This window comes from Candidatus Hartigia pinicola (assembly GCA_020541205.1).
GTDB classification, from domain to species: Bacteria; Pseudomonadota; Gammaproteobacteria; order Enterobacterales; family Enterobacteriaceae; genus Hartigia; species Hartigia pinicola.
Genome location: CP048208.1, coordinates 1,095,756 through 1,153,426, shown reverse-complemented (window position 1 = coordinate 1,153,426; position 57,671 = coordinate 1,095,756). Strand labels below are relative to the sequence as shown.

Sequence of the window (57,671 nt, the reverse complement as noted above, 5' to 3'; positions counted from 1 at the left end):
GAGTTTCAGATAATTATTGCACCTTGCTATCAAGGATATGGTTATGCGACACGAGCGGCAACATTGGCAATAACCTATGCATTTTCTGTGCTGAATTTATACAAGCTTTATCTTATTGTAGATAAAGAAAATATTAAAGCTATACATATTTATAATAAATTAGGTTTTCATACTGAGGGTGAACTTATTGATGAATTTTTTATTAATGGTAGTTATCATACTGCCATACGTATGTGTGTTTTTCAGTATCAGTATTTCATTAGCAAAGCAAAATTTGTAAATACTGAAAAGATTGTAGACTCACACGGTGTAATTAAATAGAAAATTTAGTATATTAATAATGAATCAATGATTGATCATACATCTGTTAAATATGGAGAAATGATGTCCAAATCGCGTCTCTATCATGAAAAAGAGCTAAGTTGGCTTGCTTTTAATGAACGAGTGTTGCAAGAAGCGGAAGATAAGCGAAATCCTCTTATTGAACGTATGCGTTTTTTGGATATTTACTCTAATAATTTAGATGAATTTTATAAGGTCCGTTTTGCTGATGTAAAACGACGTATACTAATTAATGAAGAACGTGGTTCAGCTATTGTAACCCGACATCTTCTTAAACACATTCAAAGTAAAGTGGCCAAACAAGAACAAGAATTCGATATGCTATATAATAGCTTACTTCTTGAAATGGCTCACAACCAAATATTTTTAATTAATGAACGTCAAATATCACCACGTCAACAAATTTGGTTGCGTCAGTATTTTCAAGAACATTTACGTCAATATATAACGCCTATTATTATTAATTCAGATACTAATCTTGTGGAATTCTTAAAGGATGATTATACTTATTTAGCTGTTGAAATTATTAATGGTGATAATGTTCAATATGCTTTATTAGAAATCCCCTCAGATAAAGTGGCTCGGTTTGTAAACTTGCCACCAGAAATGCCAAAACGTCGTAAATGTATAGTGCTAATTGACAATATTATTCGTTATACCCTTGATGAGTTATTTAAAAGTTTTTTTGATTATGATCAATTAAATGCTTATTCTATGAAAATGACACGTGATGCAGAATATGATATAGCAACAGAAATGGAATCCAGTTTAATTGAAATTATGTCTTCTACGCTAAAGCAACGTTTAACCGCAGAGCCCGTGCGTTTTGTTTATCAACGGGAAATGCCTAATGAAATGGTTTCTGTATTGCGTGCAAAACTCGGTTTATCTAATAATGACTCTGTGATTGCTGGTGGTCGTTATCATAACTTTAAAGATTTTATTGAATTTTCGAATGCAGGAAATAAAAATCTTCTTAACAAACCTTTTATAAGACTTCGCCATCGCTGGTTTGACAACTTTCGAAATGGATTTGATACGATTCGTGATCGAGACATATTACTTTACTATCCTTATTATACATTTGAACATACTTTAGAATTACTTAGGCAATCTTCATTTGACCCTAATGTTCTGTCAATTAAAATTAATATATACCGTGTCGCGAAAGATTCACGTATTATTGATTCTGTAATTCATGCTGCTCATAATGGAAAAAAAGTGACTGTAGTTGTTGAATTACAAGCGCGTTTTGATGAAGAGGCCAATATTTATTGGGCTAAGCGTCTAACAGCTGCCGGTGTTCATGTCATTTTCTCAGCTCCTGGGCTCAAAATTCATGCTAAACTATTTCTTATCTCTCGAATGGAAAAAGGCCAAATAATGCGTTATGCGCATGTTGGAACAGGTAATTTTAATGAAAAAACAGCACGTTTATATACTGATTATTCATTATTAACAGCAAATGCAGACATTACTAATGAAGTACGTCGAGTATTTAGTTTTATTGAAAATCCTTATCGTCCTGTTACTTTTGATAATTTAATGGTGTCTCCACAAAATACACGGATTAAAATCAATGCTTTAATTGACCAAGAAATTTCTAATGCACAATCTGGTCTTTCGAGTGGAATTATCTTAAAAATCAATAATCTTGTTGATAAAGAGATCACAGATAAACTCTATGACGCTTCTAATGCTGGTGTAAAAATTCGCCTATTAATTAGAGGTATGTGTTCATTAGTTACAGGCCAGCCAGGCTACAGTGAAAATATTCAAGTGACGAGTATTATTGACCGTTTCTTAGAGCATGATCGTGTTTATGTTTTTGTAAACGCAGGTAATGAAAAGGTATTTATTTCTTCTGCAGATTGGATGACACGTAATATCGATTATCGAATTGAAGTTGCTGTACAACTTATAGATAGTCGTCTTAAACAACTGGTTTTAAAGATTCTTGATTTACAATTTAATGATACTGTTAAGGCACGTTATGTGGATAAAGATCTCAAAAATAATTATGTCACCAGCGATAGTAAGTGTAAAATTCGAGCTCAACTTGCCGTGTATGAATATTTAAAATCATTAGAAACGTCTAAAACAATGTTGTAATAACATGTTACTACCTTGTATACATACTGACCTGTTTCAAAAATGATAGTTATTAATTTTAGCTGTAACAACTTTATATACTTATATTTTGAAGCGTTAATAGTACATTATAAGCGTTCTCTAATTTATAATGATGATTATATCTTACAATGGTTTCAATAATGCTAATAAGTGTTGTAAAGAAATTATAGAGTATGTTTTAAGTTATGAGTATATTATTTAAAGACTTTCTATAAAAGTTTTAAAAAAACGTTTTATCATTAATATTTTACTCAGTATTTTCAATAATCAATCTTAAAGAATTCTTCAAAGATATTAAATATACTTTTCTATACAATGCAGATTATTGCAATCAAGAAAAAGTTTGATTAATATTTATGAAAGTTAAATCAATATGGCTTGAAAGATTATAATTTATTATGAATATTACTGTTAATTTAAAAAAATAATGATGAATTAACATTCAACTAATAGTCATTAAAAATGCGATATATGATTAGAGTAACTGTGTTGTAATATCTCCTCAGTAAATAATCATTCTGTAAAATTTTAACTAGGCTTATCTAAAATCTATAAAATTTTCAGTATAATGTAACTATTTTTAAAAGATTAAATAAGTTTTTATAATAAAAAGTCTTAGACATTATTAATATTGCTTATTCTGTGATTTCCACAATAGTGAACCGAATAATTTTATTTCCGGTAATATCTTACATACAATCAAGTAAATAACACGAAATATATAGATTATAAGTAATTTAAATTAAAATATTACTTACTTTACTATAAGTATGTTTTTAGCTTAAGTATAACACTTTTATGCTCTATTTTAATTTACTAGATATTAATAGCTGTGACTATTTTATAGAGATATATGTATAGCAAGAATATTTCTATATGAAAATATACGTTAGTGTGTGATTTTAAACATATTTCTGAGTCTTATAATATATACAAAAACACAGGTAAATATGTATTAAAACTATAAAAGAGTTTATGCTAAAATAAGCATAATGAACTTTAAATTAATTAATTAATTAACATTTCTCATTTCTCTTTATTTTAGTCAATGATATTCTATTAAATAAAATTAGAGATATTAGAGATAAACATAAAATTTATATCGCCGCTCTTTTATGCATATAACTCGTACATAATTTACATCAATTTAGTTCAGAATTATGCTTGTGATTAGCAATGCTGATTCGTATTTATATACAACAACTTTTTATTGATGAAAACATTACAGCTATCAAAGGAGTGTGTGTAATTTTTAGGTAGTAAATTTTGATGCTATTTATGAATCATGAATAAGTAAGATTTTATTCAAGTTTTTAATTTGTGTGAGTGGGTATTATTCAGTAAAGATGAAGTGAATATCATTTTATTAAAAAATTCATCATTGTTTGATTTATCAAACTAAGCGTATTTAATATTTATTAAATATTGTCTTATTGAGGATATTTTGATTAAAGAAATAACAGATGTAGAGCTATATTGTAAAGCAGTTATTCATCTTGTCTAGATAAAAATATGTATTAGACAAGATTTATAACAGGATACTATTAGATAAATTATTAACTCACTTGACTTAAATTTACGTAATTTAATATATCAAGTGTTAAAATATATATAAGATAATATCTAGAATATAATTCTATTGCAATTCTTGAATATTAATCTTAATTTTACGTTAAGATAATTTAATATTGCTTGAAATATCCTAGAAAATAATTTGAAATCAAAAGATAAAAATTTATTGTTAGTCATTAATTTTTTAAAAGCAAATTTTATTTCACTATAGTAATTATTAGACTGTCTAAAATAGTTATTTTCAGATATTATAAAATAGTCACTATGATTTATTATCTAATAACAAGATCAAAATTCAGTAAATCCGTTCGAATATTATAACTAAATACTCTCTTATTGTTATTTATAGTATAGACTATTTTGATAGAGATTCATATGTCGCACATGAGATTTGGTTATGAAACATGTATTAACTCTTTTTAGGTGAAAAAATAAAAATTTGTTAAATATGTGTAGTTATGCGCTTGTGTAGTAATATTATTATTTATCTGATTAATATATTTAAAGATACAATTCTTTATTTTATTGCATTAATTACTTTAATAGTGATTGTTAAGAGGAGTTATGGCTGATATGTTGTCAAGATATTATTATTGTTATTTCTGTTATTATATTACATACATTCAACGCGCTGGTTATATCTTTAATATGTAAGAAAATTAAGATCTTTATTTATAAATAAAATGATTTGCGTAAAAATAGGAATAGTAATCTCTTTTTTTCCACAGTAACTGTGTTTATAGCTACTATATGATAAAATATTCATAATATTAAATTTTCTGATAATTGTTATTATAGTTTCTGTTCTCTCTTGTTATATTTAAAATAAAAAATCTTGCTATTAGTACAAATATTATTATCAAATATAATATTTAATATAGGAAATTTCACTATTATTTTCAACAGAAAAACAATAAATATTATTTTAAAATCTAAAAGCGGTATTTAAATTTCTTTTAGAGGTTTCTTATAGTTTTTGATATTTTTAGTTCATATAATGTTTTTAATGACTAAATATTGCAAAATTACTATACATTTATAGAGTGAATTACGTCTGATAGTTATCACAATTTCGCTTTCAATAATGATTGATATAGTTCATAGCGAAAGGGGTGGGTTCTTGTGATCTTAATGATTCTTGATTTTCTTTATTGAAATTCTGATTTTTCTCGTTTTATATAGTACAATATCCTAATATAAATTAGGATATCTGTTGTCTGTATCTATATTTAGTTTAGTTTTTTAAGTTGTTATAATTTTTTTGTAATCTATTTAAGATCCTGCGTACGTAATAGAGGTGAATATATTGTAACCTGTATATTTATCGGTAAGTAAATAACTACAAGAATTACTAAAATTAGTCAGTGTAATGATTTGTGTTCGTTAATAATTATAAATAATGATAACATTACATAATCACTCATTTTTACGATATATTTATATAAGTTTTACTTTACGTTTGTGTTATTTTATTCAATGCAATCAGTATGTATATTCTAATGTTATGATAGTAAATCAAGATTCTAGAGAATATATTATATTTTATTTTCTTTATAATAATGTAGACTGTTTTTAGCTGGCTATATATACTAACTAATTTACTATATTCTCGTTGAGTTAAATATTATCAATTCTTAGAATTGTCTAATTAGTAATAAAAAGAAGATATAAAAGATTTTATAGTGAATTCTATCTACAAAATTTTAAATCAGCTTGGATTTTAAACCTCCACTTAACGATTTCACTTTTGTTTATATACTTATAATATATGAAATAATTTAAAAATAATTTTCATTCTTGGAGTATTTTTTCGTTACATGAATATAGTATTTAGCTTTAAAAGCTATATTAAGTTATTTTTAAAAGTTTATCAGAGATAAAACCACGTGTTTTATGCTAAATTAGTGCTTTTAGTCAGACTATTGTATTATTTTTTGGATTAAATGTATTTAATAAAACTGATGATTGTCTAAAAAGAATACTGACACTTCATATGATAAAATTATTTGACTTAAAGTTAATATTGTTTTTTAGTACTGTTATTGTTTCCAAAGTAAATTTCAAAAATTGAATTTAATATATTATATTAGTGAATAATCTAAAAGATTACTTTAATGTTGTCACTTGATTATCTAATAGTCAATTTTTTTTAAAACAGCGCATAGTAATCTCTATATTTCTTTAAGTTCATTGTTCTTTAATTTCTAATAACAAAATCATTGATTTGTAATTTGATTTTAAACATAAAAGATATTCATTCTTAACTCTCTGTGTTACTTTTTCATAAAATATATATGTAGTATAGGTATTTTGTTAATTAAATTTTATAATGTCAGGTCAAGAAAATAACACTATTTTCAAATGAATTTTGATGATGTGCTAAGGGTAATTTATGAGATTCTGCATATAAAAATGCATAAGAATTTCATATATATTGAAACTGTATAGGGAATAAGTTTTTAAAAAAAATAATTTATAAACATTTTCAACCAATATTATTAAAGCATGCTCTTTAAATTATCATTGAGATATATAAAATACCTATGAATGCTTAGTATTCTTTTTTGCTGTAATTTCATATGTATAACAATTTAAAGATTTGGTTTTGATAGAATCTCTGAAATAACGAAAGTGGTTTTAAATAATTGTTTTGCATTATTTAGGAGCATAGAATATTAGTTGGAGTTAGTCGTAGAGAATTAAAGGTGAGTTTTGTTGTGTCACTGTATATATTTATCAAAATATGCTGAAAATGCATGTGCTTTGTTTTATTATATAAAATACGTTTAAAGTATTTTTAATTATATTATAGATACCAACTAAAGATTGTTCAAAAAAAGTAGTGAATAAGATTATAATGAGAATAAGTAAGAAAACAGATTTTCTTATCATGTAAAATATACAAGTATACCAAATGAAGAATTAATAATAAGTCAGAACAATACAAATACTATATGGTATATTATATAAAAACTGATCAAATAGTGCAAGTTTTTTGATTTTTTTTTGAGTTTTAGTTAATACACATAAGTTTTTGTACAGTACTTTTAGATCATAAGAAACATAAAGAATGTTATCATATTTGTACTCTCTATACTTTTTTAGTATCTAACACACCATGTAGTTGGTAAATAAAATAGTATCGCACTGATAATCAGTCAAAATAACATCCGAGGGTCTCTTTAATTTATGAATACCTTGAATAACTTGACTATGATCTTAAGAAAATATTCGTAGAATCTAAACATTATCCATTTTATTTAAAGTAATATTCTATCATACTGTGGAAACAGATAATTTATTTATATGAATAAGTACAACACAATAAAAGTTTTATTTGAGCGCTAATAAAACATTACAATTGTCCTAATATAATTTTAATAAATTATCTGTTATGCTTTATGTTTCCGACATTAATTATTCTAACATTTTAATATTTATCTGAGTGTTAGGGTCAGTAAAAGCATTTTTTTGACCTGCAATATACTATATTTCGTCCATGCACTGGTAAACTTCATTGACATAATCAAAATCTAACATAATTGTAGTTTTTAAAGATCTACCGACGATTTGCAGGTAAAATTTTTATAAAAACAAATTTCTTTTAATTTTTTATCTCTTTAATCTATTTTTTCTAATTTTTTATGGTAAATAAAAAGCTGATTATCTTATTACTAATAGTTGAAAATGATCAATTTGAAATAATTTATAAGGTAATAATTCGCTTTTCTTAATCAAAAAGTAATATTTCTATTATAACATTATTAATTCATTAGCTTGAGATAGGAAATTGGTTAACACGAATACGTGTCTGCATATCTTTATCAAATACAATATGAAGCAAATTATTACCTTCGTGTCATAATCTAAATCTTGCAGGTATACGGTAATAAAATTTAGGAGATACAAATACTTCAAGTTGAATTCATGTATAAAAGCCATCATTTTTAATAGTGATTTTTAAGTGGTAGTTGATAAAATTCAATGTATATTAAATAGCCTTATTAATATTAAATTATGAAAATACCATGAAAGATAGAGAATTGCAGAGAAAGCGTTAAAGATATCTTTTTTTAATCATTCATCTATAGAAATGAAATTCTTTTAGTATAAGACTGCTGGTAATAAGCAAGATAATACTTGGTATGACGTATTAGCATAATATTAAGAAAATAGTAAACATTAAAACAGCTATCTAACTCTTAAGTAATAAATGCTATTTAATATTTTATATTTGATTTTAAACTAAGAATAGTTCATACTATTGATTCATCAATAAATATTTTGATAAATTATACCTTGTTTTACTCAGTGAAGATTAAAATACGTCTCAGACGTTAATGTATATAAAAGTTTTTATATATTATTACAACTTGTGACACCGTTTCGATTAATAAATAGTTTTTCGTTGATTGTTTAGTAAGAGTAAAGAATATTATAATATTAAATTATTAAAAATAGATAATCTACGAAATTAAGGGTAAATTTTTGAAGACAGCATTAAATATAGATAAAGCCTTTAAAAAGCTATAATATGTAAAATTTTAATATTAAATCATTCATCAAAGCGAATGTGTAAAACTTATTTTATATAACTATAGTAACACACACAATTATTAGGTATAAATAAAACGCATGAATAATTTTTTCCTGTGTAAAATTATTAGTATTGAACATGTGTTAGAAAATAAACAAATTTATATAAACGGGATATTTTAAATATTTTGTATTAGATGCTAAGTGAAATAATGAAGATATTTTGATATAATGCGTTTTATGTTTTCAATATAACTCTTATAATTTAAACTATTCAAAGCATATTGAATTATTGGAGAAATTATTACCGAATGTAGAAAAATTCTGAAATATATTTAAATGCCGAATGTTAGATTATTATTTGAGTATTGATTGTTTTTCACAGTACAGTACTCAAGACTCTATAAAAAGTCTCTTTAATTATATTAAACTAATAGCGATTATTTTAAAGTACTTAATATGCTTATGATTAAATTTCTAACATTCTTGAGAATGATACGGAATTGTATATTTAATGTAATTAATGCGCATAACGTAGTTATTATAGTTATTAATAATTACCGAGTAATATCACATTTACTCTAGTAAATTCATGTTTAGCAATGTTCAAAAAAAAGAATTATCATTTACTATGTTAAATCACTGTCATTGCTTAGTTAGTAAATAATGCAAATGAAGCAAAACCATAAACTATGCATTATCAATGTGTAATAATCATATATTTACGATAAAGTAATGAGACTAGATAATAATATCAGGAAAATCATATATTTAAATTTTCTTTTAACGACAGTTATACGAAAATGTAATAAAAAGTGTGAGAGATAATGTAAATATGCTATTTTATTTTATTACATTAATGAAATTGTTAGAATATATTAATAATTAGAAAAACTTAATACAACATTATGTATTAAAAATCTTCTACTTATACTTAAATTATTATTCTTCTCACGAAGGCTGTAAAAAAGTTTGAAGATAATTATATTTCAGTTAATAAACTACTAACCAGCTTCTTATCTAGAAAACACAATAAAAATTAAGTAAAGATTAAATGTTTTTTAGCGTAATTAATTGAAAGAATATAAAAAATTGAGTCTATATCACAAAACTGTACTACTAATTAGTGTTGGATATATTTAATGTCTATTGATATGAAAAATAAAATATATTGCTTTATTCTGGTAGAATATCTACTTTCTATATTACAGTTACTTGATATCAAAAAAATATATTTATCTAATTTCTTAAATAAATTAATACCCTTTAGTTGTATACCCTAGTGTATGAATGATAAAATAAGTTTTTATCAAAAATAATTGTGTGAGATGTATAATGATAATGGTAATAATTTCATAAAATATATTGTAGTTTGTGTTGTATTATACTACAAATATCAGTATAATAAACGTCAGCTCGCTATCGTAATGACGAGAAAAAAATAGTAGTAGTGTCATTCTAAGAATTTATGTAATAAAAATCAACTCGTATTATTGCAATGTTCAATACAATTGATAATGTATGTTTTTCCTTAAAATTAAATATATCAACTTACTTATATTAAAATATATTTTTAACTAATATATTTAATAAATGAATTAAGATATTAATTCTTTTAGTTTTAATTCAAGTATGTAAGTCACTGCGCTGATATGTTTGCAGTATTTTTAATTAACAGATATTATGAAAGTAATATCTATATTAATCAAGTGAATATAAGAAAGAATTTACTATAATCTATTATAAAATTAACACTAGATGAAAAAACAAATATGTTCTATAGTAAATAATAGTTTAAATAATATAATCATATTTTCTTAATGTATGCTATGTTTTATTAAACTTGATCTAATAAGTCTGTATATGTTACTAGTTTCTATAGAAAAGAGATAATTTTATAGTATATTAACAACTGTTTATTCTATTTAATGTAATTAATCTTAAAGTTATTTTCGCTTTATTAATAGAAAAATACTTATAATAAGAAATAAAAGATTAGGTAAAATTGCTGCAACAATCGGTGGTACCGAATATATTAAGCTCCAGTTACCAAACCCTTGGTTAAGCACATAAAATAAAAAACCACCTACAATCCCTACGATAACACGCATTCCCATTGGCACTGTATGCAGTGGTCCAAAAATAAAAGATACTGCCATTAATATCATAACCGCCGACGATAAAGGAGCGAATATTTTTTTCCACATACTCAATTGATAAATTGCTGCAATTTGTCCGCTTTCAGTTAAGTAAGAAATATATTGATAAAGACCATGAATAGAAAGCGAGTTTGCGTCAAGAGATACTACCCCTAGCTTTTTAGGGGTTAAATTAGTTTTCCAATTATATATTAAGCACTGAGAGCCTGAAATATTTTTTTCGCCACTTAAGATCGATTCTTCAACTTGAGATAACACCCATTTTTGATTAGCATTATTGTAGTTTCCATTAAAAGCAAACATCACAGATTTTAATTTATGTTGTTCATTAAATCGATAAATAGAGACCTCTTGAATTGATGTAGGATTAATAATACGTTGAATATGGATAAAATTACGTCCATCTTTTAACCATATCCCTTCATTTGTTGCAACTAATGAATTACCAACAATCTTCTCTGCACGGTAGTTTCTAGCGCATTGCTCCCCGATCGGGGAAACCCATTCACCAATTAACATGGCGAGAATTACAAGTGGAATTGCTGTTTTCATGACAGAAAGTGCAATCTGTAAACGTGTAAAGCCAGATGCTTGCATTACTACTAGTTCACTACGTGAAGCTAATGCACCTAACCCCATTAGTGCACCAAGTAACGCCGCCATAGGAAGGAAAACATCAATATCTGTTGGAATAGTGAGTATAGTAAATATGCCCGCATCAAATGCAGTATAATTACCATCACCAACTTTACGAAGTTGCTCCACAAACTTAATAATTCCAGATAAAGATACTAACATAAACAGAGTCATAAAAATAGAGTAAAAAATCGTTCGTCCAATATATCGGTCTAAAATACCAAACATAGGTTAACTTCTCAATAAAATTAAAATCGTAGGCTGTACATCTTAAACAGCATCCATAAGTATGAAGAATAATCGGTAATTCTAACTAGCTTAAATTAATAGTTATAATATATTTTGTATTTTGATATTAATTATTCTATACTATAATATAATGTATTTTGTAGAAGATGAAAGTATAAGTTATATTATAGAAAGTATGAAATATATCTTTTGTTATAAGGGTATTTACATGCATAATAATTAACAAAGTAATGATATGACTATAAAATTGCATTTTTTGTCAAACATTAATAATCTACTTCAGATTTAAGTTGAGATAATCAGATTGATATAACTTGTATTATATTTTATGACTTTATATTTCATTACTCGTTTTATAATTGTATGTTGTATAATAGTTATCAAAATTAATGATTTTAAATAATGAAATAATATCGTGTTTAAATAATTAGTATTTCTGTTTGAGTACGAGAATTTAACAAATTTTAATATCGTTTATCATATAGATACGATTGACTCTCATAGCTGATTCAGAAGATTCAGAGGATTCATAGGTAAAATACTCAAAGAACGTTTAATTCAAAATAATAACCTTTTATTTCTCTGATATAAAATAGTAAATATATATCATATTTATGGAAATTGTGAGCTTATTTCATAGGGAATACACTCATTTTATATTATATTGATTAGATGCATTGAGTTGTATGAAAATAATAGAAATTTAGAAAAATATTTCTTATACCGCGTAACTCGCATATTATTCTCTTGCTTATTAAAAGATCTTAACGTTAGAAAATAAGATACTTAATTGACTGTGCAGAGCGTCTCATGCTAAATATTTAATAGTAATTAGCATTGAGTCATTTTCAACTTGTTGTAGGTGAAAATGATAGAGATATTTTTAATGTCTCTATCATTTTGTTAAAATATATGTTGGTGGGTAAATAATATTTTTAAAAATATTTAAAGTTATTTTATATTACTCGGTTTATTAATATATACGTTTTATGTTTATTTATGAGATAAATTAACAGTATTTTATTTTAATAAAGAAGTATAAATTTTGTCTGAATATTTTAAAGAAGATGTAGGGTGTAATATGACGGTGTCAGACCAAAGGAAATAACGCAGTATATATCATAATTAAAATGTTTAAACTTAGATTTTATCTTCTCTGAAGTTGAACAGATATTAACATGAATAATAAATATATTATTATTGATGTTTTGATAAATTTTAAAGTAAAGTTGGTTAAGCTATACAGCTTAATTATGAATTAACATATACGATCTAAAGGGGGTTTTATATTATTATTAATATTATTAGAATGCTGATAATTATTAAAAAGTATATCAATTTGTTACAATAATATTCATCACTCTGTTTTGATAATGAATTATAATACATTAAATAAATAGCGTCACTCACTCAATAAACTTTTTGAAATAATGTCATGATAGATTAAATGAAATAGTGATAAATGTACAATGTTTCATTTCTTCAAAAGAGACTATTGAGTATTTTTTTTAAAATATCAAACACACTGATACTCAGTTATTCTTTTAATAGTATAGATTTGATTGTATAATTTTAATTTTAATAATTTTTTTCCAATAAACAATATACACTCTTTTAAAATCTTGTATTATATAATTGCTATTTGTTAGTATATTTTTATATATAAAATAATTGATTTTTAGACGTATGATGTTAAAGCATCTATTCTTTTTTTTTAGCATATTTTATCATTACTGCATGTTATAAGACATATTTTCAGTTCCTACTACGATAAATCATATTATATCTAATACTTTTTATCTGTATCATAGTTTTATGCGTGCATTGTATTCATGTTCTGAATTCTATATGCATTAATTATAACGAAAATTATTTATATTCTTCTTACTGCTGACGCGAATTTATGAAACTATATTTTTATATCTAATCTAGCACTTGCAGCATTTTTAAAGAGATGATATTTTTAGTATGCTAGATAATAATAGACAGTATTTCTATTAAGAAAATTAGTACTTTATAAGTAGCGCAATAAATTTTTAGGCGATATTATAAAAGTGTAAAATATCTTATAGATATTGATTTATAGATTTATGTGTGCGTTGTTTAGTAATAAACAAATCATGATTCAATTTTTGTAATATCTTTCACTAATGTTCCACTGTAATTTTATTGATTAAAAATGGGGTATATACAGTCATGATATTTTAAAAGATTGTAAATATTTTTAAAAGTTATTTTGTGCGATATTATGTCATTCAGTATAGATTTTACACCGTAATGTTATTCATCTAACTAATAGATTTATAAATCAATTTCGTATAATTATTCAATAAACTTATGTATTAATCTAGATCGATTAGTAATTCAATATTTCTTTTACTTAGAATATATGATTAGATCTTGTTTAATCAAACATTTACATTAAATGCGTATTTTAAAACACAGACTAACAAATAAGTTTTTAATATAACAGTTTTTGTTTTTAACATTATATTTTATTAAAAATTTCTACTACTAGTAATCAATTGTTATCTATGTTAAATCACGGAAGCTATTAGTATCATGCCAGGATATTATACTTAGATTTTATATAGTCAAGTTTATTACATTAAATCTACTATCTTAAATTTCTGTTAAAAGCGTCCTCTATACTTTTATGTTAACACTTAAAATTTCAATGGTCAATCATCGAATTTAGTCTTTCTTAAAAAGATATAAGGCTATACTTTAAGGGTAAAATTGTTAAAATATAGTCTATGTTCACTACGTTATTAGTTCCAGAGATAATATAAAAAGTAATTGTTATATATTCTTTACTCATAAGATTATATTAATTTGTAAAGATTAGCATATATAATAAGCATTTTCTTATAGATGAAAATATCTATTTTTCTCAATTTATAGTTAAAGAATTATATTCGTTAAAAGTTATTATTGTTAATGGTTAGTAAATAATCATTGATACTGTAAATTAATTTAAAAATGGTAGTTACAATCATTAACTTTTTTATAAAAGAACTTTATAGTAATAGTGAAAGTTCAATTTGAAATCGCATGTATATTATAGAAAATTTTTAACTGATTTTAGTGCGTTTCGTCAGAAACGTGAGCGAGTCTCTTTATTGTGGTATATCATTAAATGTGTATAAAGATCGTTAAATTTAAAGCGTAACTTAGTATTAAGTATTATATTGTTACTATTTTAAAAGTTGAGTAGTGTGTTTATACTTCATAGTGAGATATAAATGCATAATTTTAATATTTTAAGTTATTAAAATTATTTTCTGTAATAAAACTAAAAAATTTTTTAAAAAGTCCTTTTATACACAATAGAATTAAAAAATAAATTATAATTTTACTCAATTACTTTATTTTGAGTATATCTGAAAAATAAATGACTAAATTTAATGTTAATATAAGAACATGTTTAAGCAGCATTTTAGTTCTTAAGAAGAAAAATTTTCAGGCAACTAAGTGAAAAGCTGTAGAAAATTATTTAATATTATATCTTCATTGATAAACATGTGGTGTCGCTTTTTGAAAGAGAATAAGCCGTTCTTTAAAAATCTATATTTTTAACGTCTATCTGGAATCTTTAACATTCCTGAATAAGATGTAATCTTAAAAGAAAATCATCATTATTAACTCTATAAAGTGTTTTTATTCAAAGATATCTACTAAATATTATCGTCTTTTATTACATAAGATAATGTCTTCACATAAAATAATATTGTATTTTAAAAGAGAATTGAGTAATCAAGTGGATTGAAGTACTTGCTTATATTGCTTCTGCTATTTTGGAGATAATTATTGAAATAATTACGAATGATAAATTTTACTACTTAATGGTTTTAGAATAAGAATATTACTCTTAGTTGCATAAAATATTATTGTGTAATTTAGACATTATAAAGAATTCATCATTAATGAAACATTTTAGTTATGTTTTAGGATCAGATAGGTGAATTATTTAATCTGCTTAACATATAATTTAAATTATAGTGTGTAATAATCATTAAAATAATACTGATTGTTTTCTTTTTTTTGGTTACTGATGGTAAATGAAGTCACTAAAAACTCTATCTTGTGTATATAGTACACAAGATGTTTTCAGTTTTAGTTATTTAATGTAGTAATAGTTAAGACTATAAAGTTAAAAGTATCTTGAGTTTTATGTTATAAAAATTAAATAGTGTATCCATCAAACATATTAGAGTATTATGTACAATAATAAGCTTTCTTGCATACTTTTACAACCTCTTTTTTCTAAGGAATCGAGATGTATTTTTTTATTAATTCAGTGTGATATCTTATTTTTATATAATCAAAGCGCTTATTTTTATGTATATTATAAAGTGAAAATTTAATAAGGAATAACAAATATCTTTGTGTATAGTTGATTTGTTAAATCTAGAATATATTCATTATTAATATTACGCGTTAATTTATTTAAATAGCAACGTGAAGCAAGAAAATAACTAATCTTCCTGAAAAAATTTTAAAATAATTAATAATTTCCATCATTTATTAGAAAAACCATCAAAAATCTATTTAGATTTTTTTTAAATAAAGATTATGATTTTTTAAATTTATCTTCTTTGGATCAAAAAAATGATAATGCTCATATTAATTTAAAATATTTTAATAAACTAAATTATTTTTTTATTGGGAACAATATTAATAATAAATAGTATACGGACAAAACATATTTTCATAATGTTAAAATTTGATATCACATAACTTGCGTATGTGAAACGTTATATTAGCACATAATAATTATAAATATAAATATTTTATATATACTATATAAAATATTTATGAGCTATTGTCAACATAGCTACACTTAGTAGTGTGTGTATTTATATAATATAAATAAATAATTATATTATAACTCACAATTGTATTGTATATAATTAACTAAAATTATATGAAATCTCTAATTTGAATAGTCTTTATCTCGTAAAAACTTATTAAAATATTCTTTGTTTGTCATAATAGTTTTTATAGTAAAAATAAGAACCTTTTGCTTAATATCTGAAATTTTTTTAATTAGACAAAAGTTTATCTCATGCTATTGAGTATGATTGTGATAGAGTGAAGTGAGGTCATAATGAATATTTTAAGATAAATAGTTAAGACAATAAACATATTTATTAATTTTATGTATATGATCAATAGATATATTTATCTAAGTTATAATGAGAGAGTTAATACTTTTAGTCTGAGTACTAAATTTTAGTGTATTGTATTAACGAGTCTGATTTTGTTAAATATCGTATTAGGTTATATAAAGATCTATTCGTTTCAGCTCTGTTTGTGAGCGTTTATGATTTTTAAGTGCAGCATTAGAATGATGTTAAGTAAGTGCTAAAATATAGTAATTTATTATTAGAAATTCACATGAATGTAGTATAGTAATATCAAGTTATTTATAATTTCTTAGATGATTTTATATTAGATTATCGTTTTATGTGTATATTAAAAGATATAAACTATATAATTTCTAAAATTAATAATAATTAATAATAAGAGTATTATATTTGTATTATAAAATTAATCACAATCTTATTTTAATGCTAATAATTATTAATATGATAAATTAATCATTATATAGTAGTGCTGCACTTCTTGCAATTAATGATGATTATAAAAAAATTTAGCGAAAATAGTTTTAAAAAGAATATTTATATATGTTTACGTACGATTTATGTTGAGATTTTTGTTTTAGTAAGTTTTTAATATATATTAAAATTAATATTTTCTAGGTTTTATTTTCTCGATAAATTAAGTGTTTATTTAATTTTCATGTGGATTATGTCAGTTATTTCACTTTCAATCCAACCGTCCTTAAGGCGTGTTTTTAATTTTTGACCTAATTTTACTTGAGATATTTTTTTTAAAACCGTGCCATCAGCTATTACACTAACAGTAAATCCCCGCGCAAGAGTAGCTAATGGATTCACTGCTTCTATTTTTGAAGAACTAACAGAAAGACGTTCTCGATAGTTATTCAGCCAACCAGATATTATATTTTTAAAATGATATTGAGTGTGTTGTAATTTTTGATTGTGCTTTTGTAATTGAGGTCGTAAGTCTTGATGCAATAGATAACGTTGTAGTTTTTTGTAATATATTTTAGCATCTTGTAGATGTTTTTTTATAGCTTGATTGAGTTTTTGATTCAGTATGTTTAATTGATGTTGTTGCCTTAGTAAATAAAGTTGTGGATGTTGTTTCTGTAATCGATGTTGTGAATGGCTAAACATTTGTTTCTGGATAATAAGGTAATAATCTATCGTCATCTCAAGATGTTGTTGAAAGCTATGCAGTTGACGTATTAATTCAAATTGATTTCGACTTACTAACTCAGCAGCAGCAGAAGGTGTTGGTGCGCGTATATCTGCAACAAAATCAGAAATCGTAACATCAGTCTCATGACCTATAGCACTAACAATAAGTAAACAGCTTGCAAATATAGCTCGAGCAACGATTTCTTCATTAAAAGCCCAAAGATCTTCAAGTGATCCTCCCCCTCGACTAATAATAAGTACATCACATTCATTACGAATGTTAGCTAATTTAATAGCGCGCACAATTTGTTTAGGTGCAAGTTCACCTTGAACAGCAGTTGGATAAATAACAATAGTAAGCGATGGATCACGTCGACGTAAAATATGCAGAATATCATATAATGCCGCACCAGTAGTAGAAGTAATCAAACCAATACGCTGAAGTTGTGAAGGTAATGACTGTTTATGTAGAGAATCAAATAAACCCTGTTCATTTAAAGTTTGTTTTAATGACTCAAAACGTAGTTTTAGTAATCCTTCCCCAATAGATTCCATGTGTCCAATAATAATTTGATAATCACCACGAGGATTATACAACATAATTCTACCGTTCACTATAACTTGTTGGCCATTTTGTGGGTGAAAATTAACTCGAGTGTTTTGACTACGAAACATGGCAGCACGAATTTTAGATTGATCATCTTTTAACGTAAAATACCAATGACCAGAACTAGGTTGACAAAAATTTGATATTTCAGCAGTCAGCCAAATGTCCCCTATCTGATGATCTAAAAGTTTTTGAACTACTTTATTGAGCTCACTAACAGAATAAATTCCATAACTTTTTTGAGTTAACATATTATCCGGATAACATTCTAAAAATAACTTAATCAAATAATATGAACTTTGTTATAGAAGTTATCAACTATTTTTAAAAATAAAGATAATGAATTTTACTGCATATCTTAGAATAGAAATATTCTATACTTTGTTATAAAGTGGAACGAAAATTTTTTGTATATATAGTATATTAAGAAAATACTAATAGTTCACAAAGTATTACTTATTCTTACATACTTAATTATCTTACTAAATACATGAAGTTTTCGGATTTAACTAATAATAATCTTCTTAAATATTTTTATAATTTTTTATAAAAAATATTATCACTACATATAATTTTTTTATTACTATCTTTTGAAAGAAAGTAACTTAAACTTATGTATAATAATATTTTTCATGATATGTTATGCGGATAAAGTGTTCTATCTGAAAATATGACAATACAGTTTTTACTATTTCTACAATAGTTAATTTATATAGAAATTTTTGAAATATAAAACATCGATGAATATAGTATTTACAGGATATCTAGTGCGTTCTCGATAGATGTTTTTAGATAGGAAATCATTACTGACTGTAATATACGTCGTGTTATTAATTGAAAACAGTCTATTAAAATAATAATAGCTAAATATAATTGAGTGATGGTCACGAAAATCAATCACGTAAAATAGTTTTGTAAAAAAATTAACAAAACCTATAAAAACTGGAACTATTTATAATTACTTTAAAGCACGCAACATAAGTACAGTTAAAGACTTCTAAAAAAATGTACACTAAATTCATGTAAAAATAATAATAATGTCTGTATAAGTTTCTATTGTTGGCAGCAAATGCGGATAATAAAAAAGATTTTTATATACTAATAGTTAAAAATGTTAATATATTATATAGATTGATTGTATCATAGTCATGCACAATGAATTGTAAAGAAAAGTCTAAATATTCAAAAGAAATATCATTAATTACATATGATTGATAATAATATTTAAACGATAGAATTAGGTGTACTAACTCTTAAAGTCAAAATAAATACAGATTGTGTTTATATAAAAGACATGAATTACCATTTAACATACTACATATTTTTACTATTACAAATGAGTGTAACAGATTAAAAAATAAACAGAATTTAAGTTATTTAAATAATAATGTACAGTTTTCTAGTGATTTTACTAAGAGTTATTCGGTATGTGTGTTGTATAATAGCTAGAACTAAATAAAATATATAAATTTAATAAATTGAAATCTGATATTTAAATATTTTTCATTGTTCTATTATATTAAAGGTATTAGCTTTAAAATTTAATTTTCATGCGAGAATTTAATTTCTGAAAAGTAAAATTAAAAAATTGAGTTTCATTATTAAAATGATTTTGTACAGCATATATTATATGCATTTTCTAAATATATTTTACCTTTATAACATCATGATTTAAAACATTTTTTACATATCTTGATCGCTCTGTGTATACTAAAGCTATGAATTTACTCTCTAAATCCTTGACGCCCATCTTTGTTACTACCTTGTATCAGTGTCAGCTTTACATATTTATTATAATTTACAGGTGAATACCAGAAATATTTTAACTATGTATTTGGTTTTTAATGTTATTTTTATTTATGATCTAAATAGTATAACTAACGTTATAAGTAATATGAATACAAATTCGTTAGTTGTATTTTATTTCGTCTTTAGTAGTTTTAACTTTATTTTTAATAATTTTTAAATTGTAAAATAATTATAGAACATACCTTGACTAGTTAAATTTATAGGCAGATACCTTTCATTAAGAATCAATTTTGTTTATATACAACAGTATATATAATGCTTGATACATTTCTGATATTTTATAAAGTATGTATAAGCTTCTCAACAATAATAGTTTTTTTAATATTTCTTGATTCATGTGACTTTTGTATATTTTCAAAAGATGCATAAAATAATTAAGTTTTAACAGAACAGTACAGTAAGTTCTAATATGATTAATAAGAATAAGCTGAATTATATTATCTTTGTTTATTTACTTAATAATAAATAGATATATTTAAAACAAGATTTATAATTATATATATTGAAAGAGATAAATATAATATAGTTAGTGCTTAAAAATCAAAGGTTAAAATATTTATTAACTGTGTTTAAAAGAATTTGCCTTGATAGCTAAAGAAAAATTGTGGAAGTGTTGTTATGATGGAATTGGTTAAGTGAAATCATTTAATTTAAGTGATTAAATCTTGTCAATACTTTTTGATTCTGTAATTTTTCATTAAATGTCAAGAGAAGTTGTGTTTTACTCTGGACTACAACTCTGACTACGCACTAAAATAATCAAATCACGAGTATAATAAAATTATTAAACATATTTTAACTATACAGATTATGTTTTTATTTTATACATTTTTAATTAAAAAAATAAAAAATACATTTTTTTCCTATACCTATAGATCTATGTATTAAGAGTGACGTGAAATAGCAATATGCGCCAGGCTAACTAAAGCGTCTTTGTATACAGAATCATCTATCATATCCAAAGAATCAATTGCTTTTTGTGATTCTTCTTGTGCACGGAGATAAGTATATTCGAGTGAGCCACAACGTTTCATTGTCGCAAGAACCCTGGTGAATAAATGGCGACTATTACCTTTTTTTATTGCTTGGCGAATTAAGGCTGATTCTTCTTCTGTTCCATGGTTCATCGCATGAAAAAGAGGTAAAGTTAGTTTTCCTTCATCAAAGTCATCGCCTATATTTTTACCAAATTGAGTTTTATCTGCCTGATAATCTAATAAATCATCAATTAGCTGGAATGCAGTACCTAAATAACGACCATAATCTTTAAACGCTTTTTCTTGTTCAGATGTTGCAGCGGCTAAAATAGCAGAAGCATGTACGGCCGCCTCAAATAAACGAGCTGTTTTACAGTAGATTACTTGCATATAGTGTGCTTCAGTAATATTAGGATTATTGCAGTTCATTAGCTGTAATACTTCACCTTCAGCGATAACATTTGTTGCTTCAGACATTAATTTAAGTATACGTATGGAGTTAAGATCCGTCATCATCTGAAAGGATCTGGTATAAATAAAGTCACCTACAAGTACGCTAGCAGCGTTACCAAAAACTCTATTAGCAGTTTGTTTTCCACGTCGCATCTCAGACTTATCTACTACATCATCATGTAACAAAGTCGCAGTATGGATAAATTCAATTAATGCAGCGACCTGGATACTTTTTTGGTCAGAATAGCTAAGGGATCGACTAGCAAGAACAGCGATCATTGGACGAATTCTTTTTCCGCCACCATTAATAATATAACAACCAAGTTGGTTAATTAGTGCAGTGTCTGAATTCAATTGACTGAGAATCACTTGGTTTACTGCTGACATATCCTCAGTGGTAAGTTTAATAATAGATTCTAAATTCATCATAAATTATTCATATTATAAAATTTTAGTTATTGTTTTGTAATAAAAAAAGATCTTCAATTAGAATAATGATAGTATAAGCATAACATTAATCTCTCTAAAAACATATTCAGTATATTTTAAGAAACAGAAAGGCAATCAATGCTAGATTGACAAACTAATAGAAGATATGCAAATAGCTTATATGATTTTTCTTTATTCGGTGATATTTAGACAATCTTATTTAAATTTGACAATTCGTTTTTTAAGGATCACATTGAACGTATTAATTTCCTTGTATGTTATTATCGTATTTATTACATATACTATATGATACACATCATACATAAATATATCATTTGTACAGTTGTCATCCGTTAACAACTCATTTAATTGTACAAGTGATTTTTTATGAAGGAAAAATCAGCAATGAAGCTTTTTATCTATTTTATGGATTTTCCTAGAATTAGTTGTTATATAGTAAACTTAAATTTCTAATCGAATATTTCATATTATGACAAAAGTATTTTATTGTATTATAGATGTTTAAAAAAATAGATTAATATTTTCACTTTCTTATACCAATTATTTAAAAATTCTATTGGTGTTTTGATTAATGCTGATATAGCTATTAGTAATTATTTTTTAGAATCGCATTTCAGAAGGCTTAGTTTTTTGAAGATTATTTTTTTTAAATTTCAAATAGTGATATACGGGTAGTGTCATTGAGAATACACTATGAGTTTCGTATTATGCTTTCCGCTGCATTTTAGAATATGTTGAAAAATAGAAAACTTATAATATATTGATTTTTAATGAAAATACAATTTTTAGTTTTTATAAAACATAATTGAGTTTTTAAAAGATTTTTTAGATTTATATTATTGTTATAATGTTTGTACATCCTAATAGAATACATAAAAATCATTCCGTGTGAAATGTTCTTAATAGTTTTTAACACTTATTTTGTAGTTGAATGCTTTATATTTAGTAATAATATTTTAGGTCTTATCTACATAGATCATTACTTACGGAGTTTGATAATACTTTATTGTTCTTATGATAATTCTTCCTTAGTCTATGGTTGTACGCGCTAATTAAGTAAATATACTTCGATTGTGTGGAATATTATTACCATTTACTAAAGTCATGTTAGATGATGCTTGATTATTTAAGCATGATAAGGATTTATCTATAAAGCTTTATATGTTTTAGTAATGACGGGTGTATTTTGTAAAAAAAATAATATAGCATGCTAGTTTTTTTAAGAAATAACTTAAATCTTTTATAGTTTATTTATACTATATCAATATAAATAATAATTGATCTAGTTACAGTTATTTGTATTAAAATATGTCTTTAGACTTTATTGTAATCGAAGAAGAATAAATTTTCAGCCGTTAATTTATGTACATTGCATTTTATATAAAAATTATTGAATTTTTTAATTTCGTTAAATACATATTATGGTTTTTATTTTTTTCAGAAAGCATTTATATTTTCTGAAATTATATCATTCAACGAAAATTTAATAGTAATTTTTAAATTAATCACCCATTTATTTTAAATTTCAAATACTATTTTAATGAAATTTTAATAGTATCGGTTTAAAATTTTAAGACAATATGTTGTTATATTTCATTAACATAATAATATCATATGATAATATAAAAATCTTGCAACTTTAAAAGTATGCATTAGTATTATTTTTTAAGTGGTATAGTTTTTTAAAAGCATAATGAGCATATTTATACTAGAGATGAAATTCTCATTATATTCATATAATTGAGATTAAATAATATAAAAGAACAATTTTAGTGAATTGTAAAATTCTTAACATTTTTATTGAATTAACTCTTATCAAGTTAAAATCTATTAATAACCTAGTAGAAAAAAATAATAAGGCTTTATTGAACGTACTACTAGAATTAAATTTGAAATAATTAGCAAATATATTAATAATTTTAAGGATCTAGCTATCACTGAAACAAGATGGAATATCGAAATTACACTATTAATATCAGAGCTGATTAAATCAATTTTTTACTTTTTAGACGAAAGTTATATATAATTAAACAGACACTCTATCAGGTAATTGTAATTTAATAATTTCATCCTATTAAGATAGGTGATTTATGTTCTAAAATATAAAAGTGTTCATAGGAGCAATGTCAGGTTTTAGGTTTTTTTGTTAGTATTAGAATGCAAACAATTATATGATTGTGAATATAAAAAATAACTAGTATCAACCTAATTTATAAGGATTGAGTAAAATATTCTCTTAAAATTTATGTTTTTATTGGATATTCTTATATGTCGAATGAAATAGTTTCTTTTTCTGCAAGGTATTTTATGGTTAGATTTTTGTTACTTATAATTATATTTAGTAAATCATTGAGACACAGAATTAAAATTTTTTTAACTTAATACATACTCAATTGAGTTGTCTATAATATTCAAAAAACTGAAATAAAGAAAATTTTTAAAACGATTATTCGTTTTCAATAATACAACATATAATATTGAAAACTTACTGAATAAGTTTTCAATATTTTTAAAACTAGATAATATTGTATTATTTTTATAATAAATTCAACAACTAAAATATAAATTTAATATCTATTTTTATGATTTTTAAGAACTCCTTGTTAAGGATATATCACTTAAGTAAGTTGAGATGAACTCATGTAGACTCTAACTAATATATTTAAATAAAATTATTTTATTGACTCATTACATATTTTTAAAATTTTTGAATAATCAAGAAGAATCAGTCTAAATTTGTTAATATTTTTAATTATCTATCTGTAACAATTAACTTGTAATTTTAAACTTTATTAATTTATATACTGATGTGCTTGTTGGATTACATCTAAAATATATTAAGCCGTATACACAATTTAGTATATAGTATAATAGTCTTGCTTTTCTTAATACTTAGTATTTTTATGATGATTCAGTGTCTCTTCTTTGAGATCTAATTCATCTCGTAGTCGATAATAGACGCGTTCATTAATATTTTTATTCTTATACATTTGGTATAAAGCATCACGTTTTGCTTGTAAAGCTAAATGAGACATATCACGTTCCATATCAATCACTTTATGCAAATCATATATATCAGATTCGATTTCATCTGTGTTATCTAAACGTCTTCCATAGATTTCTAATAGCTGTGAACCTACTTCTGTGCGCATCGCAATAAAATCTATATCTTCAGATGGATGATTCATTAGTTCACGCAAAGAAGTCATTGCTGCTTCATTGAGTGCTAAACGAGCACGAATTTCATCATTGTCATATGGCAAGTCTTGCACTAATCCTTTTGTCAAGATTGGTAATGCTATACTTGCAATCAATAAAGAACACAAAATGACGCCCATCGCCAAAAAAATAGCTAAATCACGATTTGGAAATAATGTATTATCTGGCATTAAAAGCGGTAGGGTTAAAATACCTGCCAAAGTAATTGCACCACGTACACCTGCTGTTGCCATTATTACCATCATTCTGACATGTAATACATTAGCTGCTTTTCCACGACGTCGTTTATGAAATACAGTTAATGTCATTGATACCCATACCCAACTAAAACGTAAAATCGCTAAGGATACTGTTATAATAACAACATAAATAAATAGCATCCATGGATGATTTACTTTCGCAGCGTCCGCAACCTGCGGCATATTCCTCCACATTGCAGGAAGTTGCTCGCCTAGCAAAATAAAAATCATTCCGTTAAGTGCAGTTTGAACAGTATTCCACACCGCTTTACTTTGCATGCGAGTCGCCGCTTGCATGCGTCCTGCAATTCTTTCATAATGCATTGCAATACCAGCTACTACCGCAGACAAAATGCCTGAAACATGAAGACGTGCAGAAATTAAATATGCACTAAATGGTATTAATAAACTAATCATGATCTGAATGGAGGGCTCTTCACCAGTGCGCTTAACGAGACATTGATTTAACCAGCCAATTAACCCAGCTACTAGTAAACCAATTAAGATTCCGCCAAACACAACAAAAAAAAACTGCTCCGTTACTAATATTAAAGAAAAGGTACCTGTTAATGCGGCGGTAACGGCAAAGCTAAAACATACCAGGCCCGTCGCATCATTTAATAGTGATTCTCCTTCAAGGATATGAGCCATACGTGAAGGTAATGGTGCATTAACAGTCATTGCAGAAATTGAAACTGGGTCTGTTGGTGATAAAATTGCAGCTAGAGCAAATGCTACTGCTAAAGAAATCGCTGGAATTAACCAATGAATTAAAAAACCCATAGTGATTACAGTAACAACTACTAATCCAATTGCTAATGATATGATTGGCTTACTCTCTTGGAATAAAGCCTCTTTTGGAATACGCCAACCATCTAAAAATAATAAAGGGGGGATAAATAAGAATAAGAATAAGTCCGGCTCAAATTCAACATTAAAGCCAAAAATGGATAAACTTGCACCAAGCGTTATCTGAACAATAGGTAAAGGAATAATATCTTTAAGTAGTTGCGAAAAGAAAACACTCACAATGACAGCTAATAAAAAAACTAATGCAAGTGTCACAACTGACATGGATTTTCTCCAATATTAAGATAGGCATAAGAATAAGTTATCAGTAGTGAAGTCAACAGATAAATTTAATTAGTTTAAAGTTTTGATGTATCATAAAAAAAATAAAAACAGAATTATTACGCAATTTTTATGATGATCATTCTGTTATAAAATGTGATAAATTTTTGCTAAAATGTGATTAATTGAATTATATATTTATGATAATAGAGATTTATTATTATTCATAATCAATATCTGTTTTTTCTAAAATGTTATATACTTACTTAGTTTTACTATTTTAATTAGTGAATGAAAGAGTTTATGTTATAATTTATTTAAAATACTATCAAAAATTAGTCTAAACTTGGTTAATCAATACTAATAATGTTATGAATCTCAATCACTATAATAATTTAATTGATTACATACAATGAAATAATTTTTTCACCCTTCATGATAATGATATTATCATTTTATTGATATAGTTTTTATTATTTACATTTTAGTGCGTTTTTGATTAGAAATATTTCTCATGCATTTAAGATTAATTTGAGCTAGATATCATTATAATAACTGCAATATAACCTAACAGTATTAAAGAAATAGAAAATAGCATATACATTTTATATTTGTATCAACAGTAAGTATGATTTGAAAATGTATATTTTCTTTACCTTTAGTGAAGTTTTTTATCGTTTTTATGTATTTTGTTTTTTATTTATTGTTTATTGTAAATAATGACAAGACTTTATATTAACTAATGCGTAGGTTTATTAATTCACAGTTATCTATTTCATTACCTAAAGAAGGTAGATCATATAATGTTAATTTACAATATGCAAGCTAATTCAGTCTAATATAACATATAACGTTATTCACTATCAAACAAGTTTAAAAAAATTACACATTATAGATTTTTGATGAAATTGTAATGTTAATACTATTTTGTCTGGATTAAAAAGATTTTATCATAGAAAATTTTTGAGATTAACATTACAATTGAATATTTTAACTAGTTTTTAATATTACATGCTTTTTTGTTTATAATCGCAAAGATCTATGTATTATTCTAATCATTTTTGTAATAATGAAAATAAATAGTTTTGTCATTTTATTTTTATAGACTATACCTTTACAATAAGCTAACCGTAACTATATTGATGCTATCGCAAATAATTTTATCGTCGATTCATGAATGGTATGATGTATTATTGAATATTTATACATTTCATGAGAAAAAACATAAAAGTAGTAGACGTCAATAATAAACAAAAATTATAATCACGTTTTATTTAATGATATAATGTTCATTTTTGCCAGTAATACTAAAACTATTTACATGTCTTACATATAAGAATAAAAAATATGATAATAATATCAATATGTTTTCAAATTAGTCAAGCGGATTCATAGATCGCTTATATTTTATAGTATATGTGCATTATATGTATCTAATTAGATATTAATTTATTTTTCAATAACTAATGCATTATAAAAATTAATTTTGAGTGAATGTAAAAACTTTAAAAAGGAAAATTTATTATTAAAGCTACATCAATACTCTCTTGAATAGAGAAGATTAAGAACATTATTGTATTCAATTATAAAATTACTATACATTTTCATATGTAAAATAGATATATTAACAGTGAATATTATATTTGAAAAAGTTTAGGTAGATAGGGTTCATTTCTCATGTCATTTTACGAAAAAAAATCTCTTTTTGCACTATTGCATTGTATTATAAATATTTATTACACTTATTAAGTACAATATTTTAATTGAAGTTAAATTATTCTTTAGTTTTTCTGATATGTAGTATTAAAATTCACTTTCTCACTGAATATATAAGTTTTAACAGGATATATTTATGTAAGTTATGATTATTAAAATAAATTTATTTTAAAAATAAATTTACTTTAAAAGATCAGTAGTATCAATTTAATTATGAATACTTCATGTGGCATGAAGTTATAATTTAAATTTGACAATAGTTAAGAGAATTTAAGATAAATAGATGTAAAGTATTTAATATAATTTGATTAAATAACAGTGAAAGGATAATAGTTTTTAGAACTTCTGTTGTTTATATTTTTAATAAATAATGCAGTGTTTATAAAAACTAGTTTTAAGGTTATGATTATTCAATAAGTCTTAATCAAATTTTGATCCACATTGTAATGGTAATATTAAAATCGCATAAAGCTTAAACATTAGCTATAAACTAATTAGTTTCAAATAATCATAATTTAATAATAGCTGATTACTTCTTTTGTAAAGTAAGATAGATTATCTGAAGTGTTAGTTATGATTCTAGAAGATTGAGAAAGACAAAGTCATTGAAATTGATTGGATTTTTACATATTGTATGCTATTGAATTTAGTTGTCAACGTTTTTAGATATTTGTATGACTCTTGTGTGCATTCAGTTAACGTCACTTATCTATTATCTAAAAATTAGAGAGTTAAATTATTTTAAAAAATACATTATATTTAATATATTTTTGATATTGATATAAAGATATATAATATAAGCCTAGCTTTGAATAAGCGTTTATCTGAGTTCATTTTATAAATTATTTATTATTTTTTAGTATAAAAAATGAATTAGTAAATTTTCAAATATAACGTATTAGCAACTAAAATAAGGAGTTATGAAAGTAATACCTTAATTTTATCACGTACATCATAAATTATAAAATAGTTTCTGATAATTACTGAGTTTAGTTATTTTCGAATGTATACTAAAAGTTCTGATTATACGTTATTAAAATAAATATATCGCTTTATTACAAAAGTAGTAAAAATAAAGTTTTGTAATCAATAGCCGAGTAGAAATTTGTGGTAAATTGATCAACGGCTATATTAACTTAATAAAAATTTACATTAACAAAATTTCAATGCGTATATGTTATAGTCAAGAAAATCATGTAGATTATTATTTTTGTTACGTCTCGGTAATTCGCTGCATTATTGGAGAAATAATAATTAAGTTGCATATTATTTTTATGACATCTTGTAATTAAATTATCAAGAGTTATAAATTTGCAATTGTCCTTACCTAAAAACATTAAATTTTCATCCCTACAAAAGGAGTTCATACTACTGTCTAGTGAGATGATACTTTATGCTTAGATGATAAGTATAAACATCAGTCGATAATATCGACTATTAATCAAAAAGATAGTTGATAATTTTTATTAATGTATTTTTAATAACACTGAAAGTTTGTTTTTGAGTATTTGTTGATAAATTAGATTAAAGTCACTCTTAAAGTTTTTATAATTATTACTGTTACTTGTTAGAATGTAAATTTTTAGATTATTTGCTTAACACTATAATATTTCTCTATATAAATTAAGAATTTTTATTTGTTGAACGTTATCCTTGATAAAAGTTAATAATCTTTAATAAATTTCTAACGTATGTATGTTCAAATATTAAATATTAAACATAAAAGATAGGTATTAATATATTATAATTTGCATAGATATTAATAAAAGTCTATGAAAAATTTTTATAAAATAATGCTTTATGTATCTGATATAAATTAAAAAAATATTATTATCGTATAATTAGTGAAAATATTTTAATAAATGTAATCTTGCAATTTAATGTATATGAGCGGTTTGTATGTTTGACTTTATATCTTTAAAAATAGCGAATAATTAAACATAATATGCTAGATTTATTTAAATAAAAGTATCTAATATAGTTTATTTAGATCTTTAGAAAGAAATTGTTAACAATAGCATGCATTTCTTCTGAAGAATAATATTTAAAATATAGTTAGTTAAGGGTAGCACCTAGCCTACCAAGATCAATTTGTAAATATTGATATAAAAATCTTAAATGCAGATAACTTTCGTAAAAAGATTATAAGTTTTTTGAAAGATGTTATGAATGATATAATAACATATTATGTTAGACATTGAAGGACAATCTTCTATTCTATTTCATCTTAGTCATAAATAAAAATAGCTACGGTAACACGTCTGAATCGTTTTTCATTTAAATAAAATTAATTATATATTTTCAGTATATATGATAGACTGATAAATTATAATTAAAATATTTTTTGAATTTTGTGTATCATACAGAAATGATAATCATTGTAATAATAAAATATTATGAACTGTATATTTTAATATGATATTAAATATTCGTTTAGTATCATGTATCTAAGTTGTTTAGAGAAACATCATTATATTCTTGAAGAACATTAAAATTTTAAATTATATCTAACTGATGAACATAATATTTCTTGTCTTCACGTTGCACAGAAAATATTAAATATTTCATATATAAAATAACATAAAGATCATTACATTTTAAATGATGTATTTTTTACAAATTGACATCGCATGATTTATTTATATAATGGTGGTCTTATATTTAATAATATATATTAAATATAATAATATACCAAGATAATTCTGTATGAAGATGTTTTTTATGCCATTATAATTTTTAATTAAAAATAACATCAAAATCATGTGAGAAAAATGTAAGCATGAAATCAAACTTTGTAAAAATACAAAATTTTATGTAATCAAAATTATAGAGTATTGTGTATACATAAATATAATAGCTATTTTTAAATGTATATATAAAGTAATATAATAACAAGAAAATCTGATAAAATTAGAAATCAATAGCTATCTAAAAAATGTGTGCAGTATAAATTAAGAAATTTCTGATAGTTCTTTTAAATATTGAAAAATTTGATGAAATGCTTTCGATGTTTTTTTATCTGAGAATTCTTTTTTAGCGTTACGTACTAATGCTTTTACCTTCTGTCTATCAATACCCGGGAATAAGATGATTACCTCTTCGATAACATCATTACCATTTTTAAGAAGACGCATACGCAAGTCTTCAAGTTTATATAGAATGGCAGATTGTTGATTATGACGGTTTTTTAGTTTATCTAATGCATTAGCAATAGGCGAAATATCACGTATACGTAGTAGTTTACTAATAAATTGCAACTGACGGCGACGTCCATTACGTTTAATATGTCTAGCTAGTTTAATAGAATCGAGCAGTTGAGTATCTAGTGGAATATATTCGAGTTCATGCGTGCTGAGTTCAACAAGTTGACCCCCTATTTTTCTTGGAATTTGCGCGTAGCGTTTCATTGCGCTTTTACTAGTTAAAATAGTATTATTATCCTCTTTTTTTTGAGGTGATTGGGTACAATCTAGACAATATTTAAGTGGCTTCGCCATATTTATTTCCTTTTTATAAAACGCAGAAATATAATTTATATAATTTATTGTGTTTTAAATGTGTGTATCCTTTTTATTATAGAGAAAGTTGAGTTAAATATATTTACAATATAGCACTGACTTTCTTGTTACAGTGAATTTCATACTTTTGTATATTTTACCGTTGTAGATTTTTTATTGTATATATATAAAATAAATTATTTTGTATAGATTTTAGCTTAACTACAAAAATAATATATATAACTATTTAAGATTTATGAGGAAGTCTAAAAATATTTTTCTTATTTAATTTTAAAAGATTAGATAAGTATGTTTAAATCATTCAATATACAATATAAAAATTGAAACAGTCTAGTGGATGCAAGCGTTTATTTTTACGAAATCTATTGTGAGATAGCTAAATTTCTGTGAATAACATTATTGAAATAAGCATTAGAATCTATTTTTTTACTAAAGTGCAATCTAGAAGTTATTAAAATAATATAAACTTCTATTTATATCACATAATTATACTTCCTAACACATGTATGTTTAAGAATAGAAGAGAAGTAACTCCTTATTTCGAATATATGAGCTTTCAGATTTTTAATCTAGAGTTTTATATGAATACATCGTTAAACTTATTTTGCGAATTACTATTTTCATATTAAACATGGATACATATGCATTGAGAATAGAATATAGTAACGTTAATAGGCGCTATGTAATTTGAGTGTTAGTAATTACGGAGTGTTCTACTAGAGTGATTGCTTAAGTTAATATGCGAGATAAAGCTATATAATTTCCATGACAGAGACAGAATTATGATAATACCAATATCATTAGATGTAAAATAAACATGTTATTAATTAACATTAATAGCATTATTTAAGATAATAATTTAGTACATTAACTAGTCTATCCTTTTAAAATAAAACTATTAATTATAATATGTACCGATAATATTTAATTAATAGTTCAATAAGGAATATGTATTATTGAGTATGATTTTTGATGGTTGAATATAATTCAAAATTGTTATTTGATATAATATATAATAATCTATTCAATTTTATTATACGAGATTTTGTATCATATTTTAAAAGTGAAATTTTAGAATGTTAGGTTATTGTATTTAGTCATTTCCTAAATACATAGAACAAAACTAGTAAAAATAGATTAATTTTATTAAATAAAAGTTTATTATACAATTGCAAAGATTACTGAACTTATAAGTTATCTTAATATATTAAGCAATATCTAATGTGAAGTTCTCAGTAAAAAGTAAGTGTTTGCGTTAAGTATGATAATGTATTCATACTTAACTCATGATTATTAATCTAAATGATGGATTTTAATTATTTATTAAGTCTAGAACTAATAGAATTTATCAAAGTATCTTTATCAACACTACAGATTTAGTGTTGAGAATCTCTTAATGCAATTTATCAAGTTACGAATAAGATTCTATTTTGTAATTTTGCATATTTTAAAATTTTATTTTTAGAGGTCTAGCTTTATACAATATTATGTTTGAAATATAACTTAAGATATTTTATACATCACACTTGTTTTTTAGTAAGGCTTATCAGTGTTTAATAATTTTTAATTTAATTAGTCACCTAAATAATAATCAAATAAATTTCAAATTTATTGTTGAAAGAGGCTAACATATAACAATTTAAGTTCTATAATTTTATTTAATACATTTGGTGCTTATACTAAACTTAAATATACAAAAATAAGAATGCTTATTATTTTATAGTATTGTATTTACTCATTGATCATCTATAGAATTATAATCTAGATATATCTATTAATAAATGATTATAAAATGATTAAGTTTAAAGTGCTAAGTTTTAATATATTTATTTAGTAATAAACTAAAAATATATCCATATATTTTCTCACTGTATGTTAAAATATTTTTTTATAGACTAAATTCTAGAGAATTATCTCAATGATTTAAGTACTGTAAAGATTACTATTGTAACGTTCTCTATGCTTTTATGATTATAATAAATATTTTTATTTATTGTGTATCATTCTGTGTTTAAAAAATGTTTATCTTTTTAAGATATGTAAATTGTATTAATTAATTTTATTATTGCAATAGTTATATGAAATTCTATTAAATATGATGAGTGTTAATTATACACTTAAGAGTGTGTGAATGAGAGTTTAAAACTGTTGTTGCAAAACTTAGTAATTTTAAGGTAGTTATGTATTATTTTTCTATACAGTGTATGACGAAACTTTTTTATTGTATTCAAAAATATTTCAATATACTAAGAGTTATTTTTTAACTCAAAACTGATATTAATTTTTAGTTCTATTATCTTTTTATTGAAATATTAAAATCTTTTTGAGTACAGCATTATCTCGATGCATCTAAAATAAGATACATATTACTGGTTCAGTAATATCAAAAGATCTATAATAATTTGATTTTTTCATTAATGTTATAGGCACACTATTATAGTGAAATCATTATTTAAATCAAAATGATAGATTGATCTCAAGTAATATATTTTTGTTATTTTAAACATTGATAGGTTTATTTATGAGAAATATCAAATTACAATGCTAACTAATAAAACTAAGATTTAGTGATATAAACAACTGTATTTTATTAGATGTAGGTTATTAACCTATAATTTTTTTAATGACTCATAGTTAAGATGCAACCCGTTCTTATTAAGAAAGAGCTTGATTTCTTTGCGATGCTAATTAAATGTTAGAAGATGTATAAAGTTTTACTAAAGTAATTTTTTGCAAACACATTTAATACAATGAGTAAAAACTTTGCAAAAAAAATGGCTGTATCTTAGTCAAACCTAAATACACTAAATTCTTAAACTCAGTATTGATATCTGTTCATATTTAAAACTTTTGTAGTTATGCACTAGATAAATATTCATAACAAAATGTAAATATTTTAGTTGATAAATTTAATATCATAACTTTATCTTTTAAGGATAGCATGCTGTTTTTAAAATTAAAACGAGAGTGTTTTAATATAATTTAACATTGTTAAGATTTTTTTAGTTATTCGTGAGAGTTATGAACTGCTATATAGTTTTAATATATAGAAATCACTGTTAGCAAGCGTTATTAATATTGCGTAAAATAATTCCAGAGTAATAATATGTTTAATGAATATATTATAACATTCTTAATAAAAACATTGTAACCTGAATCAATCTTCATTATTAGATAAGCTAATTGAATAATTATACATGTCTAGAATAATATAAAATTCTTTACAATATTTATCTACTGAGCTTAGACTTTTTGTTTTTAAAAAAACACAAATTCATGTGTAATATACAAAATTAATTATTTATAAAAACAAATTTTGAGGTACATAACTTAAAAAAATTTATTCAGTTTTATCTGCGTAACGATAAAAAATGCTAAATATTAAGTTCCTAAAGTGAATCAATTATTTAAATATTTCTCATTATTTCTCAATATTTTATGAAATTTTACAATCATATCAATATATTGTTGATTCACAAATACTTGGATGTTACATATAACAATATAAAATATTTTTTGTTATCTCAATAATTTTAATGGTATATTGATAATATATGTTTTTAAAATACTTCATCTAATAAATATTATCTGTTAAGATATTTGTAATATATCCTAAATATGTTTTTAAAACTTTCTATTTGTCACAATATCTATGCTATAAAATATTATTTTTATTTTTGTAATAACATTTCGGATACTTTATCTCTCTATCAAGATACGTTATTTTATCCTAGAAATTTTTAATTATATTATTAACTTTTTTTACACGATGTATTTGTATCTTGAATTTTCTCCTCATTAATTATAGATTAAAGTTGTTTTTAGTATTGCACTCTCTTTTCACATACTGAGTGAAACTATATTTAAAAGTTGTTTTAATATATTCAATTCTTTGTTAGACAGTTTTTAAAATTTTAAGTAGTGGTATATATTACTGTACTCGAAAAATGATTAGAACGTATATGCTACTCGAAATCTAGTTTATAGGAATGCACCTTAATATAAAATAATGCATATATACTATTTTCTAATATCGTATGTATTTATTTAACTAAATAACAAATATTTTATTTTTTAAAAAATCTTTCTTAATTTATATCATTATAATAACTTTTTGATTTTTATTAGATAATATATTATTATGTTTATAAATTTAAATATTTTCTTAGCAAAGACTGATTATATATGAAATATTTTCGAATAATACATTACGATATATTAAAAAATTATTGAAATAACAAAAAGTAATAAATGTTAAATTTGTAATATAATATTAAGAATTAACTTATCAAGTTTATACTGATTATCACTAGATAACATTTGAATATTTTTTCCTTTATCACTATAGCATGGATTCTTCTTTTATTTTATACAAGAGATACTAAATAAATTTTTAGTTTTAGGTGTTAAAATATTTATATAAATCTAACAATGTTAATTTTGTATATATAATAGATACTTTATTGCATATACTAAACTAAAATTTAAGAATATCGTTCTCTTGAGAAAAATCTAGTTAATATACATCTAGATCAATAAAGCTTTAGAAAAGTTTAATTTTTATTAAATTAAAGTAATAAGATGAAATACAAAAAATTGATTTACAAGTATAATTTAAATATATTTATATATTATAAAATAAATGTTTAAAGAGCGAATTTTATTTACTATAATTATACATGTTATTAGAATAGCACATACTAATTAGTATTTTCAACAATCATAAAATTATTTTGATGACATCATTCTTAATGTTGAGAGAAATTTATTTTTTAAAATTATAGTATGAATAAAGTAATCGATTCAGATTGATTTACCAATGTTATATCGTTATGAGATCACTGGTTATGTTTGAATGTTGACAAATTTTATATATTTAAATATTAACTGAGAGTAATACACTGATAGTATTTCCAGTTAGATTATTGTTCTTATTTTTTTTATAATACGTTAATTAATATTGCATTGATTATCAGTTAATTTAAATTATTATTTAATGGCTATCAAATACACAGTGATCTGTATAAAAGAATATCAACAGCTTGTTAGGTAGATTCTATCTGATAAAACTTTTATTTTTTTATAAAATATATCATATAATAACAGTATAAAAAAATTATATAACCAACTAGTAAAGTATTTAACATAAGATCAAAATTTATAATGATTTTATAGGTTTCCGATTAATATAAAAAATAAAAGTCTACAAAGTTTGTAGTAAGCTTTATCATTCTTACTATATATTTTTATTAAATATTTGTAAAGTATGAATTTTTAACTAAAGAGAAATTAATATTAAAAATGATTACCAGAATTTCGTTTATTGAAAAATATTCGTTACATGTCCTTCTGATCTTAATTATAACAGAATAAAAATTCTATTGTTTTAGTGTTTCGTTTAAGTCTTTATTCAACTATAAAATAAAACTATTTTCTAGTGATCATGAAATAAATAATATTATAATATTAACTTAAGAAATATTCTTATATAGTATATCATTGCATTTGGCGATTAGATGCAAGACAACATTCAAATAATACAACTTTCTTGAATCACTAATATAATTTAAATATTATTTGATTGTTAAATTACATTAAATGCTAATAAGTAAGATGTAGTGCATACTTAGGAAAAGTCTAAATATTTAATTATATTTAAATAAATTGTATTTATATGTAGTAATCAAAAAATATATTTTAAAGTATATATTATTGTTTAAATTAAATATTTGAATTATAATTTATATTAACACTTTAATTTTTGTAGATATATGCAGTTATAGTATGTACTAATTTTAGTAAAATAAAATAATAGATGAAAACAAATTCTTTATTTTTCTTCATGGAATGATAGGTCATCTTTTATCATTTCTTAAGAAATAAAATAAACGTAAAAGTAAAGTTGTATTTTATTCTATTGAAAATTTTCCTTATACATAACACAATATAAGCTATATTATCTCTAATTATTTAGTGGTGTATTTAAAATATTAATTTATAATATTAATAATTATAATGTCATTTTATAAAGATACAGTATCTAGTAACGTCACTTTCCTATAAAAGCTAGGATCAATTTAATGATCTAAAAATAAATAAAATTTAAAAGACGACATAAGTAACATACACTTATAGAACTATTCATTTAAAAATAGTGCACTTTATACAATTCTCAAAATAAGAAATAAAAGAATTATTATATTCTCTTGTTTTTATCCCTATGTGAGTTTTTTAATAAAATAGTAACTAGATTTTAAAAACAACACTTACCTATTAGAATATAATGATTTTTGTAAAAATTTTCAGTTTGCCATGAAAGGTACATGTCTAAAAAATAAAAAATATAACAATTATATATTGATAATGTTAAACATGTAAAGATCACAGATCTATCTTCGTCGATTAAATTACAGATTTTTATAGTATATTTAATTATGCTGTATAATAAAAATTATCAATAATTTACAATACAAAGAAATATTAATGTATCTATTGACTGTTGGATAAAGTAATTATATAATAGTTTTAATATGAATTAATCATATGATTTTAATTTTTAAAGTAATAGAAAATTTTCCTCTAAAAGATATTTCAGAATTTGTTAAAGCTAACAAAATAAACTAAATGTGTAACTTTTAATATCAAGAAAGTGCTTCAAAATTTTCTTTAAATTTAATTACATTATTTTTAATATAAGATTTTAGTATAAATACTCATGTTATTTATTTTAGCATTGTATAATATATCAATATTAAACATTTTAAACGTTATATAAAACAACGAGTAGACTGATTTTTTGTATTTTATTATTAATAGAAAAACAATGAAATAGTGATATACAGATTATTTCAACTCTAGTCAGGGATATTATGTGTTATGAATAAGCATAAATTTATATAACTTACGTGTTGTTATAAAAAGAAGTGTTAATATTATTTTGACTAGTTGTGATGATTAATAGTAAAGCGTAAATTATAATTAAAATACGCAGTATTTATATATCAGTAACTATTTATTAGTTTAACAAATTATTTTCATCACTATCTCAAATGGTTTTTGTTGCATGTGTTATAAAATAATTATAAAATTGCAATCAATTTTATAATTATTGCAGCTTCATTATTATAATAACTCTTGATACAGAAAAGTTTTATTATTGATTTTCAAATTGTTAATTAGATAATGAGACAATCTAGTTTAAAAAGATGACTTTAAATTATTCTAGCAGAATTTTATTGTTTTTACATTAACTAAAAATATTTTTTAATCACACTAAATATTTTAATATATGCTAACTTTCTATTTTATCTATTTTATTAGGTCTCTTAATTGTTAGTGTATAGAATGTCTTATAAAATAAGTAAGATATAAAAATTAGATTTTAACAGAGTAAATTTTTAAATAATTAATGAGTTTTATAACTCTTTTAAAATATGTATCATAGTTAATTACCAATAATTTTCTTTAATATCATCCCTAAGTAAACACATAAGATAATACATCATGTATTATCTATCAAAATATTATATCATCTATAAATTATAAATTTCTTAAAAAATAATATTATATTTAAGTATATTGTACGCTTTTAAGTAAGTAAAGTTTACTAAAATATGTATATTTTAATAGGTAAAAAGTTGATTTGAAAAAAGTTTTTTAACTTATATCGAGTATAAAAAAGATTATTTTTTGCATAAGCATAAATTGTTGTTGAGGGTCAATTATTGTGTGTGCTGTTTTATGACGCTATGTATATAAAATCGAGAGAATATTAATGAAATAAGTCTTCATTGTAACATTATATATAAAATTAAAGTATGAATAATAAAATGAAATATTAATTAACGTTGATCAAAATATTTTAATACATTAAATTCTTAGTTTGTATTTACTGAACATACATATGTGCTAATAAATTTTATATTTATCAAACATTTTATGTATCACTGCATATTCAGTCAGTGAGTTATTAGGAGCATAGCTTTTTAGTAATTCTTTTAAAGAAGTGTATGCAATGTTATTATTTTATCATTTTAAAAATATTAAAAAAAAGCACACACTCTAATGTCACCTTTAAAAATAATTAGTAAGATCTGTTTCAGTTGTAATCAGAATGCTAACATTTCCTTTGTGATTGATTTTAAAACATTCAGATACTTAATGTAGTTCGTAAAACGGTTATGATATAATGAAAAAGTTTAATATTAAATGATATATATTTAGTAGATAAAAATAATTTCCTTAAAAATATAGTAAACACTGGAAGTTTGATATGAGACATGCTCATTGTTGATACTTGTAATATATTTCATATATTATTATTATAAATTGAAATACTGTCAGATAATTAATTATGATATTGTTAGTATAATAATAACATTGAGAACATAATGTACTTTATGTTCTCAATGTTATTACTAAGAATAAAATCATTAAATTATAATAGGTTAACTCAAAATATTTCTGAATTGTTCAATAATTCTGAGAAGTGTTTGAATATTTGTCAGCATTTTTTATTATAACATTTATCATGTAACTATTTCACAAAAAAAAGATTTAATAATTTTTTAGATTCATAATGATTATGCTAAATTCATTAAGTCATATGTAACTATTAAAGAGAAACGCATTAAATATTGATAAAACATATCATTACTTAAAATCTATAAAGTGCTAGAAAAAAGCTCTATTGCGTTTCAACATGCATACAATGTGAAGGACATGCTTCATCTGAACGATAATATCTTAAATAAATGGATGAGCACCTTAAAATCAGCTATATTTTTAGATTTTATTTTCAATTGTCATAATGACAAAAATATATCAAAATATTAAATATTGCATGACAATTATTACATTTAATTAACTTGCATCTGATGCAAATATTTAGGCTCTCAATACTGTTTTTTCTTGCAATGCTATTGAGAAGACTTAATTAATAAATATTCACTTTTCTATTAAATCATATTATTTTAAGGTAATTTTATAACATAAAAGATATCATTAAATTAGTAATATATGTTTAATTTATATTGAAATACTCTTTAAATTATAAAAAACCAAAAGACCGATTTAGAGGTCTTTTGGTTTTATATACATCTGTTATTCTTCTATCAGTATCGCTTTTTCGATTCGGTTTTTTAATTTCTGGCCAGGGTGAAATGTAACAACACGTCGTGCGGTAATAGGAATGTCTTCCCCAGTTTTCGGGTTACGTCCTGGACGTTGATTTTTATTACGTAAATCAAAATTACCGAATCCAGATAATTTTACTTGCTTACCATTTTCTAAAGAGTGTCGAACCTCTTCGAAAAAAGTTTCTACAAGATCTTTAGCATCACGTTTACTGATACTAAGTTTTTCAAACACTTTTTCTGATATTTCAGCTTTAGTAAGCGCCATAGTTTTAGTCCCTCAAAGAGGCTGAGAATCGCTTTTGTAATGCAGCAACACACAGATCAATAGTAGTTTTTATATCTTTTTCTTCCATAGTACATCGCATATCTTGGAAGAAAAGACTGATAGCAAGACTTTTATAACCGTTAGCTATTTCTTTCCCACAATACACATCGAATAAGTTTATGCCAACTATATGATTGATGCTAATTTTTTTACACTCCGCCACAACATCTGCAGCGGAAACATTCTGAGGTACAATAATAGAAATGTCACGGCGGTTTGATGGATAGCGTGAAATTTCTTTAGCATAAGGGATTTTACGGTTTTTTATTGCGTCAGAAGAAATCTCAAATACAATAGCTCGTCCGTTTAAATTAAGTTTATGTTCTAAATTTGGATGAATGACACCAATAATACCAATATGTTCATTATCAAGATAAACTCCAGCACTTTGTCCAGGATGTAAAGCGGAATGGATTATAGGTCTAAATGTAATTTGTGTTAGTTTTCCTGTTAATTCTAAAATAGCTTCGAGATCGCCTTTTAAATCAAAGAAATCTACAATCTGCTTATCTAAAGACCAATGATCTGCATATTTATATCCAGTAATCACACCTGCTAAAACAGCTTTTTGATGTATTTGATATTCTGATTGATGATCAGGAATAAAGCTTAAACCACTCTCAAATAAACGAATTCTATTTTGCTGACGTTTCTGATTATAAAGAACGGTGGTTAAAAGACCTGTTAAAAGTGATATACGCATAACTGACATATCTACAGAAATTGGATTAGTTAATGTTAAAACTTTTTGTCCTGGATGAATCAGTCCTTGTATTTTTTGGTCAACAAAACTATAAGTAATTATTTCATGATAACCACGATCAACTAACTGCGCTTTTACACGACTCAGTGGTAACTGGTTTTCTTTTGGCTCAATTATAATTAAATTAGCATGTAATGATACATTTGGAATATTATCATAACCATAAACGCGTGTTACTTCTTCGATTAAATCTTCTTCAATTTGTATATCAAAACGCCAACTTGGTACAATCACATTCCAATAGGCTTGTTTCATATCCACTTTAAAACCTAAGCGTATCAAAATATCAGTAACCGTACTATTATCAATAACATAACCAATCAAACGATCAAGTTTATTACGAGTAAGAACAACATGAGCAGATTGAGGAAGATATTCAGAATTAGTTATATCAAGAATTTTACCAACATAACCACCACAGATATCAAAAATTAATTGAGTTGCACGTTCAATAGCTTTAAATTGTAACTTAAAGTCAACACCACGTTCAAAACGATAAGATGCATTATTCTGTAATCCGTAGTAACGAGCTCTACCAGTAATTGATAAAGGATTGAAAAACGCACATTCTAAAAGAATATTTTTTGTTTGACTACTCACTTGAGAGTATTTACCATTGCAAATACCTGCAATTCCAAGTGTCTTTTTTTCATCTGAGATAACTAACGTATCAGATTCAAGAATAAGTTCGCGACTATCTAATAAAACTAGTTTCTCATTTTTTTTTGCCATACGAATTATGAGAGCACCATGTAAGCAATCAAAATCATAGGCATTCTGAGGTTGACCTAATTCAAGCAACACGTAGTTAGTAATATCAATAACTGCATTAATTGAAGATATTCCACTACGACGCAATTTTTCTTTCATCCAGATCGGTGTTGGTACAGATATATCAATATTTTTAATTACTCTACTAAGAAAGCGTGGACATGCTTCTGGTACTTCAATTCGGATAGGGAATGAATCAGCTATTGTTGGTATGATTTTATTGATCAAGGGTTCATTTAGATTATGTTTATTGATAACTGCTACTTCACGTGCAATACCGAGAATACTTAAACAATCAGCACGATTTGCTGTAATACTGATTTCAATTATATTATCGTCAAGTGTTAAATATTGACGTAAATTAGTACCAATTGGTGCATCTAATGGTAGCTCAATAATACTGTTGTATGTATCAGAAGCAATACCTAGCTCAGAATAAGCACATAGCATACCTTCGGATAGTTTTCCGCGTAGTTTTACCTTTTTTATTTTAAAATTATTTGGAAGCATCGAACCAATAGTGGCAACAGCAACTTTTAAACCTTGACGGCAGTTTTGTGCTCCGCAGACAATATCTAACACATGATTATTACCAATATTTATTTTTGTTATATGCAATCGATCAGCATCAGGGTGTTGCTTACATTCGACAATTTGACCAATAATAACACCATCAAATTGTTCAGATACTGATGTAATATCATCAATTTCTAAACCCGTCATCGTAATTTGATTAGCTAATTTTTCACTGCTAATCGTTAAATTTACCCATTCTCGTAACCAGAGTTCACTAAATTTCATGAAAGAATTCCACATTATTTAAACTGTTTAAGAAAACGAAGGTCATTTTTAAAGAATGCACGTAAATCAGAAACACCGTAGCGTAACATTGTTAGACGTTCTATTCCAATTCCGAACGCAAAGCCTGAATAAAGTTCTAAGTGAATACCCATATTTCTAAGTACATTTGGATGTACCATACCACAGCCTAATATTTCTAACCACTTACCATCTTTATCCATAACATCAACTTCTGCAGAAGGTTCTGTAAATGGAAAATAAGAAGGACGAAAACGAACCTGTACTGTTTCCTCAAAAAAAAATCTTAGGAAATCATGTAGTATGCTTTTCAGGTGAGTAAAACTAATGTGCTCATCAATAATTAAACCTTCTGTTTGGTGAAACATGGGTGAATGAGTCTTATCATAATCGTTACGGTATACACGACCTGATGTAATAATACGGATTGGCGGCAGTTGTTCCTTCATGATACGGATTTGCACTGCTGAAGTTTGAGTTCGGAGTAGACGTTGATCATCAAACCAGAAAGTGTCATGATCCGTACGAGCAGGATGATGAGGAGGAATATTTAATGCATCAAAGTTATGATAGTCATTTTCAATTTCAGGACCTGTTTCAACGTTAAATCCTAAGTTACAAAAAAAATTTTCCATGCGTTGCATTGTTCGCGTAATTGGATGTAATCCACCATTTTCCATACGACGTCCAGGTAATGAAATGTCAAGCTTCTCTGATAATAAACGTGTATTTATTGTTACAGCTTGTATAATATTTTTACGGTTGTTCAATGCATGGTGCACTTCCATTTTCGCTTTGTTTATTATAACTCCATATGCTGGACGTTCATTTTTTGGCAGATTACACAACATTTTCATTTGTTGTGTAAAGTGACTATTTTTACCTAAATATTCAACACGAATTGATTCTAACATAGCCACATCTTGAGTTTTTTTAATAGCTTCTTTTGCTTTTTTAACTAGTTCAGCAAGATATTGCATGATTTTTTGCCTCTTTATAACTTTAAAGTCGTTTTGCTAATTACACATTACTTAATAAAGAACTTAGAGACTATTTACAGAACTAATAATTATTTAATTAATTACTGTAATTTTTATCTAAGCAAAAAAAATGAAAAACTTTCATTAGGAAGGCTTTTGGCGTTATTTTTTATTTTTACGAAAGAGCCCGGTGAAATTCAGATGCTGAAGTAATACAGAAAACGAAAAACAATAAATTTTATAGGATGAGATATATAGAAATTTTATCTAATCAAGTATTTATAAAATAAATAGTGAATATATATCATAAGTTATATTTTCTTTTTAAAGAAATTTCATACTAAAGCATCTTTCGCTTTTTCAATAAGAGTAGTGAACGATAATGCATCAAATACTGCGATATCTGCTAAAATTTTACGATCGATATTAATTGATGCTTTTTGCAATCCACAGATAAAACGACTATAACTTAGGCCGTTCTGACGAGCAGCTGCGTTGATGCGTATAATCCATAGTTGACGAAATTGACGTTTACGCTGACGACGATCACGGTAAGCATATTGACCAGCTTTAATTACAGCTTGAAATGCTACGCGATAAACACGTGAGCGAGCACCATAGTAACCTTTAGATTGCTTCAAGATTTTTTTGTGACGTGCGTGTGTAATGACACCACGTTTTACACGAGCCATAATTATCTCTCCTAATGCTTTTCATCTTAATGAATTCAGGTTGACTTATGCGTATGGTAAGCAAGCTATTACTAGACCTAGATCGTTTTTAGATACAATTCCTTTCGAACGTAAATGACGCTTACGTTTTGTGGATTTTTTAGTTAAAATATGTCGAAGGTTTGCATGCTTACGTTTAAATCCACCGCCTGCAGTTTTTTTAAAGCGCTGTGCCGCTCCCCGTACAGTTTTAATTTTTGGCATCTTTTATTTTCCAAATTTGTATTGTAATAAATGAAGAATTAACTAGGCGAAGAGCTGCCATGTTTCTATAAAAGCTACTATTTAGTAGTTGTAGTATTTTTTATTTTTAGTAAAATGAATATTTTTATTCTTTAATGCTTATAGAAAATAGTTAAATAACTAGTAGATTTTTTAAATGTCTCTGTCATGTGATCTAATATTTTATATTGATCTGTTTGATGTTCATTCAATCCTTGTAAAATATAGTGTACTTTTATTTATTACGATTTTTTATCATGAATATTAAATTATGTAATGTAAAATGATAATTTTTTCATCTATATCAGTATAAAATTTAATTTTTTTACTGGAAAGACTTTTTAATTTTATAAAAAAATTTTTATACAAATGTGTATTTAATATAATAGACGATACGTCAAACTGTTTTCTAGGCGGTTTTATTAGTAGCTGATTTTAATTTTGTCCACATATTATTTTACGCTTAAAATTTTCACTTATTGCTATATTTTAGTTATATACACTTCAATTATGCATACCTTGTCTTTAATAAGATTACATATGCTGTTAGAATTTTTCTGTATTTAGTATTGTAATTATCGCTCTTAATAAAGAGCGCTTCTAATTGTGTTAAAGCATACATTTAGACAATATTTCAATTCATTTAGAAAATAACAGGTTATAAACTATTATGTGACTTAACTATACTAAGTTTTTAAAATTGTTTGACGTACTCATGATAATTGAAATGTTAATATTTTTTTTTAGATTAATCAAGATAAAAATCAAATTTTTAGCATTAATTTCTAGATTATATGTTGATAACCTATTCGATATTTTCAAACATAATTATTTTCATATATTTTCAAAATAAAAAACTCGCAGTAATGAGATTCGTGCAGAAATACTTTAACAAAGTGAAGAAATATTTTTGAACAGGTAATAACATATATTGCATAGAAATTGATTTGAATGAACTTGTGTATATTTTATCTATCTGTAATATTAGCTCTTGTTAAAGATGATCCAGTAGTGAATTAATCTAGACTATTATCTCTTACTATTTTAAATTATAGTATAGAAAAATAAATTGTTAGAGCTTGACATCAAGCTTTACTGGAAAATATTGTAACATTTACTTACTAGATCCATATTAATAGTAATATCAAAATTCGAAGAATAGTTGCATAATTATTAATGAATAATACACAGTAATATACGTATCGTTTATCATACAGTAATAATATAAATATCATGTGTCTGAATCACACAGTATATCGTGGTAAAATTTATCGTGTTTCCTGATAAAGAATGTGATTATATGATGAGAAATAATCATATATATAAATTGCTTTAATTATGTTTAACCTACATAAAAAATACAATCATTTTTGATACTTTCAAAGTTATCTCCTGAGCCTTGACTCATGAACTACAGTATAATGATTTGTTAAAATAGCATTGAATCTAAAAGAACGCTTGACAGGTATTGTGATACTTTTTAATAGATTATTTATTTAATATTTATTGTTGTTCTATTATATAAACAAAGCAAGACTATTAGTTTTTTAGGTATTAATCTTAAAATAAAATATAAGTATTTTCAACAATATTACAATAAATTTGACATATGACCTTTAAAATATAGCACTTACAAATTAGTAAATGCTATATTACAGCTTAACTATTTTTTCTTTGGTCCTAGTACCATAGTCATTTGACGTCCTTCAATTCTTGACGGAAATGATTCTACTGATGCCAGTTTATCTAAATCAGTCTGAATGCGTTTCAGCATTTCAATCCCGATTTCTTGATGTGCCATTTCACGACCACGAAAACGTAGTGTAATTTTAGCTTTGTCACCATCTTCCAAAAAGCGATTTAAGCTACGTAATTTTACTTGATAATCGCCTTCATCTGTTCCAGGACGAAATTTAATTTCCTTCATTTGAATAACTTTTTGTTTTTTTTTCTGTTCTTTTTGAGATTTGCTTTTCTCATAAAGATATTTTCCGTAGTCCATAATACGACAAACAGGTGGTATAGCAGTAGGGCTGAGTTCAACTAAATCTACACTAGCATCTTCTGCTTGTGAGAGTCCTTCACGGACACTCATTACACCAAGTTGCTCACCATTTAAACCTGTAACACGGATTTCAGTTGCACGGATTTCTTCGTTAATACGATGTTGACGTGCTGTTGGGAGTTTTTTTCCGCCTTTAATACCTTATTCCTCCATTTGATTAAGTTTATAACTGCGTATTTCTTCTAATAGTTTATTAGTAAATTCATTGATATCTAAAATATTTAAGTCTTTACCATGACGAGTACGAACAGAAATTTTACCTGAATTTACTTCTTTTTGGCCACATATAAGCATGTAAGGGACACGATTTAAGGTATGTTCACGAATCTTAAAACCAATTTTTTCATTACGTAAATCTGCTATAGCACGAATGCCAACACTTGTTAGATTTTTAACTAACTCCTGAACATAATTCTCTTGAGCATTAGCAATATTCATAACAACAACTTGTTTTGCAGCTAGCCATGTTGGGAAAAAACCTGCGTATTCTTCTATTAAAATACCGATAAAACGCTCAAGAGAACCTAAAATAGCACGATGGATTATGACAGGTATAATATGTTGGTTATTTTCATTAACATATGATGCATTAAGGCGACCTGGTAAAAAAAAATCTAACTGAATAGTACCACACTGCCATCCGCGATTTAAGCAATCATATAATGTGAATTCAATTTTAGGACCATAGAATCCTCCTTCACCTAACTGATATTTAAATTCAATATTAAGGTTTTTTAATGCCTGAGCTAAATAAGTTTCCGCAGAATTCCAGATATCATCAGTACCGATATATTGCTCAGGACGCGTTGATAGTTTAATAGTTATTTTTTTAAACCCAAATGTTGCATAAACATCATAAATCATTTTAATACAATTAGTAACTTCACTTAATGTTTGTTTTTCAGTACAAAAAATATGTGCGTCATCTTGTGTAAAACCACGGACACGCATTAAACCATGTAATGCACCAGACGGTTCATTACGATGGCAGCTACCGAATTCAGCCATACGTAGTGGCAGATCACGATAAGATTTTAAACCTTGATTAAAGATCTGAATATGACCTGGGCAATTCATTGGTTTAATACAATATTTACGATTCTCAGAATCAGTTGTGAACATTGCTTCTTTATAATTTTCCCAGTGACCTGTTTTCTCCCATAATAATCGGTCCATCATAAACGGACTTTTTACTTCTTGGTAATGATAGTATTGAAGTTTAGTACGTAAAAATGTTTGTAATTCTCTGAATATAGTCCAGCCATCATTATGCCAAAACGGCATTCCCGGAGCTTCTTCTTGCATATGATATAAGTCTAATGCCTTACTAATTTTTCGATGATCACGTTTGGCAGCTTCTTCAAGGTGTAGAAGGTGAGTGTTAAGTGTTTTTTTATCTGCCCATGCAGTACCATAAATACGTTGTAACATTTTATTATCGCTGTTACCGCGCCAGTATACTCCTGACACTTTTTGTAATTTAAAGTGATGGCAGAAACGCATATTTGGTACATGAGGACCGCGGCACATATCAATATATTCTTTGTGATAATATAGGGATGGGTATTCATCTTGACTAATATTTTGATCAAGTATTTCAACTTTATAATCTTCACCACGTTTTAAAAAAGTATCACGAGCTTTTCGCCAAGCAACACGACGTTTAATTATTTCATAATTTGTTGTGGCAAGTTTTAGCATGTGCGTTTCAATCTTTTTTAAATCCTGCTGTGTAAGAGCATAGTCAAGATCAATGTCATAATAAAAACCATTATCAATAATCGTGCCGATAGACATTTTTGTATTAGGCCATAGTTGTTTAATTGCATGACCTAATAAGTGCGCACAAGAATGACGAATAATATTAAGACCTTCGTCATCTTTACTTGTAATAATATATAAATTCGCATTATTTTCAATAAGTTCACAAACATCAACTAATTTACCATTAATACGTCCAGCAATACATTTCTGTGCAAGACTAGTACTAATAGCGTGAGCAACATCCATTACAGAAACAGAATAATCGAACTGAATCTGATTTCTATCAGAAAGAGTAATCACAGGCATTAAGAAATCCTTATGAACAGTAGTGATCATTACCTCAGATCACTGATTGGAATATTGAAAATTATAAAACAATAAATTGAAATTGATTTTTAGTTTTAAAATCCAAACAATATATATAATATCTACACAGACTATAAGACTACAGAAATATTATATATATTGATAGCAACTCAAGAATAATAATGTAGGAATTTTATAGTTATAGAGGTTATAACGTTGTTCATAAATTTATTCATTTCAAATGCATGCTTATAATCTCCTCTGAAGTATTAAATAAAATAATTCTACTGAATCAGTTGATAGATCATTTATACTTATGATAGTTATAATATTAAATATATACATTCTAAGTAATTTAAGTATAGATTAAACAATAACTAAGATATCTTAGAGAGGTAAGAAATTAATATAGATAATACAGTTGAAAAGAATAAAAATTACACTCATGGATAAATATATCATAACACGGTATGAACAATTTTTATCTTTTTCTCGTGATATTATTCATAATGACTGTACATACTTATAGAAATATTTCAAAACTTTTTTAAACATTAAATCAACTCTCTTAAAAATAAGAGTAACGTAATTATATTGCAGATTTTATTAATTTTTTCTGTACAATAGGAAAGAAATAAAATGCTAACGTGACAAACTAGAAACGGATATTCAGACATTTCCTTCCGCGCTTTCAAGATACAGTATTATCATTGCTATTTTCCATAAAATTCATTATCTTGATTAAGAATTAAGATCTTTAAAATCATATCAAAAGTATTAATGTATTATTCTTATTTTATTGCAATGATTACCTTTAGTCACTTTATGCCAATTAAACATTGTTAATTTACTTTTATATTCTTATATAGTATCATTATCATTGCACATGAATAAATATATAGCACAAGCATCTATGGCGTATATTTATTTGGCAATAAAAATATTTTAATAAAAATATTTTATTTGTATAATAATTTTTACAAGTCGTATGTACGTTATCAACATTTTATGTATGTATAAACATAAAAGCAGTATCAGCGTTTTCATGCCACGATTGATACAGATCATATTACATAACTATTTAATTTCTTCTACAGAAAAGTTAGCATTATTTCGAATAGTTTTCCTTTCTAAAATTGAGAATAGGAATAAATAATATTTTAAATAAGTACATTATTTAGATCCTTTGTATTTTACATACTGTTGCAGAGATGCAACAGTATGTAAAATACTTATACAAATTAGTTTTCTTGTTATGTTGTTATTTTCAATTCTTTAGCGAAATATTAAATTTGTTGAAATATTTTCAATCAATTTCATGAATCTAGTAATGTCTGGTTTTTTAATTCTTAGAAAATAAATTAAAATAATAATCTTTGAAAAAATTTTTTAAAAAATGTTTAAATTAAGTTTTACTAAATAATAATTCATTTAATGATAAAATGATAAAACTAATGAAAACTCACTCGGTTTTAAATATTAAACTGATTATCTTATTTATGATGACGTGTAAACAATAAATAGAAAATCAAAGTTTAGAAAAATTATTTGACTTCTGATGTTGGGAAAGTAATATGTGCGAAATATAAAGTCGAGAGACTAAAACAAATTGTATATTACTAAAATGGTGAGGTGGCCGAGAGGCTGAAGGCGCTCCCCTGCTAAGTGAGCATGCGGTTAAAAGCTGCATCGAGGGTTCGAACCCCTCCCTCACCGCCATGTTAGAATATTGCATCCGTAGCTCAGCTGGATAGAGCACTCGGCTACGAACCGAGCGGTCGGAGGTTCAAATCCTTCCGGATGCACAAAAAAACAAACATCCCCTCAATTTGAGGGGATGTTATTTTATGTCTTTATATATATCTCTATTAAATATTATGCGGTATTTTGATTATGGACAAACATATCTAGAAATAGAAAATTCTTTAATTTATGCTAGATATTCTTTTTTATTAATATAAAACTATATTAAAGATGAGAGGTCGATTTGATCCCGAACATATCTAAAAACCTTGCATGGTTAAAAAGAAACCCTGAGATATTGAATGGTATTCAACATGGTATTGAACGTGAAACATTACGAGTGACTTCGGAAGGTTTGATTACAAAAACCTTACATCCGAAAGAATTAGGAAAAGCATTAACTCATAAGTGGATTACGACAGACTTTGCTGAGTCTTTACTAGAGTTTATTACTCCAGTAGATAAAAATATCAGATATAGTTTAGCTTTTCTAAAAGATTTACACCGCTATACAGCACGTCATCTTGATCATGAAAAGATGTGGCCATTGAGTATGCCTTGTGTTATTAAAAATGAGGATAAAATTACAGTTGCTCAATATGGAAAATCAAATCTCGGTCGATTTAAAAATTTATACCGTGAGGGATTAAAAAATCGTTATGGTGCTTTAGTACAAACTATTGCCGGTGTTCATTATAATTTCTCATTACCCATTGAGTTTTGGCAAGCGTGGGCAGGAGTGAAAGATGTAGAAAGTGGCAAAGTTAAAATTTCTAATAGTTATTTGTGTCTTATAAGAAACTATTACCGTTTTGGTTGGGTTATTCCTTACTTATTTGGAGCCTCTCCCGCAATTTGTGGTTCATTCCTGAAAAATAAGAAGACTACATTAATCTTTAATAAGACAAAGGGTAATACTTATTATTTGCCATATGCGACTTCATTAAGAATGAGTGATTTAGGTTATACTAACAATTCTCAGAACGATTTGAATATTATATTTAATGATTTCAATAGCTATGTGACTAGCTTGAATCAAGCTATTTATAAACCGTCTAAAGAGTTTTCTCAGCTTGGCCTTAAAAGTAAGGGTCAATACATTCAATTGAATAAAAATATCTTACAAATTGTAAATGAACTGTATGCACCAATACGTCCTAAACGATTACCAAAAGATGATGAATCTCCATTAAATGCTTTGTGGCTGAGTGGGATTGAATATATAGAAGTACGCTCATTGGACATTAACCCTTTTAGTGCGATTGGTATTGATGAAACTCAAATACATTTTTTAGATCTATTTTTAATTTGGTGTTTATTAACAGATGCACCAAAAATGACTTCTCAAGAATTATGTGATAGTCGCCGAAATTGGAACCGAATTGTTTTGGAAGGGCGTAAACCTGGACAAGTCATTAGTCTTGGATATGGTAAAAAAATGCAACCCTTTATTGAAATAGGATACCAGTTATTTCAAGACTTAATCCGCATTGCAGAAGTACTTGATGGTTTTGGTGATGCAAAGTATCAAGACGTTTGTTATCAGTTTTTTTCTATGTTAGAAAAACCGGAGTTGACTTATTCTGCGCTCGTTATGGATCAAATACTTCATCAAGGTATCACTAGTTATGGTTTAGAAATGGCTGAGAAATATTATGAACAATTAGTGAAAGAGCCGTATGATGTGATTACTGCAGCTCAATTTGAAGAAGCGCGCTTGGACTCTATAAAAAAACAATATATCATTGAAAGAAATAACACAGAAAGTTTTGAAGATTATTTATATAGACATGCTGGATGTTGAAAATGGGTAAATATATAGATAATTGACATCTACTAATAATTAGTACTATTAAAAAATATACGTATTTTATTAATTAATGTATTTAAAATATAAGAGAGTATTGTTTATTTATTTTATAAATAAATGTTATACATTAATAAATTAAATTAACATTTTTGATGTTATATGAATGATATTTTCATTAATTTCTTTTATATATTATTATAATAAGTTTATAAATATTGAATATATTAATTGAAAAATTATCAAAATATATTATATATTTCAAATATTAAGAGATAGCATACTGATATAAAGCGTAATAAAATGAGCTATTTTGTAAAGTGATACTCATAAATTTTTATTACTATAGCAATGAATATACATAAACTAACCATTCACTCATAAAATCGTTTATACCTATAAATTAAGGTATAATTTTTTTAAATGAAACAATGATGTAAAGTATTTTAATATTAAAATAACACTTTCAAGAATTAACTTAATTTCATCGAAATTAACTGAAATATTTCTAAAATTCAATAACGTAAAAAATGAATTAATAGTGATAAATATTTAATATTCGTATACACTGTATTAAAATATAAAATTTTAATAAATATGATAAGTTAAAAGGCTCATGTATATGAGCCCTCTTAGCTCAAGACTTTGGTTTTAAACGTTCTTTGATACGAGCTGCTTTGCCAGAAAGAGCACGCAAGTAGTATAGCTTAGCTCTACGAACAGCTCCAAGACGTTTTACGACAATACTATCTAATACTGGAGAGTGAATTTGAAATACACGCTCAACACCTTCGCCATTAGAAATTTTACGAACAGTAAAAGCAGAGTGCAAACCACGATTGCGAATTGCAATAATTACTCCCTCAAACGCTTGTAGACGTTTTTTAGATCCTTCGACAACCCATACTTTAATTTCTACAGTATCACCTGGACGAAATGAAGGTAAATCCTGCCTAAGCTGATCTTGTTCAAGTTGTTTAATAAAATTACTCATAATAATTATTTTGCTCTAGTTAAACTAATATACATTTCAATCACTATTTTAATTTTGTAATTTCTTTATTGTATAAACTGATATTCATATTGAAACTCAGATAGCAGTATCTTTTGTGTGTCAGTTAGAGACAGACTTTCTAGAAGATCAGGTCTGCGAAGCCAAGTACGGCCAAGTGATTGTTTTATACGCCAATTATTAATTTTTGTATGATGTCCAGATAATAAAACATCAGGAACTTGCATTCCATCGAAGACTTTAGGTCGGGTATAGTGAGGGCACTCTAATAAACCATCCACAAAAGAATCTTCGTTAGCAGAAGATTCATGGCCTAAAACACCTGGTATATACCGGGTGAGTAAGTCTATTAATACCATTGCAGGAAGTTCTCCACCACTAAGAACATAATCACCGATTGACCATTCTTCATCAATTTCAGTTTGAATTATTCGTTCATCTATCCCTTCATATCGGCCACACACTAAAATTAACTTTTCATTTTTTACTAGTTGACACACACTGTCTTGAGTTAATTTACGCCCCTGAGGTGATAGATAAATAACTGTAACACTTTCACCTGCCTTAGCTTTTGCTGTGTTAAGAGCTATTTTTAAAGGTTGTACCATCAGCAGCATTCCTGGTCCACCACCATATGGACGATCATCGACTTTTTTGTGTTTATTGTGAGTAAAATCTCTCGGATTCCAAAAATCAATAGACAACAAACTATTTTTTACTGCCCGACTAGTTATTCCGTAGTGAGTAATTGCTTGAAACATTTCCGGAAACAGGCTAATTATACCAATCCACATCATGCAGTTCCATTAATTAAAATTATTCAAAAAAGTTATTTCATTCGAAATTTAAAAACTAGGATCCCAATTTACTTCAACCAGTTTAAAAGAGAGATCAACTTTTTGGATTACTCGTCCATGCAGAAAAGGAATTAATCGTTCCTGGATACCAAACATATCTTTTAAATTTGTATTAATTACCATTACATCATTTGAACCTGTTTTTATCATATCAACAATAGAACCAAGATCATATCCTTGTAATGTTACTACATGACAGCCTATAAGATCTTTCCAGTAATACTCATTATTACCTAACTTAGGAAGTTGTATACTATCAATAATAATATCAAAATTAGTGAAGCGTATTGCTTGTTCCCGATTATTAACTGTACTCAATTTAACAATAATATTTTTATTATGATGTTTCCAATCTATTAATTTAATATGTTTCCATTGACCTGCACTATAAATAAAACAAGGTTGGTAGAAAAAAATACTCTCAGGACGCTCAGTAAATGAAAATACTTTAAGCCAACCATGAATTCCGTATGCAGAGCCTAATTTACCTAAAATCATTGGATTGACAGGAGTTACTAGATTTGTTTGTTTACTCATAGTGACTATTTGTGATCGTTTAAGTTACTTTTTGGCTTGTTTGACTAATCGCATTACACGATCAGAGGCAGTTGCTCCAAGTGCAATCCAATGTTCGATACGAGATAAATCTAAACGTAATACCTCTGCTTGACCTGAAGCAATTGGGTTAAAAAAACCGATACGTTCGATAAAACGACCGTCACGTGGGTTACGACTATCTGTTACAACAATTTGGTAAAATGGACGCTTTTTTGCGCCGCCACGAGATAAACGAATTATTACCATAACATAATCCTTATTAGTTTATAAAACAACTGGACTTTGCAGAGAGATAAAGTCTTGTTATAATATAAAAACTCAACAATGTGACTCATTTTTATGTAAAAATCAATTAAAATCTATCTATTTTATAGCATCTCTTCTTAACGTTCTAAAAATTTTGTTGGTATTATTCCTTTCATATTATGCATCATTTTAGCAAAACCACCTTTTTTTATTTTTTTTATCATGCATTGCATTGTATTAAACTGTTTTAAAAGACGGTTCACTTCCTGTACATTTGTACCAGAACCTGCAGCAATACGACGCTTACGAGAACCTTTGATAATTTCAGGTTTTTCGCGTTCTTGACGTGTCATAGAATTAATAATCGCTTCCATTCGGATCGTAATTGTATCATCGATTGGAGGTTTCACAGTACTTGAAACTTGAGAAACTCTAGGTATTTTTTTTATTATACTTGCCATACCTCCGACATTACGCATTTGTTGTAACTGATTTAAAAAATCATTTAAATCAAAATTGTAGCCAGTTTTTAATTTTTTAGTTAGATTGTTTGTTTTATTATTCTTAACTTTATGTTCAATTTCTTCTATAAGAGATAATACATCTCCCATACCTAAAATACGAGCAGAAAGACGATCGGGATAAAAAGGTTCTATAGCATCAGTTTTTTCACCAACTCCTAAAAATTTAATTGGTTTTCCAGTAATAGCTCGCATAGATAAAGCTGCGCCACCACGAGCGTCGCCATCAACTTTTGTCAATACAAAACCAGTAAGAGGTAATGCTGCATCAAATGCTTTAGCTATATTGAACGCATCTTGACCTGTCATAGCATCAATCACAAATAGTGTTTCAATTGGATTAATTATACGATGTATCCCTTTAATTTCATTCATCATGGTTTCATCAATATGTAAACGCCCTGCTGTATCAACTAAGAGTACGTCATACAATTGTAATTTTGCATGTTTTAACGCTTTTTGAACAATAACCTCTGGTTTTTCTTTTGTATTTGATGGAAAGAAATCAATCCCTGCGATTGTTGCTAATGTATCTAATTGTTTAATTGCTGCAGGACGATAAACATCAGTAGAAACAACTAAAATTTTTTTCTTATGATTTTCTTTTAATAGTTTACCAAGTTTTGCAACACTAGTCGTTTTACCTGAACCTTGTAAGCCAGTTATCAAGATGGCAGCGGGTGGTTGTGTATATAGGTTAAGCTGAGAATTTTTTGCACCCATTGTTTTTGAGAGTTCTTTTTGAACGATCTTGATAAATGTTTGCCCAGGTGTTAAGCTTTTATTTATATTTTGTCCAACAGAACTCTCTTTGACTTTTTGAATAAATTCATGAATAACAGGGAGCGCAACATCCGCTTCCAGTAAAGCCATACGCACTTCACGTAATGTGTCTTTAAGATTATCATCAGTCATACGGCCGAGTCCACTGATGTTGCGTACAGTGCGCGATAGTCTGTCAGTTAAATTATCAAACATATGTCTTAGCTCAGTTCTATTTATGGGTTTACTATTAAAATTACATGTAATTTTAATACTGATAAAGCATAATCGCTTAATAGTTGTATT

General features: G+C 25.5%; 21 protein-coding genes and 2 tRNA genes (1 of these 23 only partly in view). 5 read left to right on the top strand and 18 right to left on the bottom strand.

The genetic code is table 11. From position 1 onward, the window contains the following. Together speG and ppk1 are read left to right on the top strand one after the other, a co-directional pair. Positions 1–321, top strand: partial view of a spermidine N1-acetyltransferase gene (speG, locus tag GFV14_RS02160; RefSeq protein ID WP_457914041.1) — the 3' portion only. It extends 258 nt beyond the left edge of the window; only the last 321 of its 579 coding nucleotides appear in the window; its start codon lies off the left edge, out of view; its stop codon occupies positions 319–321. Positions 322–384: 63 nt separating this feature from the next. Beyond that, entirely contained in the window at positions 385–2,454 is a 2,070-nt protein-coding gene (gene ppk1, locus GFV14_RS02155; protein WP_457914679.1) for a polyphosphate kinase 1, read from the top strand. A gap of 4,515 nt (positions 2,455–6,969) precedes the next feature. On the opposite strand, the gene GFV14_RS02150 is transcribed toward ppk1, so the two are convergent. The 13 genes from GFV14_RS02150 to thrS form a co-directional block, all read right to left on the bottom strand. Further along, entirely contained in the window at positions 6,970–7,119 is a 150-nt protein-coding gene (locus tag GFV14_RS02150) for a hypothetical protein (protein ID WP_457914678.1), read from the bottom strand. A gap of 3,410 nt (positions 7,120–10,529) precedes the next feature. Continuing rightward, positions 10,530–11,606: an LPS export ABC transporter permease LptG gene (lptG, locus tag GFV14_RS02145; protein WP_457914040.1), complete on the bottom strand. Its 1,077-nt coding sequence runs from the start codon at positions 11,604–11,606 to the stop codon at positions 10,530–10,532. 5,813 nt (positions 11,607–17,419) lie between these two features. Next, complete coding sequence (xseA, locus tag GFV14_RS02140) at positions 17,420–18,775, bottom strand: exodeoxyribonuclease VII large subunit (protein WP_457914039.1); 1,356 nt, start codon at positions 18,773–18,775, stop codon at positions 17,420–17,422. Between the two features lie 2,442 nt (positions 18,776–21,217). Then, on the bottom strand, positions 21,218–22,189 hold the full coding sequence (ispB, locus tag GFV14_RS02135; protein ID WP_457914677.1) for an octaprenyl diphosphate synthase: 972 nt from the start codon (positions 22,187–22,189) through the stop codon (positions 21,218–21,220). A gap of 2,909 nt (positions 22,190–25,098) precedes the next feature. After that, complete coding sequence (locus tag GFV14_RS02130) at positions 25,099–26,745, bottom strand: Na+/H+ antiporter (RefSeq protein ID WP_457914038.1); 1,647 nt, start codon at positions 26,743–26,745, stop codon at positions 25,099–25,101. A gap of 4,664 nt (positions 26,746–31,409) precedes the next feature. Continuing rightward, positions 31,410–31,955, bottom strand: coding sequence for a ribosome biogenesis factor YjgA (yjgA, locus tag GFV14_RS02125; RefSeq protein WP_457914037.1), 546 nt, complete (start codon positions 31,953–31,955; stop codon positions 31,410–31,412). 9,123 nt (positions 31,956–41,078) lie between these two features. After that, positions 41,079–41,378 (bottom strand): integration host factor subunit alpha, encoded by a 300-nt coding sequence (locus GFV14_RS02120; protein WP_457914036.1) that lies wholly within the window; start codon positions 41,376–41,378, stop codon positions 41,079–41,081. A gap of 4 nt (positions 41,379–41,382) precedes the next feature. Next, positions 41,383–43,773, bottom strand: a complete 2,391-nt coding sequence (gene pheT, locus GFV14_RS02115; RefSeq protein ID WP_457914035.1) for a phenylalanine--tRNA ligase subunit beta — start codon at positions 43,771–43,773, stop codon at positions 41,383–41,385. Positions 43,774–43,787: 14 nt separating this feature from the next. Continuing rightward, positions 43,788–44,771: a phenylalanine--tRNA ligase subunit alpha gene (gene pheS, locus GFV14_RS02110; protein WP_457914034.1), complete on the bottom strand. Its 984-nt coding sequence runs from the start codon at positions 44,769–44,771 to the stop codon at positions 43,788–43,790. Positions 44,772–45,106: 335 nt separating this feature from the next. After that, positions 45,107–45,463, bottom strand: coding sequence for a 50S ribosomal protein L20 (gene rplT, locus GFV14_RS02105; protein ID WP_457914033.1), 357 nt, complete (start codon positions 45,461–45,463; stop codon positions 45,107–45,109). Positions 45,464–45,508: 45 nt separating this feature from the next. Beyond that, a complete protein-coding gene (rpmI, locus tag GFV14_RS02100; RefSeq protein WP_457914032.1) occupies positions 45,509–45,706 on the bottom strand; it encodes a 50S ribosomal protein L35 in 198 nt (65 codons plus the stop codon). 1,681 nt (positions 45,707–47,387) lie between these two features. Further along, positions 47,388–47,927, bottom strand: coding sequence for a translation initiation factor IF-3 (infC, locus tag GFV14_RS02095; protein ID WP_457914676.1), 540 nt, complete (start codon positions 47,925–47,927; stop codon positions 47,388–47,390). A gap of 3 nt (positions 47,928–47,930) precedes the next feature. Further along, positions 47,931–49,859 carry a threonine--tRNA ligase gene (gene thrS / locus GFV14_RS02090; protein ID WP_457914031.1) on the bottom strand — a complete coding sequence of 643 codons (1,929 nt, stop codon included), beginning with the start codon at positions 49,857–49,859 and terminating at the stop codon, positions 47,931–47,933. A gap of 1,626 nt (positions 49,860–51,485) precedes the next feature. Between thrS and GFV14_RS02085 the strand changes: the two genes are divergently transcribed. The 3 genes from GFV14_RS02085 to gshA all read left to right on the top strand — a co-directional run bounded on the left by GFV14_RS02085 (position 51,486) and on the right by gshA (position 53,406). Next, positions 51,486–51,578, top strand: a tRNA-Ser gene (locus GFV14_RS02085). A 12-nt stretch (positions 51,579–51,590) separates the two neighbouring features. After that, a tRNA-Arg gene (locus tag GFV14_RS02080) sits at positions 51,591–51,664 on the top strand. 182 nt (positions 51,665–51,846) lie between these two features. Then, on the top strand, positions 51,847–53,406 hold the full coding sequence (gene gshA, locus GFV14_RS02075; RefSeq protein ID WP_457914030.1) for a glutamate--cysteine ligase: 1,560 nt from the start codon (positions 51,847–51,849) through the stop codon (positions 53,404–53,406). A gap of 640 nt (positions 53,407–54,046) precedes the next feature. Here the strand turns inward: gshA and rplS are convergent. From rplS to ffh, 5 genes are all read right to left on the bottom strand, one after another. After that, on the bottom strand, positions 54,047–54,403 hold the full coding sequence (rplS, locus tag GFV14_RS02070) for a 50S ribosomal protein L19 (RefSeq protein WP_457914029.1): 357 nt from the start codon (positions 54,401–54,403) through the stop codon (positions 54,047–54,049). 65 nt (positions 54,404–54,468) lie between these two features. Further along, the gene (gene trmD / locus GFV14_RS02065) at positions 54,469–55,215 is read right to left on the bottom strand and encodes a tRNA (guanosine(37)-N1)-methyltransferase TrmD (protein WP_457914675.1); all 747 of its coding nucleotides are present in this window, start codon (positions 55,213–55,215) and stop codon (positions 54,469–54,471) included. A 51-nt stretch (positions 55,216–55,266) separates the two neighbouring features. Then, on the bottom strand, positions 55,267–55,815 hold the full coding sequence (gene rimM, locus GFV14_RS02060) for a ribosome maturation factor RimM (RefSeq protein ID WP_457914028.1): 549 nt from the start codon (positions 55,813–55,815) through the stop codon (positions 55,267–55,269). Positions 55,816–55,839: 24 nt separating this feature from the next. Further along, positions 55,840–56,082, bottom strand: a complete 243-nt coding sequence (rpsP, locus tag GFV14_RS02055) for a 30S ribosomal protein S16 (protein WP_457914027.1) — start codon at positions 56,080–56,082, stop codon at positions 55,840–55,842. Positions 56,083–56,219: 137 nt separating this feature from the next. Further along, positions 56,220–57,581 carry a signal recognition particle protein gene (gene ffh / locus GFV14_RS02050; RefSeq protein WP_457914026.1) on the bottom strand — a complete coding sequence of 454 codons (1,362 nt, stop codon included), beginning with the start codon at positions 57,579–57,581 and terminating at the stop codon, positions 56,220–56,222. Between the last annotated feature and the right edge of the window lie 90 nt (positions 57,582–57,671).

Excerpts from the sequence above, each read along its gene's own strand:
- lptG (WP_457914040.1), bottom strand. The coding sequence starts at position 11,606 with ATGTTTGGTATTTTAGACCGATATATTGGACGAACGATTTTTTACTCT.
- rplT (WP_457914033.1), bottom strand. The coding sequence starts at position 45,463 with ATGGCTCGTGTAAAACGTGGTGTCATTACACACGCACGTCACAAAAAA.
- rimM (WP_457914028.1), bottom strand. The coding sequence starts at position 55,815 with ATGAGTAAACAAACAAATCTAGTAACTCCTGTCAATCCAATGATTTTA.
- ispB (WP_457914677.1), bottom strand. The coding sequence starts at position 22,189 with ATGAATTTAGAATCTATTATTAAACTTACCACTGAGGATATGTCAGCA.
- rpsP (WP_457914027.1), bottom strand. The coding sequence starts at position 56,082 with ATGGTAATAATTCGTTTATCTCGTGGCGGCGCAAAAAAGCGTCCATTT.
- ffh (WP_457914026.1), bottom strand. The coding sequence starts at position 57,581 with ATGTTTGATAATTTAACTGACAGACTATCGCGCACTGTACGCAACATC.
- thrS (WP_457914031.1), bottom strand. The coding sequence starts at position 49,859 with ATGCCTGTGATTACTCTTTCTGATAGAAATCAGATTCAGTTCGATTAT.
- GFV14_RS02130 (WP_457914038.1), bottom strand. The coding sequence starts at position 26,745 with ATGTCAGTTGTGACACTTGCATTAGTTTTTTTATTAGCTGTCATTGTG.
- rplS (WP_457914029.1), bottom strand. The coding sequence starts at position 54,403 with ATGAGTAATTTTATTAAACAACTTGAACAAGATCAGCTTAGGCAGGAT.
- ppk1 (WP_457914679.1), top strand. The coding sequence starts at position 385 with ATGTCCAAATCGCGTCTCTATCATGAAAAAGAGCTAAGTTGGCTTGCT.
- pheT (WP_457914035.1), bottom strand. The coding sequence starts at position 43,773 with ATGAAATTTAGTGAACTCTGGTTACGAGAATGGGTAAATTTAACGATT.
- xseA (WP_457914039.1), bottom strand. The coding sequence starts at position 18,775 with ATGTTAACTCAAAAAAGTTATGGAATTTATTCTGTTAGTGAGCTCAAT.
- trmD (WP_457914675.1), bottom strand. The coding sequence starts at position 55,215 with ATGTGGATTGGTATAATTAGCCTGTTTCCGGAAATGTTTCAAGCAATT.
- pheS (WP_457914034.1), bottom strand. The coding sequence starts at position 44,771 with ATGCAATATCTTGCTGAACTAGTTAAAAAAGCAAAAGAAGCTATTAAA.
- rpmI (WP_457914032.1), bottom strand. The coding sequence starts at position 45,706 with ATGCCAAAAATTAAAACTGTACGGGGAGCGGCACAGCGCTTTAAAAAA.
- GFV14_RS02120 (WP_457914036.1), bottom strand. The coding sequence starts at position 41,378 with ATGGCGCTTACTAAAGCTGAAATATCAGAAAAAGTGTTTGAAAAACTT.
- yjgA (WP_457914037.1), bottom strand. The coding sequence starts at position 31,955 with ATGGCGAAGCCACTTAAATATTGTCTAGATTGTACCCAATCACCTCAA.